The 56,995-nt window shown below is 62.7% G+C and carries 49 protein-coding genes and 1 pseudogene (1 of these 50 cut by a window edge); 29 read left to right on the plus strand and 21 right to left on the minus strand.

What is annotated here, in order from left to right; translation table 11 throughout:
- From ACZ92H_RS24545 to ACZ92H_RS24555, 3 genes are all read left to right on the plus strand, one after another.
- On the plus strand, positions 1-1,707 hold a 1,707-nt coding region (locus ACZ92H_RS24545), incomplete at its 5' end, for a type I restriction enzyme subunit R domain-containing protein (RefSeq protein WP_465051336.1).
- Positions 1,701-3,335, plus strand: coding sequence for an HsdM family class I SAM-dependent methyltransferase (locus ACZ92H_RS24550; protein ID WP_465051337.1), 1,635 nt, complete (start codon positions 1,701-1,703; stop codon positions 3,333-3,335). The genes ACZ92H_RS24545 and ACZ92H_RS24550, both read left to right, overlap by 7 nt.
- Positions 3,328-4,587: a restriction endonuclease subunit S gene (locus ACZ92H_RS24555; protein ID WP_465051338.1), complete on the plus strand. Its 1,260-nt coding sequence runs from the start codon at positions 3,328-3,330 to the stop codon at positions 4,585-4,587. The genes ACZ92H_RS24550 and ACZ92H_RS24555 overlap by 8 nt, the downstream gene beginning before the upstream one ends.
- Positions 4,588-5,101: 514 nt before the next feature.
- On the opposite strand, the gene ACZ92H_RS24560 is transcribed toward ACZ92H_RS24555, so the two are convergent.
- The gene (locus tag ACZ92H_RS24560; protein ID WP_465051339.1) at positions 5,102-7,150 is read right to left on the minus strand and encodes a M13 family metallopeptidase; all 2,049 of its coding nucleotides are present in this window, start codon (positions 7,148-7,150) and stop codon (positions 5,102-5,104) included.
- A gap of 299 nt (positions 7,151-7,449) precedes the next feature.
- Between ACZ92H_RS24560 and ACZ92H_RS24565 the strand changes: the two genes are divergently transcribed.
- A complete protein-coding gene (locus ACZ92H_RS24565) occupies positions 7,450-8,871 on the plus strand; it encodes a carboxypeptidase-like regulatory domain-containing protein (RefSeq protein ID WP_465051340.1) in 1,422 nt (473 codons plus the stop codon).
- A 209-nt stretch (positions 8,872-9,080) separates the two neighbouring features.
- On the opposite strand, the gene ACZ92H_RS24570 is transcribed toward ACZ92H_RS24565, so the two are convergent.
- Positions 9,081-10,661 carry an isocitrate lyase gene (locus ACZ92H_RS24570; RefSeq protein ID WP_092798247.1) on the minus strand — a complete coding sequence of 527 codons (1,581 nt, stop codon included), beginning with the start codon at positions 10,659-10,661 and terminating at the stop codon, positions 9,081-9,083.
- A gap of 335 nt (positions 10,662-10,996) precedes the next feature.
- Entirely contained in the window at positions 10,997-12,301 is a 1,305-nt protein-coding gene (locus tag ACZ92H_RS24575) for an MFS transporter (protein WP_465051341.1), read from the minus strand.
- Positions 12,302-12,469: 168 nt separating this feature from the next.
- On the opposite strand from ACZ92H_RS24575, the gene ACZ92H_RS24580 reads away from it, so the two are divergent.
- Positions 12,470-13,186 (plus strand): SDR family oxidoreductase, encoded by a 717-nt coding sequence (locus ACZ92H_RS24580; RefSeq protein WP_465051342.1) that lies wholly within the window; start codon positions 12,470-12,472, stop codon positions 13,184-13,186.
- A 3-nt stretch (positions 13,187-13,189) separates the two neighbouring features.
- Here ACZ92H_RS24580 and ACZ92H_RS24585 read toward each other — a convergent pair whose 3' ends face one another.
- On the minus strand, positions 13,190-13,708 hold the full coding sequence (locus tag ACZ92H_RS24585; protein ID WP_465051343.1) for a hypothetical protein: 519 nt from the start codon (positions 13,706-13,708) through the stop codon (positions 13,190-13,192).
- Positions 13,709-13,731: 23 nt separating this feature from the next.
- Complete coding sequence (locus tag ACZ92H_RS24590) at positions 13,732-14,253, minus strand: DUF1993 domain-containing protein (protein WP_465051344.1); 522 nt, start codon at positions 14,251-14,253, stop codon at positions 13,732-13,734.
- Positions 14,254-14,442: 189 nt separating this feature from the next.
- On the opposite strand from ACZ92H_RS24590, the gene ACZ92H_RS24595 reads away from it, so the two are divergent.
- Positions 14,443-14,988: a hypothetical protein gene (locus ACZ92H_RS24595; protein WP_465051345.1), complete on the plus strand. Its 546-nt coding sequence runs from the start codon at positions 14,443-14,445 to the stop codon at positions 14,986-14,988.
- 4 nt (positions 14,989-14,992) lie between these two features.
- On the opposite strand, the gene ACZ92H_RS24600 is transcribed toward ACZ92H_RS24595, so the two are convergent.
- Positions 14,993-15,493 carry a hypothetical protein gene (locus tag ACZ92H_RS24600; protein WP_465051346.1) on the minus strand — a complete coding sequence of 167 codons (501 nt, stop codon included), beginning with the start codon at positions 15,491-15,493 and terminating at the stop codon, positions 14,993-14,995.
- 135 nt (positions 15,494-15,628) lie between these two features.
- Between ACZ92H_RS24600 and ACZ92H_RS24605 the strand changes: the two genes are divergently transcribed.
- From ACZ92H_RS24605 to ACZ92H_RS24630, 6 genes are all read left to right on the plus strand, one after another.
- A complete protein-coding gene (locus tag ACZ92H_RS24605; RefSeq protein ID WP_131374074.1) occupies positions 15,629-16,054 on the plus strand; it encodes a hypothetical protein in 426 nt (141 codons plus the stop codon).
- Between the two features lie 78 nt (positions 16,055-16,132).
- A complete protein-coding gene (locus tag ACZ92H_RS24610) occupies positions 16,133-17,095 on the plus strand; it encodes a bifunctional helix-turn-helix transcriptional regulator/GNAT family N-acetyltransferase (RefSeq protein ID WP_465051347.1) in 963 nt (320 codons plus the stop codon).
- Between the two features lie 85 nt (positions 17,096-17,180).
- Positions 17,181-17,819, plus strand: a complete 639-nt coding sequence (locus tag ACZ92H_RS24615) for a TetR/AcrR family transcriptional regulator (protein WP_465051348.1) — start codon at positions 17,181-17,183, stop codon at positions 17,817-17,819.
- A gap of 116 nt (positions 17,820-17,935) precedes the next feature.
- A complete protein-coding gene (locus ACZ92H_RS24620; RefSeq protein WP_465051349.1) occupies positions 17,936-18,736 on the plus strand; it encodes an alpha/beta fold hydrolase in 801 nt (266 codons plus the stop codon).
- A gap of 158 nt (positions 18,737-18,894) precedes the next feature.
- Positions 18,895-21,096: a TonB-dependent receptor gene (locus ACZ92H_RS24625; protein ID WP_465051350.1), complete on the plus strand. Its 2,202-nt coding sequence runs from the start codon at positions 18,895-18,897 to the stop codon at positions 21,094-21,096.
- Positions 21,097-21,223: 127 nt separating this feature from the next.
- Positions 21,224-22,219 (plus strand): extracellular catalytic domain type 1 short-chain-length polyhydroxyalkanoate depolymerase, encoded by a 996-nt coding sequence (locus ACZ92H_RS24630; RefSeq protein WP_465051351.1) that lies wholly within the window; start codon positions 21,224-21,226, stop codon positions 22,217-22,219.
- Between the two features lie 3 nt (positions 22,220-22,222).
- Here the strand turns inward: ACZ92H_RS24630 and ACZ92H_RS24635 are convergent, their stop codons facing one another.
- A complete protein-coding gene (locus ACZ92H_RS24635; RefSeq protein ID WP_465051352.1) occupies positions 22,223-23,197 on the minus strand; it encodes a nucleoside hydrolase in 975 nt (324 codons plus the stop codon).
- A 270-nt stretch (positions 23,198-23,467) separates the two neighbouring features.
- Between ACZ92H_RS24635 and ACZ92H_RS24640 the strand changes: the two genes are divergently transcribed.
- The 3 genes from ACZ92H_RS24640 to ACZ92H_RS24650 all read left to right on the plus strand — a co-directional run bounded on the left by ACZ92H_RS24640 (position 23,468) and on the right by ACZ92H_RS24650 (position 24,934).
- Positions 23,468-23,707 (plus strand): PAAR domain-containing protein, encoded by a 240-nt coding sequence (locus ACZ92H_RS24640; protein WP_465051353.1) that lies wholly within the window; start codon positions 23,468-23,470, stop codon positions 23,705-23,707.
- 81 nt (positions 23,708-23,788) lie between these two features.
- On the plus strand, positions 23,789-24,451 hold the full coding sequence (locus tag ACZ92H_RS24645) for a hypothetical protein (RefSeq protein ID WP_465051354.1): 663 nt from the start codon (positions 23,789-23,791) through the stop codon (positions 24,449-24,451).
- A gap of 42 nt (positions 24,452-24,493) precedes the next feature.
- Positions 24,494-24,934 carry a DUF695 domain-containing protein gene (locus tag ACZ92H_RS24650; protein ID WP_465051355.1) on the plus strand — a complete coding sequence of 147 codons (441 nt, stop codon included), beginning with the start codon at positions 24,494-24,496 and terminating at the stop codon, positions 24,932-24,934.
- A 103-nt stretch (positions 24,935-25,037) separates the two neighbouring features.
- On the opposite strand, the gene bla is transcribed toward ACZ92H_RS24650, so the two are convergent.
- Positions 25,038-25,931, minus strand: a complete 894-nt coding sequence (gene bla, locus ACZ92H_RS24655) for a class A beta-lactamase (protein ID WP_465051356.1) — start codon at positions 25,929-25,931, stop codon at positions 25,038-25,040.
- Positions 25,924-28,719 (minus strand): hybrid sensor histidine kinase/response regulator, encoded by a 2,796-nt coding sequence (locus ACZ92H_RS24660; protein WP_465051357.1) that lies wholly within the window; start codon positions 28,717-28,719, stop codon positions 25,924-25,926. Before ACZ92H_RS24660 ends, bla begins: the two co-directional genes overlap by 8 nt.
- Before the next feature lie 403 nt (positions 28,720-29,122).
- Here ACZ92H_RS24660 and ACZ92H_RS24665 point away from each other — a divergent pair, with 403 nt between their 5' ends.
- Complete coding sequence (locus ACZ92H_RS24665) at positions 29,123-31,354, plus strand: TonB-dependent receptor (protein WP_465051358.1); 2,232 nt, start codon at positions 29,123-29,125, stop codon at positions 31,352-31,354.
- Positions 31,355-31,448: 94 nt separating this feature from the next.
- On the opposite strand, the gene ACZ92H_RS24670 is transcribed toward ACZ92H_RS24665, so the two are convergent.
- Positions 31,449-32,186, minus strand: coding sequence for an IclR family transcriptional regulator domain-containing protein (locus ACZ92H_RS24670; RefSeq protein ID WP_465051457.1), 738 nt, complete (start codon positions 32,184-32,186; stop codon positions 31,449-31,451).
- Between the two features lie 328 nt (positions 32,187-32,514).
- Between ACZ92H_RS24670 and ACZ92H_RS24675 the strand changes: the two genes are divergently transcribed.
- The 3 genes from ACZ92H_RS24675 to pcaF are packed head-to-tail and all read left to right on the plus strand — an operon-like array spanning position 32,515 to position 35,035.
- Positions 32,515-33,180, plus strand: a complete 666-nt coding sequence (locus ACZ92H_RS24675; RefSeq protein WP_131374052.1) for a 3-oxoacid CoA-transferase subunit A — start codon at positions 32,515-32,517, stop codon at positions 33,178-33,180.
- Positions 33,177-33,836 carry a 3-oxoacid CoA-transferase subunit B gene (locus tag ACZ92H_RS24680; RefSeq protein WP_465051359.1) on the plus strand — a complete coding sequence of 220 codons (660 nt, stop codon included), beginning with the start codon at positions 33,177-33,179 and terminating at the stop codon, positions 33,834-33,836. Before ACZ92H_RS24675 ends, ACZ92H_RS24680 begins: the two co-directional genes overlap by 4 nt.
- Positions 33,833-35,035 carry a 3-oxoadipyl-CoA thiolase gene (pcaF, locus tag ACZ92H_RS24685; protein ID WP_131374050.1) on the plus strand — a complete coding sequence of 401 codons (1,203 nt, stop codon included), beginning with the start codon at positions 33,833-33,835 and terminating at the stop codon, positions 35,033-35,035. Before ACZ92H_RS24680 ends, pcaF begins: the two co-directional genes overlap by 4 nt.
- 27 nt (positions 35,036-35,062) lie before the next feature.
- Here the strand turns inward: pcaF and gluQRS are convergent, their stop codons facing one another.
- The 3 genes from gluQRS to ACZ92H_RS24700 all read right to left on the minus strand — a co-directional run bounded on the left by gluQRS (position 35,063) and on the right by ACZ92H_RS24700 (position 37,248).
- A complete protein-coding gene (gluQRS, locus tag ACZ92H_RS24690; RefSeq protein ID WP_465051360.1) occupies positions 35,063-35,980 on the minus strand; it encodes a tRNA glutamyl-Q(34) synthetase GluQRS in 918 nt (305 codons plus the stop codon).
- Between the two features lie 107 nt (positions 35,981-36,087).
- The gene (locus tag ACZ92H_RS24695) at positions 36,088-36,306 is read right to left on the minus strand and encodes a hypothetical protein (protein WP_465051361.1); all 219 of its coding nucleotides are present in this window, start codon (positions 36,304-36,306) and stop codon (positions 36,088-36,090) included.
- Between the two features lie 78 nt (positions 36,307-36,384).
- Positions 36,385-37,248, minus strand: a complete 864-nt coding sequence (locus ACZ92H_RS24700; RefSeq protein ID WP_465051362.1) for an outer envelope protein — start codon at positions 37,246-37,248, stop codon at positions 36,385-36,387.
- Between the two features lie 379 nt (positions 37,249-37,627).
- On the opposite strand from ACZ92H_RS24700, the gene ACZ92H_RS24705 reads away from it, so the two are divergent.
- The 6 genes and pseudogenes from ACZ92H_RS24705 (at position 37,628) to ACZ92H_RS24730 (ending at position 45,043) form a co-directional block, all read left to right on the plus strand.
- Positions 37,628-39,154, plus strand: coding sequence for an ABC transporter ATP-binding protein (locus ACZ92H_RS24705; RefSeq protein ID WP_465051363.1), 1,527 nt, complete (start codon positions 37,628-37,630; stop codon positions 39,152-39,154).
- Positions 39,147-40,222: pseudogene (locus ACZ92H_RS24710) on the plus strand (ABC transporter permease). Before ACZ92H_RS24705 ends, ACZ92H_RS24710 begins: the two are co-directional and overlap by 8 nt.
- Entirely contained in the window at positions 40,215-41,144 is a 930-nt protein-coding gene (locus ACZ92H_RS24715) for an ABC transporter permease (RefSeq protein ID WP_465051364.1), read from the plus strand. The pseudogene ACZ92H_RS24710 and the gene ACZ92H_RS24715 overlap by 8 nt, the downstream one beginning before the upstream one ends.
- An 83-nt stretch (positions 41,145-41,227) precedes the next feature.
- On the plus strand, positions 41,228-42,304 hold the full coding sequence (locus tag ACZ92H_RS24720; RefSeq protein ID WP_465051365.1) for a BMP family ABC transporter substrate-binding protein: 1,077 nt from the start codon (positions 41,228-41,230) through the stop codon (positions 42,302-42,304).
- A 121-nt stretch (positions 42,305-42,425) separates the two neighbouring features.
- A complete protein-coding gene (locus tag ACZ92H_RS24725) occupies positions 42,426-43,262 on the plus strand; it encodes an HDOD domain-containing protein (RefSeq protein WP_131374041.1) in 837 nt (278 codons plus the stop codon).
- A gap of 137 nt (positions 43,263-43,399) precedes the next feature.
- A complete protein-coding gene (locus ACZ92H_RS24730) occupies positions 43,400-45,043 on the plus strand; it encodes a M28 family peptidase (protein ID WP_465051366.1) in 1,644 nt (547 codons plus the stop codon).
- A 115-nt stretch (positions 45,044-45,158) separates the two neighbouring features.
- Here the strand turns inward: ACZ92H_RS24730 and ACZ92H_RS24735 are convergent, their stop codons facing one another.
- Positions 45,159-46,370, minus strand: coding sequence for an MFS transporter (locus ACZ92H_RS24735; RefSeq protein ID WP_131374037.1), 1,212 nt, complete (start codon positions 46,368-46,370; stop codon positions 45,159-45,161).
- Positions 46,371-46,674: 304 nt separating this feature from the next.
- On the minus strand, positions 46,675-47,673 hold the full coding sequence (locus ACZ92H_RS24740; RefSeq protein WP_131374035.1) for an LLM class flavin-dependent oxidoreductase: 999 nt from the start codon (positions 47,671-47,673) through the stop codon (positions 46,675-46,677).
- Between the two features lie 208 nt (positions 47,674-47,881).
- On the opposite strand from ACZ92H_RS24740, the gene ACZ92H_RS24745 reads away from it, so the two are divergent.
- The gene (locus tag ACZ92H_RS24745; RefSeq protein WP_465051367.1) at positions 47,882-49,393 is read left to right on the plus strand and encodes a dipeptidase; all 1,512 of its coding nucleotides are present in this window, start codon (positions 47,882-47,884) and stop codon (positions 49,391-49,393) included.
- 207 nt (positions 49,394-49,600) lie between these two features.
- The gene (locus ACZ92H_RS24750) at positions 49,601-50,749 is read left to right on the plus strand and encodes a M24 family metallopeptidase (RefSeq protein WP_465051368.1); all 1,149 of its coding nucleotides are present in this window, start codon (positions 49,601-49,603) and stop codon (positions 50,747-50,749) included.
- Positions 50,750-51,186: 437 nt separating this feature from the next.
- On the opposite strand, the gene ACZ92H_RS24755 is transcribed toward ACZ92H_RS24750, so the two are convergent.
- On the minus strand, positions 51,187-51,714 hold the full coding sequence (locus ACZ92H_RS24755; protein ID WP_465051369.1) for a hypothetical protein: 528 nt from the start codon (positions 51,712-51,714) through the stop codon (positions 51,187-51,189).
- Between the two features lie 206 nt (positions 51,715-51,920).
- Here ACZ92H_RS24755 and ACZ92H_RS24760 point away from each other — a divergent pair, with 206 nt between their 5' ends.
- Positions 51,921-52,211: a hypothetical protein gene (locus tag ACZ92H_RS24760; protein WP_131374023.1), complete on the plus strand. Its 291-nt coding sequence runs from the start codon at positions 51,921-51,923 to the stop codon at positions 52,209-52,211.
- Between the two features lie 23 nt (positions 52,212-52,234).
- On the opposite strand, the gene ACZ92H_RS24765 is transcribed toward ACZ92H_RS24760, so the two are convergent.
- The 5 genes from ACZ92H_RS24765 to ACZ92H_RS24785 all read right to left on the minus strand — a co-directional run bounded on the left by ACZ92H_RS24765 (position 52,235) and on the right by ACZ92H_RS24785 (position 56,014).
- Positions 52,235-52,660 carry a VanZ family protein gene (locus ACZ92H_RS24765; RefSeq protein ID WP_465051370.1) on the minus strand — a complete coding sequence of 142 codons (426 nt, stop codon included), beginning with the start codon at positions 52,658-52,660 and terminating at the stop codon, positions 52,235-52,237.
- A gap of 546 nt (positions 52,661-53,206) precedes the next feature.
- On the minus strand, positions 53,207-53,971 hold the full coding sequence (locus ACZ92H_RS24770) for an SDR family NAD(P)-dependent oxidoreductase (protein ID WP_131374021.1): 765 nt from the start codon (positions 53,969-53,971) through the stop codon (positions 53,207-53,209).
- A gap of 72 nt (positions 53,972-54,043) precedes the next feature.
- Entirely contained in the window at positions 54,044-54,565 is a 522-nt protein-coding gene (locus ACZ92H_RS24775; protein WP_465051371.1) for a TPM domain-containing protein, read from the minus strand.
- Entirely contained in the window at positions 54,565-55,398 is an 834-nt protein-coding gene (locus ACZ92H_RS24780; protein WP_465051372.1) for a TPM domain-containing protein, read from the minus strand. The genes ACZ92H_RS24775 and ACZ92H_RS24780 overlap by 1 nt, the downstream gene beginning before the upstream one ends.
- Position 55,399: 1 nt before the next feature.
- A complete protein-coding gene (locus tag ACZ92H_RS24785) occupies positions 55,400-56,014 on the minus strand; it encodes a LemA family protein (protein WP_092798286.1) in 615 nt (204 codons plus the stop codon).
- 240 nt (positions 56,015-56,254) lie between these two features.
- Between ACZ92H_RS24785 and ACZ92H_RS24790 the strand changes: the two genes are divergently transcribed.
- On the plus strand, positions 56,255-56,995 hold the start of the coding sequence (locus ACZ92H_RS24790; protein ID WP_465051373.1) for a glycoside hydrolase family 28 protein. Its footprint extends 1,116 nt past the window's final position; only the first 741 of its 1,857 coding nucleotides appear in the window; it begins with the start codon at positions 56,255-56,257; its stop codon lies beyond the right edge, outside the window.

Raw genomic sequence — 56,995 nt, forward strand, 5'->3', positions numbered from 1 at the left:
CAGCACCAAGCATGCTGCCTGCTGTTTGAACTCAGGGGAAAACGTACGTCTTTGCTTGCTCATCAAACACCTCTCCATGGCGAGCATTCTCGCCTAAATTGGTGTCCAGGTACATTAAACCACTACATAGAGCTGCAGCAGGGTGATATCGACCGAAACCTTATTTACGCACATCCGAAATTTGTCGAGCCCATGCTCGATTACATCGTGCGTGATTTCGAGAAGAGCCGCAGCGTTCTTGGTGAGGTTAGTATCGGCGGCATGGTAATTTGCGACAGTGCCGAACAGGCGCGCCAGATGTTCGAGATTTTTAACGCTATCTATGCAGCTCCGTCCGCATCGGCCTTTGCCGTAGAAGACTCCGCTCAAGAATTGATTGCCGCCACAATGCCGGAGAGCTACGCTGCTCGTAAATTGCTAGAGAACAGGGCGAAAAATGCGGCGCTGATTTTGCATGACGTGGGGAACAAGGAAGAGCGTAAGCAATGGGTTGAAGAATTCAAAGCCGGCAAGATCGATCTGCTGTTTGTCTACAACATGCTGCTCACTGGTTTTGACGCAAAGCGCTTGAAGAAGCTCTATCTCGGGCGGGTAATTCGTTCGCACAATTTGCTGCAAGCGCTCACCCGCGTGAATCGTACCTATAAGGATTTTCGCTACGGATATGTCGTCGATTTCGCAGACATCCGCAAAGAGTTCGATGCCACCAACAAGGCATATTTCGACGAATTGCAGGCTGAGTTGGGCGACGAAGTTGAACATTACTCCAATCTGTTTAAATCCGCAGAAGAGATCGCTCAGGAAATCGAAGCCATCAAGGATATTCTGTTTAGCTTCGATATCGAAAACGCTGAGGCTTTCTCACAGCAAATCAATCAGATTCAGGACCGTGCTACGGTGCTGGCGCTCAAGAAGGCGCTGGCCGATGCGCGCAACCTTTACAATCTGATCCGCTTGCAAGGTGACAATGCGTTCCTTCAGCACCTCGATTTCCAAAAGCTTAACCAGCTCTACCGTGAGACAAGTAACCACCTCGATCTGCTCAACCTAAAGGAAAGCATCGAGTCCAGCACCGATACGAGTAACTTGCTCAATATCGCATTAGAAGATGTGCTGTTCCTGTTTACCAAGATCAAGGAAGAAGAGTTGGTTCTAGCTGACAAGCTCAAGAGCACGCTGCGCCGGACCCGAGAAGCCTTGGTCGATAACTTCGACCAGCAAGACCCGAAGTTCATCACCCTCAGGGAAGAGCTGGAACGGCTGTTTAAGAAAAAGAAGCTGAACGAAGTAAGCCAAGAGGAAATGTCCACCAACATCGGCGCGCTCAATGTCATCTATGACAAGGTCAAGGAGCTGAACCGCCAGAACAATCAGCTACGCGCTAAATACCGAGGTGATGTCAAATTCACCCGAATCCATAAGCGTTTGCAAGAGCGCGGTACGGTAACGCAAACTGAGCGCCGCCTTTTTGAAGCACTTTTCGGCGTCAAGCAACAAGCAGATGAACAGGTGCTGCAAAACACCCAATTGCTGGGCAACGAAAGCTACTTCGGGCGCCTGATGATGCCGATTGTGTTGGACGAGTTCGAGACTCGCCAAAGGATTGATCTAAATCTTGACGCCGCTGACACTATCAATCACTTGATAGTGAATGAATATATGAACGAATTTGCATCAGGTAGCAGAATAGGAGCACAAAGTTGGTAACGCAGGAATTTGAACAACGCACTCGAGAACTAATCGACAGCCTCAAGGCCATATGCGCCGCATTTGGCTTGGGTAACGATGGTAACGAATTTAAGATCATCACCCAGGTCTTTCTCTATAAATTTCTTAACGACAAGTTCGCATTCGAGGCCAAGAAAATCCGACCGGACCTGGCGAAAGACAATAAGTGGGAACAGGCTATCGTTAACCTAAGCGATGAGGAGCTTGGTAAACTTCATCGGCGCATGGGGCCAGACACTGCCCGATTGAAGCCCGAGCATTTTATCGCCCATCTATGGAATCGCCAGACCGCTCCGGAATTTTCCAAGCTATTTGATGATACGTTGCGTGATATAGCGATCAGCAATAATGAAATCTTTGCAGTCAAAACCGATGGTGGTGCCAAGATCACTTTATTCGACCGAGTGAGTGAATTTATCACCGACCCGTCTAAGCGTGATGCTTTCTGTCGCGCCATCATCAATAAGTTAGGGGATTTTAGTTTTGAGCGTATTTTTACGCAGAAATACGATTTCTATGCTGCGTTATTTGAGTATTTGATCAAAGATTACAACAAGGACAGTGGCGGGAAATATGCGGAGTATTACACACCGCATGCCGTCGCCAAGATCATGGCTGCTATCCTTGTGCCAGAAACCGTACGCGGTAAGATTAAAAACGTCAGTTGCTATGACCCTTCTGCTGGCTCTGGTACGCTATTGATGAACATTGCCCACGCGATTGGAGAGCAGCGCTGCAGTATCTATTCGCAGGACATCTCACAGAAATCTTCCAGCCTGCTCCGTCTAAACCTAATCCTTAATAACCTGGTTCACTCTATCCCCAACATCATCCAGGGCAACACTATGTTGCATCCCTATCACCGAGACGGCAAGGTACTCAGGAAGTTTGACTACATCGTCAGCAATCCTCCATTCAAGATGGATTTTAGCGATTTCCGCAATGAGCTGGACACCGAAGAGCATCGGGAACGTTTCTTCGCCGGCGTGCCGAATATTCCGAAGCAGGCCACAGAAAAAATGGCCATCTATCACCTTTTCTTGCAGCATATTATCTATTCGCTCAAACCGGGTGGTAAAGCCGCAGTGGTAGTGCCAACTGGTTTCATCGCTGCGCAAAGTGGAATTGATAAAGGAATTCGTCAGCATTTAGTGGATCGAAAAATGTTGGCAGGCGTGGTTTCTATGCCCAGCAACATCTTCGCAACCACCGGTACCAACGTATCAATCCTGTTTATTGATGCCGCCAACAAAAGTGATGTGGTATTGATCGATGCATCTAGCCTCGGGACCAAGGTCAAGGACGGTAAAAATCAGAAAACACTGCTTTCTGAAATAGAAGAAGATCGCATTATCGCTGCCTTCAACAGCAAAGAGACTGTTGCGGATTTCTCGGTAGTGGTGAGTTACAAGGAGATCGCTGAAAAAAATTATAGTTTGAGCGCTGGGCAGTATTTTGAAGTGAAAATTGAATATGCTGATCTGACATCTGCTCAGTTCAATGCGAAGATTCGAGGGTTTACTGACAAACTAGACGTGCTGTTCAAGGAGTCGGCTCGGCTGGAGAAAGAGATCAAGAAGCAATCAGGAGGATTGCGATATGAGTAAGCTAACTCGTCATAAGTTTGCCGACCTATATCAAATGGCTTCGGGAATATCGTCAAAACCTGAGCAGGCCGGTCATGGAGCGCCATTCCTGTCTTTTTCGGCCGTGTTCAACAATTACTTTTTGCCGGACAACCTCGTTGATCGGATGGATACGTCCGAACGCGAACAAAAGACTTACTCGATTAATGAAGGCGACATTTACTTAACTAGAACAAGCGAAGTTGTCGATGAGCTTGGTATGAGTTCTGTTGCGTTAAAAAGCTACGAGAAAGCCACATATAGTGGATTCCTGAAAAGGCTAAGACCGATAAAAGAGAAAGTAACCTATCCCAAGTTCATGGGATTCTACTTGAGGAGTCCTCTGTTCAGAAAAACTATGACTAACAATGCTGTATTGACATTGAGAGCTAGTCTGAACGAAGAAATATTTTCGTACCTAGATTTGCTTCTTCCTGACTACGACGAGCAAGTTAAATGTGGGGATTTTCTCTATTTGTTGAACCAGAAAATTGACTGTAACAACCGCATCAACGCCGAACTCGCCGCGATGGCAAAGACATTGTATGATTACTGGTTCGTGCAGTTTGATTTTCCCGACACCAACGGCAGACCCTACAAATCTTCTGATGGAAAGATGGAATATAATGACATACTGAAACGAGAAATCCCATTGGAGTGGGTTGGCGCTAACATTCTCACTGTGGCTGATCTGCTCGGTGGTGGAACTCCCACAAAAAAGAAGTCGGAATACTGGGGCGGAACTATTCCATTCTTCACCCCCACTGATGCCGACGGTACCATCTTTAAATTTTCTACAGCAGATTACATTACCGAATCTGGTTTGAAAGGAAGCAGCACTAGGCTCTTCGGTAAGCATACAGTTTTCATCACTGCGCGTGGTTCTGTGGGGCGGCTAGTATTGGCTGGTGGCGATATGGCTATGAATCAATCCTGCTATGCATTGCGAGCTAATCCAGGTGTTAGTCATGTGTATCTTTTTTTTCTTGCCAAAGAATTGATCGAGCATCTAAAGGTCAAGTCTTCTGGGTCAGTCTTCAATTCCATCGTTTCGAATGACATCGAAATGACTAAACTTGCAATTCCGAATAGGGACGTCATAGAGCAATTTTCCGCAATCGTTGAGCCAGTGTTTGAGAAGATTAGCAATAACACTCAAGAAAATGAGGGCTTAGCACAACTTCGAGATTGGCTCCTACCCATGCTGATGAACGGACAGGTCAGAGTGGGGTGACGTCCAAGGTGACCCTTAAGTCCAGTGCATTGACGAATGAGTCCCTGCTCAAGTCAGATTGGGAATCGTCTGAAAGCGTTCTGCGCTGCAGAGGCAGACGTGGAGCGCATCGGATGACTGATTCGGGCGCTTGGGTTGACTGGCGGAGGGGGGCGGAAATAGGCCGGACGTGAGGACTTCTTGCGTTGAAAACGAAAACGCCGACCTGCGTGGGTCGGCGCTTTCATTTTTATTCTTGGTGGTCCGGGCGGAATCTAACCACCGACACAAGGATTTTCAATCCTTATTTCGAATAGATATTTTTTTGCAATAATTCATGATACAGGCAGACAGTTTTTTGTTAAGGGCATAGTTTGGGGCATTCTTCAATCTACCGTCCGTCGAATTTAGCCATCCATAAGTATTGCCAGCCATGATTCGAATCCCCCTCTCGCAAAAAAGCCCGCGCAAAGCGGGCTTTTTCAATCCAAAACAGCAAATGAATCAAAGCCGATTCATCCCCCCGTCTTGATATTTACCACATGATCACGCGCTGCTCCGGCGCCAGGTACATCTTGTCGCCCGGCTTGATGTCAAACGCCTCGTAGAATCCCGGCTGGTTCATCACGGTGCCCTTGGCGCGGAATTCGCCTGGCGAGTGCGGGTCGCTCTTGATTTGAGCGATGGCCGCTTCCGGGCGCAGCTTGGCGCGCCACTTCTGGGCGAAGCCGATGTACAGGCGCTGTTCGCCCGTCAGGCCGTCGAGCACGGGCGATGGCTTGCCGTGCAGCGAACGCTGATATGCCTTGTAGGTGATCGACAGGCCGGAGTTGTCGCCGATGTTTTCACCCAGGGTCAGCTCGCCGTTGATATGGTAGCCGGGCACGGGGCTGTAGGCGCCGTATTGCTTGACCAGCCCGGCGGCCAGGGCCTTGAAGGCGGCGCGGTCTTGCGCCGTCCACCAGTTGCGCAAACGGCCCTTGGCGTCGTATTGGCTGCCCGAGTCGTCGAAGGCGTGGCTGATTTCATGGCCGAAGGTGATGCCCAGCAAGCCGTAGTTGACGGCATCTTCCGCTTTCACGTTGAAAAACGGCGGCTGCAGGATGGCGGCCGGAATCGTGATGGCGTTGAGTGACGGGCTGTAGCTGGCGTTGACGGTTTGCGGCGTCATCGACCATTCGTCGCGGTCGACCGGCTTGCCCAGCTTGGCCAGATTTTGCTGCTGGCTCCACACGCGCGACGCGCGCACGTTGGCGATCAGGTCATGCGGCTGCGTTGCCATGCTGCTGTAGTCGCGCCATTTGTCCGGGTAGGCGATCTTCGGCTTCAGGGCGGCCAGCTTGAGCTGGGCTTCCTTCTTGGTTTCCGGGCCCATCCAGTCCAGCTGCTCGATGCCATCCTTGAACGAGGCGACGAAGTTGTCGAACATGGCCATCACGCGCGGTTTGGTCTCTGGCGGCAAGTACATCTCCACGTAGCGCTTGCCGACGGCATCGGCCAGGGCGCTGTCCGTGAAGCGCAGGGCCAGCTGCCACTGCGGTTCGCTCTGCGGCACGCCGCGCAGCACCGTGCCTTCGAAGGCGAAGCGTTCCTTGACGGTGGCGCTGTCCAGGAATGAGGCATAGCTTTCGATGATGCGCCAGTTCAGGTAGCTCTTCCATGATTCCAGCGGCACGGCAGCCACCGTCTCGGAGAAACCTGTCATGAAGCTGGGCTGGCGTACCACGGCCGAGGTTTCCTTCTTCGCCATGCCGGCGGCGGCAAAGTAGGCTTGCCAGTCAAACGCCGGCGCCAGCGCGGCGAATTGGTCGAAGGCGACGCGGTTGTACGATTTGACGGGATCGCGCATCTGCACGCGCGTCCATTGCACGGCGGCCAGGCGCGTCTCGACGTCGAGGATCTGCGCCGCGTGCTCGGCGGCCTTCTTGTCGCCGCTCATGGCCAGCATCGTCTCGATGTGTTTCAGGTATTTGGCGCGCACGGCTTGCAGCTTGGCGTCGTCGTCCTTCAGGTAATAGTCGCGGTCAGGCAGGCCCAGGCCGGACTGGCTGATGTTGATCGTGTAGCGCTCGGGATCTTGCGCATCGGGCGCGACATAGGCGGAAAACGGCGTAGCGATGCCATTGCCTTGCAGGTAGGCGAACAGGGCCGGCAAGTCCTTCTTGTCCTTCACGGCGGCGACGCGGGCCAGGTCCGCTTTGACGGGTTTGAAGCCGGCGGCATTGCGCGCCTTTTCATCCATGAAGCTGGTGTACAGGTCGGCGATCTTGTGCGCTTCGCTGCCTGGCTTGCCGGGATTTTTCAGGGTGGCGTCGATCAGGCCGCGCAGCTGGCCCTGGGCGATTTCACGCAATTCGATGTAGGTGCCCCAGACGGATTTGTCGGCCGGGATTTGCGTATTGCGGGTCCAGACGCCGTTGACGTAGCCATAGAAATCCTCTTTCGGGCTCACGGCCGGATCGAGGGTTGTCAGGTCGATGCCGGAGACGGGCGCGGCAGGATTGGCGGCTTGCTGCGCGTACAGCGCAGGGGAGGAGAGGGCGAACAAGGCGCAGCAGGCGGCGCTGATCAGGGAACGATGCACGAAGATTCCTTTAATTGTAGTTTGACTTCATGGTGGAGAACATGCTGTCTCCAGGCATGTGGGGCAGGATTATACCTGCCGGGCGCGGCAGGGAATCAACAGGAATGTCGGGGCCGCGCCACCCATTCCTGTGCAGAAGAGGCGCCCATCGCCGTGCCGGCGGGGCGATGCACGCCATGTTGTGCCCCACGAACGCAGGCGGAACGCGTACCATGGCCAGCAAAGGCCCGGAGAACATGGCGCTGCCGTGCGCGCAATGATGTCATCCGGAGGCATTCCACATCTTTCCACAACGATCCATGCACCTTGATATCCGACGTTTCCCCATTTTATTGATGCTGGCGACAGCGCTGGCCATGGCCCCCGGACTGGCGCAGGCCCTGACGCGCACCCATCACTACCATTTCTCGGTGCTCGATGACGCGCAGCGCCCCGTTGCGAACGCCCGCGTGTATACCGTCGAGGCAAGCGGCTATGATCAGGCAGGGGGCGAATGCATCACCGGTCAGGACGGCAGCTGCGCTATCACCTTCACCTCGTTCAGTCCCGTCAACGCGGGGATTGTCGCCGCCGTTGCCGGCGGCTGTGCTGGCTATGCGGAAACCGGCGTGCTGTCCGTGAAGAGTTCCTTCTTCGTCAATGAAGACCGGCTGGACACGGCGGTGACCCTGACCAGGAGCTTGCCGGTGCAGGTATCGGTCAAGGACGAGTTTGGCTTGCCCGTGGCCGACGCGCGCGCCCAGATACTCAGCCCGGCCCATTCGGAACTGGACCTGCGCTCCGGGCTTGCGCCTGTTTGCAACACCAATGCGCAGGGCAGCTGTTCCGTGTGCGTCAACTATGCCAAGCTGGGCCCGAATGTGTGGGCCGATGTCAGCAAGGATGGCTACGTGACTGCGGAAGCGGCGGGAGGACTATCCCATGCGCTGGACGCGACCCTGTATCGGCAACTGCGCACGCTGGCGCCAGTGACCGTGCTCGACAGCAAGGGCCAGCCGGTGGCCGGCGCCACCGTCGATGTGCAGGTATTTCCGGGCGGTCCGGAACTCCGTTGCATGACGGGCGCCAATGGCATTTGTCCTGGCAAGGTGCAGTTTGCTCTGACGGAGCCGAATTTCCGGATGACGGTGAAAGCGCGCGCGCCAGGCATGCATGACGCGACCGCCTATTTTGTCGAGCAGCTGAGCCAGCCGAAAAAAACCTTCGACGTGACCATGACGCGGGAGGACGATTATTTGTGCCGAGCGCTGACGACCCCGGCCTTGACCGCAGTGGGCAAGCAGGTGCTGCCTTCGGTTGAATTGCTGCGCAACATCGTTGCACAGAAGGAGGCCACATTCGACTATGGCAGCATCTGCCTCTCGACCTTCAAGAACAGGAAATACCTGTCGCTGCCCGTGCTGCAGCCGCTTGAACCGGGCAGGCAACGCTTCAGCAATACGCAGCTGGGGTCCATCGTTTTTGACGAGCTGGTGCGCAAGATCCTGGACGTCACCAAATCCTACGGCAGGCTGCCTGTCGATGGCTATGACATCAGCGTTGCGACGCAAGTGGCCGACCGGTCGGAGAATTACCGCAATGTGACGGCCAAGGTGTACCGCTTTTACTTGCCGAAGCAGGCAGTCGAAAAGTACAAGGACAAGGACATCACCAGCCAGCAATTGATCGATGCCTCGGTGGTGTTGCTGAACGACGACAGGATCGAGCTCAAGCTGCAGTAAGCGGCCGCGGCATTCGGGGCGCGAAGGGGGGCGGTGGTGTGCGCGATGGCCTGCCTCGACCGCCGGCCCGCGGTTCTTGCGGCGGGATGCCGCCAGTCGCAGCGCGAGGGCAGAAATGCCACAGCCAGGCGGGCGGGCCTGGCTGTGGATAGTACGGCGGGTGCGCTCTGCAGCGTGCTGCCTGCAGAGCGCACCCGGGGGTGCTGCAATCAGAACTGGTTCATGGTGTTGTCCTTGCCGGCTGCCTTCAGTGCCGCTTCGCCGCTGAAGTAATCCTTGTGGTCATCGCCGATGTCCGAGCCGGACATGTTTTGATGTTTCACGCAGGCGATGCCCTGGCGGATTTCCTTGCGCTGCACGCCGGCCACGTAGCCCAGCATGCCCTGGTCGCCGAAGTATTCCTTGGCCAGGTTGTCCGTCGACAAGGCTGCCGTATGGTAGGTCGGCAGGGTGATCAGGTGGTGGAAGATGCCGGCTTCGCGGGCCGAGTCGGCCTGGAAGGTGCGGATCTTCTCGTCGGCCGTGGCGGCCAGTTCCGTCTGGTCGTATTCCACGCTCATCAGCTGGGCGCGTTCATAGGCGGACACGTCCTTGCCGGCCGCTTTCATCGCGTCATAGACTTGCTGGCGGAAGTTCAGGGTCCAGTTGAACGACGGGCTGTTGTTGTACACCAGCTTGGCGTTCGGGATGACTTTGCGGATTTCGCTCACCATGCCGCCGATTTGCGCGATATGCGGTTTTTCCGTTTCGATCCACAGCAGGTCGGCGCCGTTTTGCAGCGACGTGATGCAGTCGAGCACGCAACGCTCTTCGCCGGAACCGGCGCGGAACTGGAACAGGTTGCTTGGCAGGCGTTTCGGGCGCAGCAGCTTGCCTTCGCGCTTGATGATGACGTCGCCATTGCCCAACGCATCGGCCGACACTTCTTCGCAGTCGAGGAAGGAGTTGTATTGGTCGCCCAGGTCGCCTGGTTCATTGGTGACGGCGATCTGCTTGGTCAGGCCGGCGCCCAGCGAATCGGTGCGGGCCACGATGATGCCGTCGTCCACGCCCAGTTCCAGGAAGGCATAGCGGATGGCGCGGATCTTGGCCAGGAAGTCTTCGTGCGGCACCGTCACTTTACCGTCCTGGTGGCCGCATTGTTTCTCGTCGGACACCTGGTTTTCGATCTGGATGCAGCAGGCGCCCGCTTCGATGAACTGTTTCGCCAGCAGGTAGGTCGCTTCGGCATTGCCGAAACCGGCGTCGATGTCGGCGATGATGGGCACGACGTGGGTGACGTGGCCGTCGATCTTGGCCTGGATGGCTTGCTTGTCGGCGCCTTGTGCCGCATCGAGCTGGCGGAACAGGCCGCCCAGTTCGCGGGCATCGGCCTGGCGCAGGAAGGTGTACAGCTCCTTGATCAAGGCCGAGACGGCAGTTTTTTCATGCATGGACTGGTCTGGCAGCGGGCCGAACTCGGAGCGCAGGGCGGCCACCATCCAGCCGGACAGGTAGAGGTAGCGGCGGTCGGTGCTGTTGAAGTGCTTCTTGATGGAGATCATCTTCTGCTGGCCGATGAAACCGTGCCAGCAGCCCAGCGACTGGGTGTACTTCGATGGGTCCGCATCGTAGGCGGCCATGTCGTTGCGCATGATCTTCGCCGTGTAGCGGGCGATGTCCAGGCCGGTCTTGAACTTGTTCTGGGCGCGCATGCGGGCGGCGGACTCGGGATTGATGGCGTTCCAGGCGCTGCCTTGTTGCTCTTTCAAACCGGCAACAGCTTTGATGTCGTCTTGGTATTGGGACATGTGAATCTCCTAAAAAGAAAGCTATGTTTGAGAAAATCGCCGAGTGCGCCACAACGTCTTGTCGAAGCAAACTGCATGACTAAATAGTAGGCTGATTCACATTGATCTTCAAGTCTTATATAAGACATATAACTTAAATTAAGTATTTGTTTTTAAAGGTATTAATTACTATTTTTCGGGATATGAAATGAATTTTCAAAAAGTGAGAGCGGCGAGGTGGGCCGTTGACCCAGCAGATCCCGCGATGTGAAACGCCTTTTCAGATTTTGGTGCAGCGCGGCATTCGGGGCGAAAAAAAAGCCACCCGAAGGTGGCTTTGATCGACGGCGCAGCGTCTAACGTCCCACGGTCTGCCGTTGATCCTTGATGAACAAGGCCGTCAGCATGCCGATCACGCACACGCCGATCACGTAATAGGCGGGACCCAGTACGTTGTTCTTCAGCATCAGGGTCACGACCACCGGCGTCAGGCCGCCGAAAATCGCGTACGACAGGTTGTAGGAAAACGACAGTCCCGAGAAGCGCACCTGCGCCGGGAAGGCTTGCACCAGCACGTAGGGCACGGCGCCGACGACGCCGACGAACAGGCCCGTCATGGCATACAGGGGCAGCAGCAGGTCGGGGCGGCTGCCGACGGTGGTGTAAAAGATATACGTGGAAATGGCCAGCAGCACGGAGCCGACGCCGATCACGCGCTTGCCGCCCAGGCGGTCGGCCAGCATGCCGGCGATGATGCAGCCGAAGGCCAGGCACAGGGTCGCCACGGTATTGGCCACCAGGGTGGTGCGCGGGGCGATGTGGTGGATCTTTTGCAGCAGGGCCGGCGTCATCAGGATGACGACGACGATGCCGGCCGACAGCATCCACGTCAGCAGCATCGAGACGACAACGGCGCCGCGATGGCTGCGCAGCACGGATTTCAGGGGCATTTCCGTCGACAGGGCCTTGCGCTGCTGCATTTCCGCAAACACGGGCGTTTCATGCAGCCAGCGGCGCAGATACATGGCGCCGAAGCCGAAGATGCCGCCCAGCAGGAACGGGTAGCGCCAGGCGCCGTCCGTGATTTCTTGCGGCGTGTAGACGGTGTTCAAGCCCGTCGCGACCAGTGAGCCGAGCAAAATGCCCACCGTCAGGCCCGCCGTCAGCACGCCGCAGGCAAAGCCCGTGAAGCGGCTGGGCACGTGCTCCGAGACAAACACCCAGGCGCCCGGCACTTCGCCGCCCACGGCCGCGCCCTGGAAGATGCGCATCAGGAGCAGCAGCAATGGCGCCGCCAGGCCGATGGTGGCATACGTGGGCAGCAGGCCGATCAGCAGGGTCGGCACGGCCATCATCAGGATGGAGAGGGTGAACATGCGTTTGCGGCCCAGCAAGTCGCCGAAGTGCGCCATGACGATGCCGCCCAGCGGGCGCACGACATAGCCGGCGGCGAAGATGCCGAAGGTTTGCAGCAGGCGCAGCCACTCGGGCATTTCCGGCGGGAAGAATAGCTGGCCGATGGCGTTGGCGAAGAAGACAAAGATGATGAAATCGTAGAATTCCAGCGCGCCGCCGAGGGCGGCCAGCGACAGGGTCTTGTAGTCTTGTTGGGTGAGGGGACGGGTTGCGGCGTTGCTTGCGGCGGAATTGGAGGTAGGCATGTGTCTCGTTCTTGTGTGTTATCGGAGATTGCCAGACCTAGCATACGCATTTCCGCCGATTCAGTAAACGCCGCGGCGGGCCGCCCATGCCGTGGTTTCCTCAGCCACATTTAATAAAACGCAACTATCATCGCCCTCCATTGTGGGACTACGCAGAAAGGAATGGGGATGCAGATCATGATCGTGGGCGCCAGCCGGGGACTGGGACGGGCGCTGGCCGATGGCCTGTGCAATGACGGCCATGCCGTGACCGGCGTGTCGCGCCAGCGGCCTGCCGACCTGGATAGCATCGAGGGCACGCAGCTGCAATGGATCGCGGCGGACATGGCCGATCCCGCCGAGGCCGTCGCCTGCATCGCGCGCGAAGCACCCGCCGAGCTCGACGCCGTGATCTACAACCTGGGCGTATGGGAAGAAAAAGCTTTCAGCGACGATTACGCTTTCCTCGATGATGCCGACGAGGCCATCGTCGACATGATCCATATCAACATCACGGCAACGATCCTGCTGCTCAAGCGCCTGGTGCCCAGGCTGCTGAACAGCCGCAAGCCGCAGCTGATACTTACGGGCTCCACCTCCGGCCTGCGCCAGAGCGGCCGCCCGGAAGTGGCGTTCAGCGCCTCGAAATTCGCCCTGAACGGTATCGCCGACGCCTTGCGTGAAAGTTTCCGCGCACAGGGCCTGGCCGTGACGGTGCTGCAACTGGGCTATTTGAATACGCAGGATGGACTGGACGTGCCGCTGGCGGATGCAGCGGAGCGCGGTGGTGGCGCGCTGATGCCCGTGCACGATGTTGTCGCCGTCGTGCGCATGCTGCTGAGCTTGTCGAATGTGTCGTTCGTGCGCGAACTGGTGATGCCGGCGATCCGCGACGAGCGGTTTTAAGCGCTACGCGCCTTCGCCGTAGAGCTCGCTCCAGCCCAGCCGTTCTTCCAGCCAGTCGTCCACTTCGGACGAGTCCATCTGCAGCAGCAGCGCGCCCAGGCGCAAGTTGCCTTTGGCCATCGCCAGCACGGCAAAGATGGCTTCCAGCACGACGGGGTCAAGCTGGCCTTGCAGGTCGCGCGCCGCGATGGCGGGCAGCTGCGCCCAGGCATCGCGGTAGCTGTCGGCCAGCCAGTCCGGCAGCGGCGGATTGTGGGGGCGGTGGCGCTCCAGCTCGATCAAGGCGATGAGGGCATAGAAATCCTCGGGGCGTGACGGGGCGCCAGCCAGAATATGGACGAGCTGGGGCACGGCCGCATACGAGGCGACACCCACATCGCCCTGGTGGTGCAGTTCTTCCCACAGTTCATGCCACACATCCTCGCCCGCCTGCATGGCCTTGAGGGCGCCGCTGGCGTCATACGCAATGCGGTAGCCGCCTTCCAGGGTGGGCCAGACGGGGGCGTCGAGTGATAAGAGCATGGAGTCTTTCGTGTTGTTTTTCATCAAGCCGGCCGCGCATACGCGAACATGTGCTGCACGTATTCCGCCTTGCCGAGCGGCACGCCGTTGTGGCGCAAGATGTTGTACGCCGTCACCAGGTGGAAATAGAACTGCGGCGTGGCCCAGTTCACGGCGTATTCGTGGCCCGTCATGTCGAAGGTCAAGCCATCGGCCAGGGTGATCGACACGGTCTGCTGCGCGCTGGCGTCGAGCAGGGCGCGGTCGGTGGCGCCCAGGATCAGCAGGGTATCGGCGACCAGTGCCTTGGCGGCTGCCATGTTCGCGGGCGTGTCGAGCCGGGGCAGCGCTTGCCGCGTCAGCCGGCATGCGGCCTCCTGTGCCTGGGTACAGCTAAATTCCACCTGCCGGGCCAGGCTGTGCATGTCGGGCGCCAGCCGCGCGTCGAGCAGGTTTTGCGCATCGAAGCCCAGTGCCTGGGCGCGCTCCTCGCCCTTGCTTAACAGCGTCGTCAAAGACTGCAGCATTTGTGCAAAGCATGGGATGGTGATGGCGTAGAGCGACATGGATATTCCTCGACTGAATGGCGAAAGCGGGATGCCTGGCGCAAGGCAGGGCCTGAGCGGGCCAGATATTAGCATATTGAAATGTGTAATGAATTGCTCAAGTTCTGCCGTTCCCGCTACCATGGCAAGCCCGGATGGCGGCCTCGGCTGCTTGCCTGGCATTGCACATTTCCCATCAATAGGACCTTCATGAAATCAGCCGTCACTGCTGCCGCCTTCGCCACCTTGCTGGGCCTGCTGCCCGCCGCCGCGCAAGCGCAAGATGCGCGCGATCAATTCTTCGCCACCCTGAAAAGCCTGTGCGGCCAGCAATTCGAGGGGGTGCTGGTGTATCCCAAGGATCCCCAGCATGATTTCGCCGGCAAGCGCCTGCATGCGGTTTTTGCCACCTGCAGCGAGCGGCAAATCAAGGTGCCGTTCCAGGTGGGCACGGACCAGTCGCGCACCTGGATCTTCAGCCGCACGCCGGAGGGGCTGGCCTTGCAGCACGACCATCGCCACGCGGACGGCACGCCTGACGCCGTGACCATGTATGGCGGCATGGCCAGCACCAATGGCTCGGCCTGGTCGCAATCCTTCCTGGCCGACGACTACACGGCCAAGCTGGTCAAGGGTGCCGCCACGAATGTGTGGACCGTCAGCGTCAGCGCCGACGGCACGATCCTCACCTATCACCTGGAGCGCGATGCCCAGCCGCGCGCCACCGTGGTGTTCAGGCGCAGCGGCGCCGGTTAAGCCGTCAGCCTTGCTCCGCGCCCAGCACGCCGGGGCAATGCTCGAACCAGCCATCGTCTTCTTCCCGGGCGATGAAGGCGGCAATCCGTGCCTGGTCTTGCGGCGGCGCGGCGGCCAGCAGGGTGTTGAAACAGGCGATGGCGGATGCATGGCGCGTGCCGGCACCGTTGGCGATGCTGACGAGAAAGTCTCCGGCCCAGTCGGGCAAGGTATCGATCAGGCGCGGCAGTTCGTGCAGCAGGGCGCTGCAATACGCTTGTTCGCCAAAGCGCCACGCGGCGCGGTTGGCCGTCTGGTAGGCGCCGTAATCGTGTTCGGCCTGCACGGACTGGAAAATGGCCTGCGCATGGTGCGCGCCTTCCGCGCCCGTCAGCGCATCGAGCATGGCGCAGTAGCGCTGGAAGCGCCGCTGCGCTTCATCGGCCGGCGTGCTGCGGTCGGCATCCTGGACGATATTACCGACACTTAAAAGTTCGGCTTTCCAGCGATCAAAGGCTGTTGGCATGGGCGTGGGTGAGAGTGACGGTGGCAGTCATTATGCCCGCGCCAGCCGTGTTTCGGCGTGTCGATTGAACATGCTACAGTCCGCCATCGCCGCCATCGCCGCCAGCCTGGCGCGGCCTGCCTTGGATCATGATCGATGCCCACCTGGACTTCCCCGCCGCAACTCGTCGCCCTTGCCGCTTTTTATGAGAGGGCTCAAGCCCAGCCGGATGCCATCGGCGATGCGGCGTTCGTGGCGACCGTGCAAAACGCCCACTGGCCCACCAATTGCTGGAGCTACGTGGAGGCGTCGTTCGCCATCATCGCCCCCGCCTGCCTGCTGCGCCCGCACCTGACGGCCGACCTGATCGCCTTGCCCATCGACGCCATGATCGCCGGCGGCCTGGAGGATGCGGGGCAAGTCATCGCCATCGGCCTGGCCTGCGCCACGCGCGGCGCGCCGTATGTGGCGCCCGGCGAGGAGGGCAAGCGCTGGCTGACGCAGGTGTGGCCGACACTGGGAACCATGGTGGCGACGGTATTTCAGTCCCGGTGGCAGGCGGCGATGGCGGACGAGGACTGAGGCTGTCCGCCGCTCTTGACGCCAAGGCGCCGTTTGCGTTAGGGTATACGTAACTACTTACATATATGCTGCGATCCCATGTCCAAGCTGCAAACCTATGGCTCCCTGATGCTGGGCAGCCGCCTGCGCCGTCTTTCCGATCAACTGTATGCCGGTGTCGATGCCAGTTACCTGGCGGCCGGCGTCGAACTCAGTTCGCGCTGCGTCCCCCTGTTGCTGCTGTTGCGCGACAACGGCCCCACGGCCATCACGGCGCTGGCCGCACAGATCGGGCAGACGCATCCCGTGGTGGTGCAGCTGGGACGCAAGCTGCTGGACGCCGGTGTCGTGGCGGACATGCCGGACGCCAAGGACGAGCGGCGGCGCCTGCTGGCGCTGACGGGGGCCGGGCAGGCGCTGCTGGGCACGATGGCGCCCCTGTGGGACGATGTGCGCGCGGGCGTCGATGCCGTGTTCGAGCACGCCACGCCGCAATTCATGGCCTTGCTGGAGGGGGCCGAGGCGCGCCTGCAGGCGCAGGGTTTCGGCGAGACGATCGCCGCGTGCCGGCGCCGGCGCGAGCGTGCCGCCGTGGAGATCATCGATTACGCGGCCCAGTACGCGGCCGACTTCAAGCGCCTGAATATCGAGTGGCTGGAGCGCTATTTTTATGTCGAAGCACTGGACGACAAGGTGCTGTCCGATCCGCAAAGTTCCATCCTTGACGCTGGCGGTCAGATTTTCCTCGCGCGCCTCGACGGCCGCATCGTCGGCACCTGCGCCCTGATCCGCGCGGGCGGCGACGCTGTCGAATTGTCGAAGATGGCCGTCACGCCCGCATGCCAGGGGCTGGGCATCGCGCGCCGGCTGATCGAGCGGGCCTTCGATGCCTTCGAGGCCAGCGGCGCGGCGCTGCTGTTCCTGGAATCGAACAGCAAGCTGCAACCGGCCATTCAGTTGTATGAAAGTAGCGGTTTTGCCCACGTGGCGCGGCCAGCGGGCGAGGCGCATTACCAGCGCGCCGACGTCTACATGGAGTGGCAGGGCAGGCAGCGCAGCTGAACGCACCCATCGGCCGTCTCTCGCGTTACAATACGCGCTCCCATAACGGAACCTTGGTTCCACTATCGAGAGACGCCGACGCCGCATGCCTTCCTTCCCGATGCCCTTCCCGCAAATGATCGTCCCACCGGAGCCTACCCAGGCGCGCAGCAAGCAGGCGTTCGAGCGCCTGCTGCAGGTGGGTGAACAATTACTGGCGGAAAACCGTTTCGATGAAATCGGCGTGGCCGACCTGGCCAGGCTGGCGGAGACCTCGGTGGGTACCTTTTATCGCTTGCTGGGCGACAAGGACACCCTGAGCCGCCTGTTGCTGCAGCGCTTTTTTTCCGACATGGTGGAAAAGGTCGAGGCCCTGACGGAGCTGCGCCAGTGGGAAGGGCGCAGCCTGGAAGCGTTCATCCGCGCCATGGTGGCCATGTTCGTGGCCGTGAATGGGGGGCGCAGCGGCGTCCTGCGGGCCCTCATCACGCGCGCCTCGCAGGATGCGCAATTCCGCGACAGGGTGCACCAGATCAATCATCTGATCTCGCAGCGCACGGTGGCCGTGCTGGCCAGCAAGTCTTCCAGCATCCGCCACCCGAACCCCACGCAGGCGATGATGGTGGTGCCGCCCGTGCTGCTGGGCATCCTGAACCAGCATACCCTGACGGGCTCCCTGTCCTTTTTGTCGGGCACGGCGCTGGAAGATGAACTGGTGCGTGTTGCTTTAAATTACCTGACCTAAGATATTTATCGATTTAACTTGAAATCGGAATTCGGATTCCGTATTATGTTTTCCAACAGCAGGAAAACATATTCCTGCACCTGAACACAAAGCATGTTCAACAGCAAGGAGACAGAATGCGGCGTCACACGACATCCGATGTTCCATTGCATTACCTCGACCTCGGCGCGGAGACAGGGCAGGGCGATCCTGTGTTTCTCCTGCATGGCCTCGGTTCCTGCGCCGAAGACTGGCGCCCGCAGATCGACGCCCTGGCCAGTGCGCACCGCCTGATCGTGCCCGACATGCGCGGCCATGGCGCCAGCCCCGCTCCCCGCGGCGACTGGCAGATCGGCGACTTTGCCAACGACCTTTTCAACTTGATGGACCAGCTCGACGTGCCGCGCGCACACATCGTCGGTTTTTCGCTGGGCGGCATGGTGGGCCTGGAAATGGCCAACCGCGCCCCTGGCCGCGTGGCCAGCCTGTGCCTGATCAATTCGCAGCCCTTCCAGGGCCGCAAGCCGGCCGCCTTGCTGTTTACCTACTGGCTGCGCCGCACGGTGATCGCCACCTTCGGCCTGAAATCCATGGGCAAGATCATCGGCAAGAAGCTGTTTCCCGATGCGCCACAGCAGGCGCTCGTCGAGCGTTTCGCCGCGCAGATGGCAGGCATGGACAAGCGCGCCTATCTGGCCGCGCTGGACGCCATTTTCCACTGGGATATCGATCCGCATTTCCAGGCCCTGGCCATGCCCGTCCTCATCATGGCGGCCGACCAGGATTACACGCCCGTCGAAAGCAAGCGGGTCTTTGCCGCACAGTTTCAGCATTGCCAGTTCGAGCTGATCGCGCATTCGCGCCACGCCACGCCCCTGGACCAGGCGCAGCGTGTGAATACCCTGTTGCAGTCCTTCCTTACCATAAATTCAAAATAAACAGGCCACTCGCCGCACGGGCCGGGGCTGGATATCGTTATCGCAAGGCAGGTGCTCGCTTCACGCGCGCGGGTACCGCTACGTCTTGTGATCCTGAACTCCGGCCGTTTTCCCGGGCGGCAAGCAAGCCTGACATTGGAGACGCTATGAAACTTGCTATGAAATTGTTGCCCGCCGCACTCGCCGTTGCCAGTGCCTTTGCCACCCATGCCCAGGCGCAGGAAGCCGGTCCGGCCAACGCGGCCAGCGCCCAAAGCGCCAGCGAGGCCAGCGAGGCGAAAGAACGCATGGACACCGTGACGGTCTCTGCCCGCCGCCGCGAGGAGCGCCTGCAGGACGTGCCGCTGGCCGTCACGGCGTTTTCCGCCAAGGCGCTGGAACGGGCGAATATCCAGAACCTGGCCGACTTGCAGGAGCGCGTGCCGAACCTGACCGTATACGCTTCGCGCGGCACGAATACCACGCTGACGGCCTTCATCCGCGGCGTGGGCCAGGCCGACCCCGTCTGGGGCGTGGACCCGGGCGTGGGCATTTATTTCGACGACGTCTACATGGCCCGCCCGCAAGGCGCCCTGCTCGACGTGTTCGACGTGCAGCGCATCGAAGTGCTGCGTGGCCCGCAAGGCACCCTGTATGGCAAGAACACCATCGGCGGCGCCATCAAGTACATTTCGCGTCCGCTGGCGAAGGAAAACGGCGCCTCGGCGGAAGTGGGCATCGGCAATTACAACCAGCGCAATTTCAAGGCCGCCTTCAACGTGGCCAACGAGAACGGCACCTGGCGCGCGCGCCTGGCCGCCGCCAAGCTGGACCGCGACGGTTTCGGCCGCAACACGTTCAATGGCGAACAGGTCAGCGACCAGGACAGCACGGCCACGCGCCTCTCCGTCGGCTACTTCCCGCAAGACATCCCTTTGAGCATCGTGCTGAGCCTGGACGCCACGGACGATAAATCCGGCGTGCGGGGTTTCCAGCGCATGGGCGTGAGCGCCTTCGATCCGCTCAAGCGTCCGCCCAGCACGGATGCGTACGACATCCAGAGCGGCATGCCGGGCAACAACTTCACGCATAACCGGGGCGGCTCGCTGGTGGCCAACTACACCGTCTCGAACGACTGGTCCGTGAAAGTGATCGGCGCCAAGCGGCGCAGCACGTCCGAGCAAACCATCGACTTCGACGGCTTGCCGCAGCCCATCGCCGACGTCTTTGGCGATTCGCGCGACGAGCAGAAAAGCCTGGAGCTGCAAGCGTCGTACAGCGGCGACTATGGCGCCGGCGTGATCGGCCTGTACCGTTTCGAGGGCACGGCCGGCGGCGGCATCTACAACAACTTCCTGGGCCGCCAGTTCCAGGCCGCCGTCAGCACGGTGGAAACGGACAGCACGGCGCTGTACACGGACTGGACCTGGCCGGTGGGCAAGGTCTGGAGCATCAACGCGGGCTTGCGCCACACGCGCGAGGACAAGCGCGCCATCGTGCTCAACCGCGCCTTTGCCGATGCGGGCTTCACGCGGCCGATCCAGACGGCCGCCGATTTTGATAAATCTTTATCCGTGAGCAATACCTCGCCGAAATTGTCCGTACGCTACGAAGCGTCGAAGACGACGAATTTCTACAGCAACCTGTCGCGCGGCTTCAAGTCCGGCGGCTACAACGTGCGCGCCAACAACCTGGTGGTGCCCGATTCCGCTCGCCCGTACAAGGATGAAAAACTCGATGCGCTGGAAGTGGGCATGAAGTACGCGGCGCCGGACGATACCTTCGATGCCAACGTGGCCCTGTTCTACAACCGCTACAAGGATATCCAGCTGTCCGTCTTCACCAGCTATGTGCAGCCGGGCGGCTTGCCCGGCTTCTATGGCGACTTCACGAATGCGGGCAAGGCGACCGTGAAAGGCGCCGAGTTCGAATTCTCGTGGCGGCCGAACCGCCAGTGGGAAGTCAACGGCTTCCTCGCCTTGCTCAATGCCGGCTATGACGAGTTCATGAGCGGCGGCCAGAACATCGCGGATACGCAAAAGTTCAGCAACACGCCGCGCCGCCAGGTGGGCTTGAACCTGACGCGCACGGACCGCGACGTGTTTGGCGGCGCGCTGCGCAGCATGGTCGGCTACGGCTACCGCAGCAAGGTGTATCCGACGACGGACTTGAGCGAAGTGCTTGCGCAGGGCGGCTACAGCATGTGGACGGCCGGCGTCGTGTGGGAAGCGCCGAAGAACTGGACCTTCAGCCTGCACGGCAGCAACCTGGGCAACAAGCGCTACCGCACGGATGGCTACAACATTCCGGCGTTGTACATCCTCGACGGCTTCTATGGCCCGCCGCGCCAGATCATCGCCAAGGCCGGCTACAAGTTTTAAGGTTCTCAACTAGCGGGGCTGGCTCCATCGGGTCCGGCCCCGCCGGTAGGAAGTGCCGGCCTGGCTAACGCCCAGGCCGGTTGGTTGTCACTGTTCTCGTCGTCAATAACAATCATGGGAGACTGGCATGGCAAATCTGCATCAGCAACTGCGTCATTTATTTTCTATCTGCATCGCCGCCTGCGGCTTGCTGGCCGCGCTGCCGGCGGCCGCCGGGCAATGGGACTTCGGCCTGTACGCGAGCCTGTGGGGCTCGCGTGAATACCAGGTCTGGCTGCCGAGCAATTACAATCCGAACACGCCGCTGCCCGTCGTGCTGATGCTGCATGGCTGCGGTTCCGAGCCGAACAGCATGGCGGCCGTCAGCCGCTACAACGAGCTGGCTGACAGTGAAAACTTCATCGTCGTCTATCCGCGCCAGAACGTCACGGCCAACCCCATGCGCTGCTGGAATTTCATGTTGCCCTTGAACCAGGAACGGGGCACGGGCGAACCGGCCGTGCTGATGGGCATCTTGAACAAGGTCAAGAACAAATATGCGGTGCAGGACAGCCGCGTGTATGTCACTGGCATTTCGGCCGGCGGCGCCATGGCCTCCATCATGGCCGCCTGCTACTCGGACGTGTTCGCCGCCGTGATGGTACATTCGGGCGGCATGTACAAGGGCGCCACGGGCATGATCACGGCTGCCGATTCGCTGTTCAATGGCAGCTCGTTCGACCCGAAAGTGCGGGGCAAGGATGCCTGGCGCTGTTCCGGTTCGCCGCGCCGCCTGATGCCGACGATGGTATTCCACGGCACCTCCGACATCGTCGTCAACCCCGTCAATGGCGAGCAAACCATCGAGCAATTCCTGCAGACCAGCGACTACGGCGACGATGGCCTCGATAATGACAGCGTGCGCTACCGTGCCGACAGCATCGTGCGCCAGACCGTGCCGTATGGCCGCAGCTACTCCATCGATACGTATCTGCACAACGGCGCCGTCATCGCGCAAAAGTACACGGTCGAGGGCATGAACCATGCGTGGAGCGGCGGCCCTCCGGGCTGGCCATTCAGCGACGAGCTGGGGCCGGATGCCACCTTGATCAGCTGGAATTTCTTCAAGAATTACCAGCGCTAGCGTTTACTTCAGCAGGCGCTGCATGAAGATGTTGAAAAAGCGCGGCTGGTCCGATGCCAGGCAAACCCGGGCGTTGGCCTGGCCCGCCACTTCGCGCGTCAAGCCGTCGTCCGTGACGGCGATGCGCAGCGGCGTGACGGGGCAGCTGGCCGGGTCGATCAGGTAGGTGACGGGCACCACGTCGAACAGCGACGGCATGTTGCTGGACCATGGCTGATAGCTGTCGATCCACTGGTGGTACAGCAGGGCGACGGCGTCCGTCAGCGGCGAACCGTGGCCGAAGATGGCGTTGCGCTCCACTTCATCGAGGCGGATTTGCGTCGAGTCGAGCGGCATCATGACGATCGGCACGCCCGAGGCGAACAGCGATTGCGCGCCCTTGACGTCCGCAGCGATGTTGTATTCCTTGTCGGCCGGACGCACGGGCACGTACTGCGACTTGCGGTAGCCGGCGCGCACGGAGCCGCCCATCATGACCACCTGCCTGACCTTGCCGAAGGTGGCCGCGTCGCGGGCGATGGCGGCGCCGATATTCGTCAGCGGCCCCAATGCCAGGAGCGTGATCTGGCCAGGCTGGCGCTGGATTTCGCGCAAGATGAAATCGACGGCATCCTGCGGCGGCTGCGACGGCGGCAATCCCCGCTGCGCATAGCGCGCCTGGGTAAACGGCGTCGGGTTCGGCGTCGTGATTCCTTGCGCGACGGGAATACCGGCGTGCCCCGTTTCGCGCAGCAGGCGTTCCAGCAAACGGCCGCGCAATGCCGTGTCGCCCCAGTCGGTGGTGATGCCGACGATCTCGATTTCCGGGCTTTGCAGCAGCAGCGCCAGGGCAAAGGCGTCGTCGATATCGTCGCCGATATCCATGTCGACAATGACCTTGTGCGCGGGCGCGGCGCTGGCGTGGCTGGCGGACAGTGCGGTGAACAGCAGAACGGACGAGAGCGCGGCACGGCGCAGCAGGGAAAGGCAGGGGGACATGGCGGGCCAGAAGTAGTGTGAAAGCGCGGCGATTTTAGCAGGCCTGGCCTGTGAATCGGGACGAGCGGAAGGTGTGGCGGGAATTATCAGGCGCGATGGTAAATTCTTACTAAATATCAAGTTTTCCATTTTCGCCTCATGGCATTGTCGATTCTCCAGCGCGATTGTGCCGCTTGACGGGAGACAGCCATGAATGGCGATGAGTCGATATCCGGCGTTCAGCGACCCCTGCGCTTGCGCCTGGGAGCGTCCGCCCGAATACCTGCGGGCGTGCCGATACCGCAGCGCATCGCCGGTAGCTGCGCCGCCACGCATTGCACGGTCAACGGCATTGCCGTCGCCTGTGTCGGCGATGTGTGCAGTTGTCCCATCAAGGGACATCATGGCTGCACCATCGCCGGCGGTTCCGCCCGGCACAGCATCAATGGCATTGCCCTTGCCTTCGAAGGCGATGCGACGACGTGTGGCGCCCGGCTGCAGGCCGGCGGCGCCAACTTGAGCACTGCCTGATGCCGCGTCCTCCCTGTATTTCCTGGTAACTATATAATCTGCGCTTGAGCGATACCCGCTCCTGTCCAGTAAAGGAATGACATGCGAGGATGTTTCTTGCGCCCCGTGGCGCTGTGTGTAATGTCGGCCGCGTGTGGCGCCGCCGGTGCCGCCGATGGGGTGGCGGTGGATGCGCAGCAGCGGGCGTCGCTGCTGGCGTTTTATGCGCAGCAATATCCAAGCGAGGCGGCCGTGCGTACCGTGTTCGAGAGCGTGCCCGTGGTCGGTAGCCGGGGCCGCGAAGTGGTGGGCAGCGTGGAAGCGCCGCCGTACCGTGGTCATGGCGCGCTGTGCCGGACGCAGCGCACCAAGTTCGTGCTGCACGGCGACGGCAAGCAGGCGCGCTGGCAAGAGGCGGGCATGGAATATTTTGCCTGGCTGGACCGTGGCACCTGCCGTCCCGTGGCCGAGCCCGTGCGCATGCTGCAGCGGATTCCTGATACGGAACTGGAAGGCGTGCTGCTGTACCAGAAATCGCTGCTCGAACGGGCGCGGCTGCTGATGGCGGGCAACACGGCCTGCGCGCCGCTGCGCGCCCTGACATTCTCGCTGGCGGCCGTCGACGTGGGCGCCGCCGCGCCGCGCGCCGAGGAGCGTTATGCGCTGGTATTCAAAAGCGACCGCGACACTTACGCGCGCGTCTGGCTGCGCAAGAGCGGGGCCCAATATGACGCCTGGAACGTGACTTGCCCGCCAGTGCTGTAGACTGCTCGCCCTTTGCCTGAATCTTTTTTGACTGTTGCAACCATGAACCAGAATTCCACATCCGCCCGCAGCTGGGGCACCATCGTCACGCATAGCGACGAGATGGCCATCATCTACCGCTATGTCGACACCTTCCACGACGACTGGGACCTGTCGTCGCAGCCGGACCGCATGATCATCGCCTGGCGCTACGAGGACGAGACGGGCATGCCTGCGCCAAACGAGCGCGAGCACATGGAAGAGCTGGAAGCGGCGCTGGCGCCCGTGGTGGAAGAGGACGGCTTTGCCACCCTGGCCCTCGTATCGACGGGCGAAAACCTGCGCGAATGGATTTATTACACGCAGTCGGGCGAGGAATTCTTCAACCGCCTGAACACGGCGCTGGCGCCGCGTCCGAAGTTCCCGATTGAAATCCGCAGCGCCGCCGACCCTGCCTGGTCGACTTACGCGGGTTTCATGGCGGCCTTGCCCCCGGCGGCCTGACCCAAGCTGCCGCGCGCCGTGCTGTGCCGCCTGCGCTGTTCAGCCTTGGCGGCGCGGGCAGGCACGCTTGCGCGCGCGACGGGTTGATCAGGGCGGGAGTTAATCAGGCCAGCGCGGCGGCCGCGATGCGCGTGGCGGCCGTGATGATGTCCTGGTTCGTGTCCGCATTTTTCTGTTCGCGCGTGTAGTACACGGCGATCACCAGCGGCGCGCCAGTGGCCGGGTAGGCGACGCCGATGTCGTTGACGCTGCCATACGCACCCGAGCCCGTCTTGTCGGCCACCTGCCAGCCGGCCGGCACGCCGGCTCGGATGCGCTTGTCGCCCGTCGTGTTGCCGCGCATCCAGCTATCGAGCTGCTGGCGCTGCGGCGCTGGCAGGCTCGTTCCCAATAACAATTGCTGCAAGCTGTGCGCCATCGACGCGGGGCTGGCCGTGTCGCGCACTTCGCCGGGGATGGCGCTATTCAATTCCGTTTCCCAGCGTTCCAGCTGGAACACCGTATTGCCGATGCTGCGCGCGAACGCCGTCACGGCTTGCGGCCCGCCCAATATTTTCATCAGAAAATTGGCCGCGCTATTGTCGCTGTATTGCAGGGTGGCGGCGCACAGTTCGGCGACCGTCATGCCGTCCGCCAGATGCTTTTCCGTCAGCGGCGAATACGTCACCAGCTCTTTTTTCTCGTAACGCACGCGCTGATCCAGCAAGCCCTCGTCGCTGGCGCTGCGGGCCAGCACGGCGGCTGCCAGCATGGCCTTGAAGGTGCTGCACAGGGGAAAGCGTTCGTCGGCGCGGTGGGTGACGCGCCGCTCGCTGTCCGTGCGCCAGGCAGCCACGCCCAGGCGCCCGCCTGCCGCCTGCTCCAGCGCCGCCAGTTGCGCGGTGGCGTCAGGCAGGGAAACGGCGGGTGCGGCGAACAGCAGGGGCGAAGGCAGCAGCAGGGCGGCGCCGGTGGCCAGCAGGGTGCGGCGGCGGGAGGAGTGTGGCAGATCAGTCATGGTCGTGGCTCGTAAGGGTGGTGGAAAGGCTGGCCAGCAGTTCGCCGATGGCGGGCAGGTTGGCCGGCTTGGTCAGGTGGTGGTCGAAGCCGGCGGCGCTCGACTGGCTGCGGTCATTTTCGGCGCCCCAGCCCGTCAATGCGACGAGCACGACCTTGCTGCCGGCGGCTGTCTGGCGCAGCGCGCGCGCGACGTCGTAGCCGCTCATGCCGGGCAGGCCGATATCGAGGAAGATCACGTCAGGCAAGAACCGCGGCACCTGCGCCAGCGCTTGCGCGCCATCGTGCGCCACTTGCGTGGCATGGCCCATCATGTCGAGCACGGCCGCCAGGGTATCGGCCGCATCGACATTGTCATCGACCACCAGCACGCGGAAGTGGCGCGCGGCAGCGCTGCCGCCAGGGGGCGCGGCGTCAAGCGGCAGGGCTGGCGGCGCCGCCAGCAGCGGCAGGCGCACGGTGAACGTGCTGCCCAGGCCGGCACCGGGGCTGGCCGCCGTGGCGCTGCCGCCATGCAGTTCGGCCAGGCGCCGCACCAGGGACAGGCCGATGCCCAGCCCGCCCTGCGCGCGGCCCATGTTCTGTCCCACCTGGGTAAACATGTCGAACACGGTGGACAGCGATTCGGCGGGAATGCCCACGCCGCTGTCCTGCACCTCGATCAGGGCCTCGCTGCCATCGCGGCGCGCGTGCAAGATGATGTGGCCGCCGGCAGGCGTGTACTTGGCGGCATTGTTGAGCAGATTGCCCAGCACCTGCGCCAGGCGCGTGGGGTCGGCGCTGAGCGGCAGCGCTTCTTCGGCGAGCTGCACCTGCAACTGGTGGCGGCTGGCCTCGATCAGCGGCATGCTCGTTTCCACGGCGCCGGCGATAATGGTTTTCAAGTCCGTGCGTTCCAGCTTGAGTTCGATCTGCCCCCGCGTGATGCGCGCCACGTCCAGCAAATCGTTGACCAGATGCACCATCTGGTTGACTTGCCGCTCCATCACGTCGCGCACGCGCGCCACGGTGGCCGGCTTGTCGGCGGCCAGGCGCATGATCTGCAAGCCGTTGCGGATGGGCGCGAGCGGGTTGCGCAGTTCGTGCGCCAGGGTGGCGAGGAACTCCGTCTTGCGCCGGTCCATTTCGGACAGGTTGTCGGCCAGCTGGCGCAGCTGCTGTTCCGAGCGCTTGCGTTCGCTGATATCGCTGAACAGCACCGTCAGCAAACGGCTGCCGGGACCGCCCAGGCGCGCGGCAAAGACTTCGAACCAGCGTTCCATGGCCACGGCTTCGTTTTCGTAGCGCACGGGCACGCCACTTTTCAGCACCTGGTCGTACAGGTCGAACCAGTGCTGGTCATGGTCGGGCACGAAGCTGCGGATGGTCTTGCCGATGGCGTCTTCCAGGCCCGACTGCTTGACGAAGGCGGGGTTGCCTTCCAGGTAGCGGAAATCGACGGGGCGGCCTTGCTCGTCGTACAGCATTTCGATGACGCAGAAGGCCTGGTCCATCAATTCGATCAGGGTGCGGTAGCGTTCCTCGCTGCGGCGCAGCGCATCTTCCACCTGTTTTTGCCGCGTGATGTCGAGTATGACGCCGGGCAATTGCAACGGCGTGCCATCGGCCGCATATTCCACGCGTCCCCGCGCGATGACGGAGCGGTACTGCCCATCGCTGGCGCACACGCGGTAGCTGGCCTCGAATGGCGTGCGTGCCTGCAGGGCCTGCGCAATCAGCTGGTTCACCTGGGAGCGGTCGTCGGGATGGATGATCTCCATGTAGCGCGCCAGCGGCGCCGGCGCGGCCGCGCTGGCATCGACGGGGAACAGGCGCGCCATGTTGCGGTCGGCCGTGACCCGGTCGGCCACGATGTCCCAGTTCCAGGTGGCCACTTCGCCGGCCGCCAGGGTCAGGCGCAAGGTTTCTTCATTATGCTTGCTGGCCGTCAAGTCGAGCGAGATGCCGGACAGGGTGATCACGTTACCGGCCCCGTCGCTGGCGCAGGTGCCGCGCATGTGCGCCCAGTGCAGCGAGCCGTCGGGCCAGCGCATGCGGATGTCGACCTCGAAATCGCTGGCGCTGGCGATCGCCGCATGCACCACCGTTTGCCAGTGCTGCAGATCGCCATCGAGCATGCTGTCCGTCAGCTGCGCATAATCGATGCTGGCCGCCGGGGGAAAACCGAAGTTGGCCTTGAAGGCGTCGGAGCACGTCATGCTGCCGCTGCCCAGGTCGATTTCCCACGTGCCCATGCGGCCGCCCTGCATGGCCAGGCGCAAGCGCTGTTCCGTCTGGCGCTGCTGCGTCACGTCGCAATGCGAACCGAGCCACTCAAGCACCGTGCCGTCTGGCGCGCGCACGGGCAGCATGCGCACGATGACGTTGCGGTAGGCGCCGCTGACGTGGCGCAGCCGGTATTCCGTCTCGAACACCGTGGTCAGCTGCGTTGGCATGACGTAGGGCAAGTTACGGTCGTCCGGGTGCAGCGCATTGATCCAGCCGCGCCCCATCAGCTCCGCTTCGCTCTGTCCCGTGTAGGCGCGCCAGGAGGGCTGGTCGGCGTCGAACAGGCCGAAAGTCTTCGTGCTCCAGACGATGTCGCAATGCGCGCCCAGCAGCAAATGGGCCGCCTGCGCGGCGGTTGGGGAAGAGGAGGCGGTGTGACTGTGCTGGCTGGCTTCGGGCATGGATAAGGTCGTTTTGGTGCGGCGCGCCGCCGCTGCACCGGAATGTGGCAGCACGGCAGGCGCAAGTACGGCGATATTACAGTCAAATACCGGCGCGGGCGTGTCTTTCAGAATCTGCATGGCGCATTTTCGCCGCCGTGCCGGGCTGGCCGTCCCGGCGCCGGAGCACGGGTAAAACAGCAGGCGCTTGCCGGTAGTGTGGCTGAATAACCACTAGTCAGCCGTTAATGTTGATGAATGAATATTTTACATAACAATATTCTTGCAGCGCATAAGCCGCGTGAAATAAAGTGGCGCCTTACTGAAAAGTTGGTGTTCATCAGACATCCCAGAGATGCGGCCGGAACCGCTGTCAGCGTGCGCGACAGTCAGGGCAGAGCCAGTGACGCCGAGAGCGGGGGGACATCCGCTCGCGCTGTTGCACCGTGATGGTGCAAACGATCGTCCAGCGCCGTACATTCCGGAGACAAGTTGCAAGAAAGACAGATTTCGCAATTCTTTTTTTAAACTTCTGGGAAACCACATGATCAAGATGTCCAAGATGCACAAGCGTTTGTGCGCCAAAAGCGCCGCCATGCTTGCACTGTCCGCTGCCTTGCCTATCGGCTCGGCTTATGCTGATGAAGTCGCTGCCGATACGGCGCCTGCCGCCAGCCAGCTGGAAACCGTGACCGTGACGGCGCAGCGCCGCAAGGAAAATATCCGCGACGTGCCTGTCTCCGTGTCGCTGCTGCGCGACGAGAAACTCGACGTGCTGGTGTCTGGCGGACAAGATATCCGCGTGCTGGCCGGCAAGGTGCCGAGCCTGAACGTGGAATCGTCGAACGGCCGCACCTTCCCCCGCTTCTACATCCGCGGCTACGGCAATACCGACTTCAACATCTTCGCATCGCAACCGGTTTCCCTGATTTACGACGACGTGGTGCAGGAAAACCCTATCCTCAAAGGGTATCCGATCTTCGACGTGGCCGGCGTGGAAGTGCTGCGCGGCCCGCAAGGTACCTTGTTCGGGCGCAACACGCCAGCCGGCTTGGTCAAGTTCGAATCCGTCAAGCCGAACCTGGACAAGGTCGAAGGCTATTACAACGTATCCACGGCAACGCATAACACCAGCAATTTCGACGGCGCCGTCAACGTGCCGCTGAGCAAAGAGTGGGCCTTGCGCTTCTCGACCCTGCGCCAGCACCGCGACGACTATGTCGACAACACCTTCACGGGCCAGAAGGATGCGCTGGACGGCTACAACGAACACGCCGAACGCGTGCAACTGCTGTACGCGCCGAACACCACGTTCAACGCCCTGTTTAACGTGCATCAGCGCAACACCACGGGCAGCGCGCGCGTCTTCTACGCCAACATGATCAAGCAAGGCACGAACGACATCGTCGACGGTTTCGACCCGAACAAATCGTTCACCAACGCGCCGAACTTCCAGCACCTGCGCACCAACGGCGCCAGCGCCCGCCTGAGCTGGGACCTGGACGGCATCAAGCTGTACTCGATCACGGGCTTCGAGCACGTGGGCAGCTATGTCTCGCACGGCGACATCGACGGCGGCGCACCGACGGGCCCGGGCTTCATTCCCTTCCAGGTGGAAACGGCTGGCGGCATCACGAGCGTGAAGCAATACTCGCAGGAATTCCGCGCCGAATCGAAGAATGCCGGTCCGCTCAATTGGCAAGCCGGTGTGTACTACTTCAACGAAGACGCCAACGGTTTCTCCGACACCTTCAATACCGATACGCACGTGCTGGCATCGCACCTGGCCAGCCGCCAGAAGAACTCGGCCTGGGCCACCTTCGGTTCCGTCAACTACGCCGTCAACGATGACTTCATGCTGCGCGCCGGCTTGCGCTACACGAAGGACAAGAAAGACTTCAACACGGTAACGGCGGATCGCGTCGCGCAGATCGATCCCACCAGCGCCGACGTCAGCAAGGCCAAGGTCAACTGGGACCTGAGCGGCACCTACAAGTACAACAAGGACGTGAACTTCTACGGCCGTATCGCCACCGGCTTCCGCGCGCCAAGTATCGCCCCGGCCAGCGACAAGGTGCCTGTGACCGTGGCCGATGCGGAAACCATCACCTCGTACGAAGCGGGCGTCAAGGCCGACCTGTTCAACCGCCGCGCGCGCATCGCGTTCAGCGTGTATGACTATCAGGTGAAAAACCAGCAGCTGACGGTGGTCGGCGGCACGTCGAACGTGACGCGCCTGATCAACGCCGCCAAGACGAATGGCCGTGGCGCGGAGCTGGAGCTGGAAGGCTTTGTCACGCCGAGCCTGAAGATGTCCCTGGGCGGCAGCTACAACTTCACGGAAATCAAGGACCCGAGCCTGTCGATCGCCACCTGCAACCCGGCGCGCTGCACCGTGACCGATCCGAAAAACGCCGCCGGCAACGCCATCATCGATGGCAACCCGCTGCCGCAAGCGCCCAAGTGGACGGTGACGGCCACGGGCCGCTACTCGATCCCGATGGAAAACGGCGAGTTCTTCGTCTTCACGGACTGGGCTTACCGCAGCAAGGTCAACTTCTTCCTGTATGAAGCGACCGAGTTTGCCGGCAAGCCGATGCTGGAAGGCGGCTTGCGCGTGGGTTACACCTGGGATGCCGGCAAGTATGAAGTGGCCGCGTTTGGCCGCAACATCACCGACACCAAGCGCATCACGGGCGCCATTGACTTCAACAACCGCACGGGCTTCATCAATGAGCCGCGCCAGTTCGGCGTGCAGTTCAAGGGCAACTTCTAATTGCCTGATCCAGGCGCCGGCATGCAAGCCGGCGCCTGCTTCAACCCGCCGACGGCTCGCGCCGCGGCGGGTTTTTTTATGCCTGTCGCCCGCCTCAGGGCAGCAGCATGGACAGTTCCTGCGCGCCGCGCTGCAGCACGGGCAGGAATTCCTCGCGCATCTGCGCGGCGCTGACGCGCACCGCCTGGGCGCCCACGTTCAGCGCGGCCAGCACCTTGCCCGAGGCGCCGCGCACCGGCACGGCGATCGAGCGCAGCCCCAGTTCCAGTTCCTCGTCATTGATGGCATAGCCGTCCTGGCGCACGCCGGCGAGGATCTGGCGCAGCTGCTCCGGCGACACCACGGTGCGTTCCGTCATCGGCCGCAGCCGGGTCCGGGCGAAATAGGCGTCGAGTTCATCGGGCGCCATGTGCGCCAGCATCACGCGGCCCAGCGAGGTGCAATAGGCGGGCAGGCGGCTGCCCGCGTTCAGCGCCACCGACATCACGCGCGAGGTGGCCGAGCGGGCCACATACAGCACTTCGCTGTCGTCGAGCACGGCCAGCGAGGACGATTCGTTGAGGGTGCGGCTGATGTTGTTCAGGCAGGGCTGCGACGACACGGCCAGCGGCGTCGACGACAGATAGGAATAGCCGAGCGAGAGCACTTTCGGGCGCAGCGAAAAATTGTTCATCTCCGCCTCCGCATAGCCGAGCTGCTGCAGCGTGTGCAGGCAGCGCCGCACGGCCGCGCGGGGAATGCCCGTCTTCTGGCTGATCTGCGCGATGGTCAGGGGGCGGCGCGAATCGCTGAAGGTGCGCAGCACGGCCAGGCCGCGCGCCAGCGAGGTCATGAAATTGGGATCGGTCAGCGCATCGATCTGTTCGGCGATGCTGGGTTCGGCCGCTTCCTGCGCGGCGGGGGTGTCGGACGGCGTGCTGCCGGGGCGTTGGATGGCTGGTTTGGGCATGGTCTTGGTTGGATGGTGGCGCGCACGCCGCGGCGTGCCGCAGTGGCCGGATGATTCTAGTCGAGTGGCCGCCGTTTGTGTTCCCCATGTTTCGCTTGACCGCGACGGCCGCACGTGGGTACACTAATTTGTGCGGTAATAAAACATTTGTTCGATTATCGAACAAATTGGATGAATTGACAAGCAGGACCTTCAGCGGAAAGACGATATCGTGATCGATAAAATATATGAATCACTGGAACGGGCCGTGGCCGATGTTCCCGATGGCGCCACCATCATGATCGGTGGCTTTGGCAACGCCGGCATGCCGGCCGCGCTGATCGATGCGCTGATCGCGCAGGGTGCGCGCGATCTGACCATCGTCAACAACAACGCCGGCAACGGCGAAACGGGCCTGGCGGCCCTGCTCAAGGCGGGCCGCGTGCGCAAGATCATCTGCTCGTTTCCCCGCCAGGCCGATTCGCAGGTATTTGATGCCCTGTACCGCGCCGGCAAGATCGAGCTGGAACTGACGCCGCAAGGCAACCTGGCCGAGCGCATCCGCGCCGCCGGCGCCGGCATCGGCGGCTTTTTCACGCCCACCGGCTATGGCACCTTGCTGGCCGAGGGCAAGGAAACGCGCCTGATCAATGGCCGCCAGTACGTATTCGAGTTGCCCATCCATGCGGACTATGCCCTGATCAAGGCGCACCGCGGCGACCGCTGGGGCAACCTGGTGTACCGCAAGGCGGCGCGCAATTTCGGCCCCATCATGGCGGCGGCGGCCACCTGCACCATCGCCCAGGTGCACGATGTGGTGGCGCTGGGAGAACTCGATCCGGAAGTGATCGTCACGCCCGGCATTTATGTGCAACGCGTTGTCAGGGAGCAAGCATGATCACACCATTTACCCGCGATGAAATCGCCGCCCGCGTGGCGCAGGACATTCCCGACGGCGCCTACGTCAACCTGGGCATCGGCTTGCCGACCCGCGTCGCCAACTACCTGCCGGCTGACCGCGAAGTGTTCCTGCACAGCGAAAACGGCTTGCTGGGCATGGGCCCTGCGCCCGCGCCGGGCGAGGAAGACGAAGACCTGATCAACGCCGGCAAGCAGCCGGTGACCCTGCTGACGGGCGGCGCGTATTTCCACCACGCCGACGCGTTTGCCATGATGCGCGGCGGCCACCTGGACATCTGCGTGCTGGGCGCTTTCCAGGTGTCCGCTGGCGGCGACCTGGCCAACTGGCACACGGGCGCGCCGGACGCGATTCCCGCCGTCGGCGGCGCCATGGATCTGGCGCTGGGCGCGCGCAAGGTCTTCGTCATGATGGACCACCAGACCAAGTCGGGCGACAGCAAGATCGTCGCGCAGTGCAGCTATCCGCTGACGGCCGTGGCCTGCGTCGACCGCATCTATACCGACCTGGCCGTGCTGGCCGTCACGCCGGACGGCTTGCGCGTGTGCGCCATGGCCGAGGGCCTCGATTTCAACGAGCTGCAGGCGCGCACCGGCGCGCCGCTGCTGCCACCGCTGCCAGGAGAATCCGCATGAACGACGCTTTTATCTGTGACGCCATCCGCACCCCGATCGGCCGCTACGGCGGCGCGCTGAAGGACGTGCGCGCCGACGACCTGGGCGCGCTGCCATTGCGTGAACTGATGCGCCGCAACCCGTCCGTCGACTGGAGCGCCATCGACGACGTGATCTACGGCTGCGCCAACCAGGCGGGCGAAGACAACCGCAACGTGGCGCGCATGTCGGCGCTGCTGGCCGGCTTGCCGCAGGAAGTGCCCGGCGCCACCGTGAACCGCCTGTGCGGCTCCGGCATGGATGCCGTGGGCAGCGCCGCGCGCGCCATCGCTTCGGGCGACTGCGCGCTGATGCTGGCCGGCGGCGTCGAATCGATGACGCGCGCGCCCTTCGTCATGGGCAAGGCCGACACGGCCTTCGCCCGCAACGCGGCCATCTACGACACCACCATCGGCTGGCGCTTCCCGAACCCGCTGATGCGCCGGCTGTACGGCACGGACGCCATGCCGGAGACGGCGGAAAACGTCGCCGACGACTACGCCATCAGCCGCGCCGACCAGGACCTGTTTGCCTTCCACAGCCAGCGCAAGGCGGCGCAGGCGCAGGCCGATGGCATCCTGGCGCAGGAAATCGTCGGCGTGCAGCTCGCGCAAAAGAAGGGCGAGCCGCTGCTGTTCGAACACGACGAACACCTGCGCCAGTCCAGCCTGGAGGCGCTGGCCAGGTTGAAGGGCGTCGTGCGCCCGGACGGCAGCGTCACGGCGGCGAATGCCTCGGGCGTCAACGACGGCGCCTGCGCCTTGCTGCTGGCCAGCGCGCAGGCGGCCACGCGGCACGGCCTGACGCCGAAGGCGCGCATCGTCGGCATGGCGACGGCCGGCGTGGCGCCGCGCGTGATGGGCATCGGCCCGGCGCCCGCCACGCAAAAGGTGCTGGCGCAGCTGGGCATGACCCTCGATCAAATGGATGTCATCGAATTGAATGAAGCGTTTGCCTCGCAGGGGCTGGCCGTGCTGCGCATGCTGGGCCTGCGCGATGATGATCCGCGCGTCAATCCGAATGGCGGCGCCATCGCCCTCGGCCACCCGCTCGGCATGAGCGGCGCGCGCCTGGTGACGACGGCCATGTACCAGCTGCACCGCAGCGGCGGACGCTATGCGCTGTGCACCATGTGCATCGGCGTTGGCCAGGGCATCGCCATCGTCATCGAGCGCGTCTGACGCGCTGGCGCGCCTGGCCTGCCTGGCTCAGGCCAGTTGCGCCAGGCGCCGCTCCCAGGCGGGAATGGCGCGTTGCCAGAATCCTTCGACGCTGTCGGCGCGCACGTCGAGGCCCAGGAAGCGGGCCGCCGGCTGCAGGGCCGACGCCAGCAGCGCGCCGGCATCCGTACCCGTGTCGAAGGCGAGGGCGCCTGTCTGCTTCGACAGTTTTTCACCGCTGTCGTTGGTCACGACGGGCACGTGCAGGAAGCCGGGATGCGGCAGGTGCAAGGCGTCCTGCAGATACAGCTGGCGCGGCGTCGAGTCGAGCAAATCGGCCCCGCGCACCACCTGCGTAATGCCCTGCGCGCCGTCGTCGACCACCACGGCCAGCTGGTACGCCCAGTAGCCATCGCCGCGCAGCACGATGAAGTCGCCCACTTCGCTGGCCAGGTCCTGCCGCTGCGGCCCGTGCCAGCGGTCGGTAAAACCGTAGACGGCAGCATCTCCCTGCGGCACGCGCAAGCGCAAGGCGCGCGCCGCCTTGCCCGGCGCCAGGCCATGTCGGCAGGTGCCCGGATACACCGTCGCGCCATTTTTCGCCAGCCCCGCCTGCAGCACCGAATCCTGGATTTCCTTGCGCGAACAGCCGCACGGATACACGAGCCCCTCCTCCTGCAACTGCTTCAGCGCCGCCTCGTACAGCGGCAGCCGCCGGCTTTGCCATGTCGCCTCGCCATCCCAGTGCATGCCGCAGCGCTGCAGGCTGGCCAGGATGCCGGCGTCGGCGCCCTCGACATTGCGGTCATAGTCCAGGTCCTCGATGCGCAGCAGCCATGTGCCGCGATGCACCTTGGCATCGAGATAACTGGCCATGGCGGCAACGAGCGAGCCCATGTGCAAAGGGCCGGAGGGGGAGGGGGCGAAGCGGCCGATGTAGGGGGGCGTGCGGGGAGAACTGTTCATTCGTGCTGGCGCAGGCGGCTACACAGGTAGTCTGCGCTCGTGAAGTGGGCTGTGGTTTGAAGTCCAGTATCGGGGAACGAACGAGGCGTGTCAAATTGGGCGACAGCTTAGTGGATGAGCAAGTGTTCTGCTGCACTGAAAAATTCCGCGCTCTCTTCCTGGCAGTAATGGGGGACATTTACTTCACGCCATTGAGTTCGTTTTATTTTCCTGCCTTGCTCGTCGTAGGCGTACTCGGTATCGCCGCAGCGTTTCAGTACAGTGCCTGCGGCAGGCGCCGCATAGAGCAGGTTGCCGGCCGGGTCGAAGGCGAAATGTTCGGCCACGGTCGCGCTCTCCGCCAGATGCAAAGCTTCATGCTGGCATCAGGCGCGAACGTGGGTGTTGATACGTGACAATGAATTTTAGAAATGGTACTCGGCGCGTATCATCGGCGTCTTCGCCGTCTGGCCCACGTTGCCCGTAGTGGCGGCCGAGTTGCCGAACTTGTTCTTCCAGTACTGGTATTCCAGGCCCACGCGGAAGGTGTTTTTGGCGCTGCCCAGGGCCGCGCCCACGTCGAACATCACTTGCATGTCGATATTGGTTTCCGCCGCCGTATCGCGTCCCACTTCATCCTTGCCTTTGGAATCGATCAGGTTGAAGAAACCTTCGAACGAGAACAGCGGCGACAGCGGGATGGCCCAGGCGCCCGTCAGCATGGCATGCGTCTTGTACGTGTAGCGGCCCGTCACCTGCGAGATGGGCGGGAAGGCGCCGCTGGGGGCATTGCTTTCGCGCAGCAACAGCAGGCTGGTATTGAAGAAGCCGGGCACGTCCCACATCAGGGTGGGGCCGGCCACCAGCATGCGCTTGCGCGAGTTGTAGCCGACGTCGTTCTTGGTGTTGACGTCAAAGCCCAGCGTGACGCCGACGCCGCGCACGGGACCGAACTTGATGTCGCTGCCGCGCACCTTGCCGATGTCGATGGTGTTGCGGTACACCAGATACGCTTCCTGCGCGCCGGATGTCTTGCCCAGTGCGCCAGGGTCCTTGCTGTCGGACATCAGGAAATCGAGGTTGACGAAATTGCTGCCGTATTTGTAGCCGCTGGCGTGCGTGATGGCAAAGATGTTTTTCTTGATGTCGTCCGGGTTGAACGGTTCGCGGTAGTCATTGCCGGCGCGCCAGCTCAGCGCCGTATCGCTCCATTCGGCGGCTTGGGCGGTTGCGCCCGCTCCCAGGGTGGTAGTCAGGCAGAGCAACAGACACGGTATGGTTTTTGGCACTTTCGGCTCCTGATGGCGGTGTGGAAAAATGGGTAATGCGGATGGCGGGGCACGTAGCGCACACGATGCGCTGCGATGGGGCCAATTGCGCGCCGTTCAATCCATGATGCGAGAATCGCCGCGCCGAACGATATGTATTATTTGCATACTTGGTATCATTTACTGCATATAATCATCGCACCTTCCCGCGCTCCCGGGGCAAGGCGGCTGCTGTAAAGCTGATAATTTTTTTCAAAATTGTATACAGGTGTTGTTTTTTTGAGGAAATGGAAATGCACGCCGCCACGCCGTGTCCCCAAGCACGGCGGATGCCGATACGATAGAGACAGAAGCTTGAGTTTTTCCACCGGCGCCGATGCCGGCTACCCCGCAGCGAGGCATGAAAAAAACAATGACGGCACGCCTGGAGTTACTCGATATCAGCAAGCGCTACCCGGCCGTGGTGGCCAACGACGGCATCCACCTGAACGTCGCGCCCGGACAGATCCATGCCGTGCTGGGCGAAAACGGCGCCGGCAAATCGACCTTGATGAAAATCATCTATGGTGCCGTGCAGCCCGATGGCGGGCGCATCCTGTGGAATGGCCGCGAGGTGGACATCGCCAACCCGGCGGCCGCGCGCGCGCTGGGCATCGCCATGGTGTTCCAGCACTTTTCCCTGTTCGATACCTTGACCGTGACGGAAAACATCGCCCTCGGTTTGCCCGCCGGTACCAACATGACGGAATTGGCGCAGCGCATCGAGGCGACGGCGCGCCAGTACGGCCTGGACCTGGAACCACAGCGCCACGTGCACACCCTGTCCGTGGGCGAATGCCAGCGCGTGGAAATCGTGCGCGCCTTGCTGGCCAAGCCGCAACTGCTGATCCTTGACGAGCCCACTTCCGTGCTGACGCCGGGCGCCGTGGAAAAACTGTTTGCCACCTTGCGCCAGCTGGCGGCCGAGGGCTGCAGCATCCTCTACATCAGCCACAAGCTCGACGAGATCCGAGCCCTGTGCCACACGTGCACGGTGGTGCGCGCAGGCAAGAATGCGGGCGTGTGCGACCCGTCGCAGGAATCGGCGGCCAGCCTGTCGCGCATGATGATCGGCGCCGAACCGCCGGCCGTCACGCGCGTGGCGCGCACGCCGGGTGCCGTCATGCTCAGCGTCAAGGGACTGAATTTGCCGAAGAGCCACCCGTTCGCCACCGAGTTGCGCGGTATCAGCTTCGACGTGCGCGCGGGAGAGATCGTCGGCATCGCGGGCGTGTCCGGCAATGGCCAGCAGGAATTGCTGGCGGCGCTGTCGGGCGAGGATGCGCGCGCGGCCCCCGCCAGCGTCGTCCTGAACGGCACGCCGGCAGGGCACCTGACGCCGGGCCGGCGGCGCGCGCTGGGCTTGGGCTTCGTGCCGGAAGAACGGCTGGGACGCGGCGCCGTGCCCGACATGGCGCTGGCCGACAATGTGCTGCTCAGCTTGCAGACACCCGCCACCATCCGCCACGGCTTCGTGCGCCACAAGGTCATCGCACAGCGCGCAGCCGCCATCATTGCCCGCTTCCAGGTGAAGGCAGGCGGCCCGCAGGCGCTGGCGCGCAGCCTGTCGGGCGGCAACTTGCAGAAATATATCGTTGGCCGCGAAGTCATGCGCGAACCCGCCGTGCTGGTGGTGGCACAGCCCACCTGGGGCGTGGACGTGGGCGCGGCCGCGCAGATCCGCGCGGAATTGCTGGCGCTGCGCGACTCCGGCTGCGCCGTGCTGGTGGTGTCCGAGGAACTCGATGAATTGTTCGATATCAGCGACCGCCTGCTGGTGATGGCGAAAGGGAAAATTTCCCCGTCGCTCGATGTGGCCGAGGCCAGCGTGGCCCAGGTGGGGCAGTGGATGAGCGGGCTGTGGCCGCAGGAGGCTGTCCATGGCTAAGTTCGCCTTGCGCCTGGAAGCCCGCCCATCGCCGTCGCGGCTGATGTCGTGGCTGTCGCCCGTGCTGGCCGTGCTGCTTACCGTGCTGTGCGGCGCGCTGTTGTTTCTTGCGCTGGGACACGATCCGCTGGCCGGCCTGGCCGTCTTTTTCGTGGAACCCTTGCGCGACGCGCACGGCTGGTCCGAGCTGGCCTCAAGGTGGCGCCGCTGCTGCTGATCGCCGTCGGGCTGGCCATCTGCTTTCGCGCCAACATCTACAACATCGGCGCGGAAGGGCAGCTGACCCTGGGCGCCATCTGCGGCGGCGCGGCGGCCCTGTACCTGGACGATGGCGTGGGCGGCGCGGCCCTCATCGGCGTGTCCTTGCTGGCCGGCATGGCGGGCGGCATGGCGTGGGCGGGACTGGTGGCGTGGCTGCGCGACCGCTACCACGCCAGCGAAATCCTCGTCTCGCTGATGCTCGTCTACATTGCCCAATTACTGCTCAGCTATCTGGTGTACGGCGTGCTGCGCGACCCGGAAGGTTTTAACTTTCCCCAATCGAAACTGCTGTCGGACGGCTTGCTGCTGCCGACGATCGTGACGGATACGCGCTTGCACATCGGCATCGTGTTCGCCGTGCTGGCCTCGCTGGGCGGCTGGCTGTATCTGTCGCGCAGCATTGCGGGATTCCGCCTGCGCGTGGGAGGCATGGCGCCGGCCGCCGCCCGCTATGCGGGCTTTTCCTCGCGCAAGACCTTGTGGTCGTCCCTGCTGATCTGCGGCGCGCTGTCGGGCCTGGCCGGCGCCTGCGAAGTGCTGGGGCCGATGGGGCAGCTGACGCCCACGGTGTCGCCCGGCTACGGCTTTGCCGCCATCATCGTCGCCTTTGTCGGACGCCTGCATCCGGTGGGCGTGGTCTTTTCCAGCTTCGTCATGGCCCTGTTCTATATCGGCGGCGAACTGGCGCAATCGCGCCTGGGCTTGCCCAGTGCAATCACGGGCGTATTCCAGGGCATCCTGCTGTTCGCCTTGCTCGCCTGCGATGTGCTGATCCAATATAAACTGCGCTGGAGAAAACATGGATAACCTGGCACTCACCATTGCGCCCCTGGTCGCCGCCAGCATCAATGCGGGCACGCCACTGATGTTGGCCGCCCTCGGTTTATTGGTGAATGAAAAGGCGGGCGTGGTCAACCTGGGCGCGGAAGGCATGATGCTGGTCTCCGCCATCGCGGGCTTTGCCGTGGCCGTCAACACGGGCAGCCCGACCCTGGGCTTCCTCGCGGGCGCGCTCGCCAGCATGGTCTTGTCCGGCTTCTTTGCCTGGCTGACCGTGTGGCTGGGCACGAACCAGTATGCGACGGGCCTGGCCTTGTCGCTGTTCGGCGCGGGCGCTTCCACGTATATCGGCTTGAAGTATGTGGGCAACAGCTTGCAGAATGGCCGCTTCGGCATCCCCTTCCTGGAAGACATACCCGTGCTGGGGCCGGCCCTGTTCCGCCAGCATCCGATGGTGTATTTGTCGCTGCTGCTGTGCGTGGCCATCGCCTGGTTCCTGTACCGCACGCGGGCGGGACTGGTGCTGCGCGCCGTGGGCGAGTCGCCCGCTTCCGCGCATGCGCTGGGCTATCCGGTGCGGCGCATCCGCCTGGCGGCCGTGCTGTTCGGCGGCGCCTGCTGCGGCCTAGCCGGTGCCTTCCTGTCGCTCGTCTACACGCCGCTGTGGGTCGAGGGCATGGTGGCGGGACGGGGCTGGATCGCGCTGGCGCTGACCACCTTTGCCACCTGGCGCCCCGCGCGCGTGGTGGGCGGCGCCTACCTGTTCGGCGGCATCACGATTTTGACCTTCCACGCGCAGGCGCTGGGCGTGCCTGTCGCCTCGCAGCTGCTGTCGATGCTGCCGTATGTGGCGGCCATCGTCGTGCTCGTGCTCATTTCCAGCAATGCCAATTACATCAAGCTGAACATGCCCGCTTCGCTGGGCAAGCATTTTAATCCGGGCGCTTAGCCCTGCCGCGCGTAGGCGCGCCGTCTTCCCCCGCGGCGCGTCGTGCTTTGTCTTTCCGATGGGGGGCCATCACAAGGAAAACCATGTCCAAGAAACTATTGTGCGCCGCCGTCTGCAGTGCTGTGTTGATGCCCGCCATGGCCGCCGCGCCCGCTGCAGCGCCGCTGAATATCGGCTTCGTGTATATCAGTCCCATCGGCGATGCGGGCTGGACCACCCAGCACGACCTGGCCCGCAAGGAAATGGAAAAGGCGCTGGGCAACAAGATCACCACCAAATATGTGGAAAACGTGCCGGAGAGCGCCGATGCGGAACGGGTGATCCGCGACCTGGCGCAAACGGGCAGCAAGCTGGTCATCACGACCTCGTTCGGCTACATGAATCCCACCTTGAAAGTGGCAAAGCAATTTCCTAACGTGAAGTTCATTCACTTGACGGGCTACAAGACGGCACCCAACGTGGCCAATACGAATGCGCGTTTCTATGAAGGCCGCTACCTGGCCGGCGTGCTGGCCGGCAAGATGAGCAAGACCCATGTGGCGGGCTACGTGGCGGCATTTCCCATCCCGGAAGTGTTGCAGGGCGTGAATGCCTTTACGCGCGGCATGCGCAGCGTCGACCCGAAGGCGGAAGTCAAGGTTGTGTGGGTAAACAGCTGGTTCGACCCGGGCAAGGAACGGGACGCGGCCATCACCCTGATCGGCCAGGGCGCCGACGTGGTCACGCACCACACGGACTCGACTGCCGTGGTACAGGCCGCCGAAGAGAAGGGCAAGTATGCGATCGCCTACCACTCGGACATGAAAAAGTACGGGCCGAAGGCGCAGCTGGCCGCCGTGACCCACCATTGGGGCGAGTACTATACGAAACAGGCGCAGGCCGTGCTGGACGGCACGTGGAAAAGCAGCAGCACCTGGGGCGGCATCAAGGATGGCATGGTCAAGCTGGAAGGCATCAATGCCGCCGTGCCCGCCGACGTGAAACAGTTTGTATTGGCGCGTGAGAAAGACTTGGTCGCTGGCAAGCTCAATCCGTTCAGTGCGCCCATCAAGGACAACGACGGCAAAGTGCGCCTGGACAAAGGCGTGCTGGACGATGCGGCGTTGACGAAGATGGATTATTTTGTCGAAGGCGTGGCCGGGAAAGTTTCCGGAAAGTAATAGGTTTGAGTATAAACTTGCTGTAATATTGCCGGAAACGGGAGCAGGGCCGGGAGTACATGCGCATTCCCGGCCCATCCACACTGCAGAGGCTGAAGAAGCCCGTACCGGAGATTGATCCATGGATAGACTGGCAGTATTCAAGATTATCGCGCTGCAAGCGAGCAAGGGCGAGCTGACGTTCCCCGCCAACGTCAAGGCCACCTTGAAGCTGCAGGACGCGCTCGACGACCCCGATTGCCATATCGAAGCGGCCGCCCGCATGGTCATGGCCGAGCCGCTGCTGTCGGCGCGCGTCGTGGCGCTGGCCAACTCGGCCGCCTACAACCGTTCCGGCAATGAAATCGCCAATGTGCGCGCCGCCGTGTCGCGCCTGGGCTTTGCCACCCTGAAATCGATGGTGGCGTCCGTCATCGTGCGCCAGCTGGGCAGCCAGATTACCGATCCGCAATTGCGCGCCAAGGCGGCCAAGCTGTGGGAACACACGGCCCATGTGGCAGCGCTGAGCCAGGTGATCGCCCGCAAGGTCACGCACGTGGACGTGGAAACGGCCATGTTTGCCGCCATCGTGCATGAAGTGGGCGGCTTTTATCTGCTGTCGCGCGCCGAGGAGTACCCCGGTTTGTTGGACGACAATACGGAAGACTGGATCGAATACGGCGAAAAGCTGATCGGCCGCGGCGTGCTGCGCCAGCTGGAAGTGCCGGACCTGGTGCTGCAAGCCGTGGAAGGCATGTGGCATGGCGGCAGCCCGTTCCCGCCGCGCACCCTGGGCGCGACCCTGGTGCTGGCGAACGACCTGGCGCCCGTCGGCTCGCCCCTGCATCCGCCGGAAAGCGCCGCGCGGCGCCAGGCGGCGGCGATGATCGACTTCGGCATCGGCGGCAGCACCCTGCACACCATCCTCGAGGAATCGGCCGAGGAGATCGAATCGCTGGCTGCCGCCTTGCTGGTCTGACGCCGCTTCCATCGCCCATCCCCGCCCTTGCCGCGGGGATTTTTTTCGTCCGCATTTTGCTGCGCTTGCCCCATGGCATACAATCGCCGGCTCGGCTATCCGCCGGACTGACTTCCTCCTCTTATCAAAAGGATCTTATGCAGAAGCTGTTCTCTTCCCTGGCCGTCACGGCGCTCGCTTCCAGCCTGGCGCTGGCGTTTTCCGCGCACGCCGCAGCGCCTGCCGCGCACGGCTTGCCCATCGTGCAGGAAGCGCCGCTGCGCGCCCACCTGGCTTTCCTGTCGAACGATTTACTGGAAGGCCGCGGCACGGGCCAGCGCGGCGCCGACCTGACGGTGGCTTACCTGGAAACGCAGGCGCTGATGGCCGGCTTGCAGCCCGTGCGCGGCAACAGCTACCGCCAGAGCGTGCAGATCGCCGGCGTGAAGTCGCTGCCTGCGGAAAGCAGCCTGCAGGCCGTGGCGGGCGGCAAGGCCGTGCCGCTGGCGTTCGGCCCGGACTGGGTCTGGGCCACGGGCGATTCCGTTGCCGCGCATGCGTTCGACGCGCCGCTGGTGTTCGTCGGCTATGGCATCACGGCGCCGGAAGAGGGCTGGAACGATTTCAAGGGGACCGATGTCAAAGGCAAGATCGTCGTCATGATGGTCAACGATCCGCAGCCGACCGCTGCCGAGCCGAACCGCTTCGCCGGCAAGGCGCTGACGTATTACGGCCGCTGGACGTATAAATTCGAGGAAGCCAAACGCCAGGGCGCCGCTGGCGTATTGCTGATCCATACGAAGCCATCCGCATCGTACGCGTGGAGCGTGGTGCAGAACAGCTGGAGCGGCAGCGAACGGTTCCAGCTGGCGGACCGCACGGCGGGCACGCCGCTGCAAGGCTGGATCACGGAAGACGCGGCCCGCCGCCTGTTTGCGGCCGGAGGCCAGGACCTGGACGCCTTGCGCGCGCAAGCGGAAAGCAAGGACTTCAAGGCTGTCGCGCTCGATGCCAAATTGTCGGGTGAAATGAAGTCGGCCGTGCGCAAGGTGGAACAGTTCAATATCGCCGGCATGGTGCCGGGCACGGACCCGAAACTCAAGGATGAAGCCGTCATCTACAGCGGTCACTGGGACCACCTGGGCAAGCAGGGAGACAGCGGAGATACGATCTACAACGGCGCCGTCGACAATGCCTCCGGCACGGCGGGGCTATTGGCCATGGCGCAGGAAGCCGTCAAGAAACCTGCGAAGCGCACGCAGATCTTCCTGTGGGTGGCGGCCGAAGAGCAGGGCCTGCTGGGCAGCGCCGCCTACGCGGCCGATCCGCTGTGGCCGCTGAACAAGACGGCGGCCGCGCTGAACCTGGACAGCTTGAACTTTGTCGGCGCCACGCACGACATTGGCGCGCAAGGCAGCGAGCGCACGGAACTGGGCGCCATCGCCGCCAAGGTGGCCAAGTCGATGGGCATGCATATCGCCCAAGCCCGTCCCGACTTGGCGGGCGGCTACTTCCGCAGCGACCATTTCAGCTTTGCCAAGGCAGGCGTGCCCGCGTTTTCCATCAATGGCGGGCGCGAATACATCAAGGACGTGGAAGCGTCGAAAGCCAAGGCGGCCGCGTATGGCCCCCGCTACCATCAAGTGACCGATGAGTACGATGCCAGCTGGGATCTGTCCGGCATGACGCAGCAGGCGCAGTTCACCCTGAATTTGGGACAAGCCGTGGCGAATGGCGCGGCGATGCCGGCCTGGAAGGCGGGCGACGCGTTTGGCAAGGCGCGCGAGCAGGCCGCCAAATAAGGGAGAACAAGTCGGATCAGGCGTAGGTCGGATTAGCTCGCAGAGCGTAATCCGACAACACCATGGTCCGTGCCAACAATGTAGTCGGATTACAGCCCTGCGGTCCTAATCCGACCTACACCCGTTCCAGCCTGCGCTGCGTGTGGCGGTACTTGCTCCACACCAGCAGCATCAACAGCGGCATGGCGCCGCCCACCATGCACAGGGCTGGCCAGCCGCCGGCCGCATAGCTGGCACTGGCCAGCGCCGAGCCAGCGGAGGCGCCGATGAAGCCGCCCGCGATGAAGACGGTGGTGACGCGCGCCCGCGCATGCGGCGCCAGCTTATAGATGATGGACTGGTGCGTCACTTGCAGGCCCATCACGCCCATGTCCAGCAGCACGATGCCAATCAACAAGAGCACCAGCGAATGGGCGCCAAAGCCGATCAGGGCCCAGCCCGCGATGGAAGCGACGGCCAGCAGCCACGTGGCCTGGCGCGCATAGCCGCGGTCGGCCATGCGGCCCGCCGTGTTGGCGGCGAATGCGCCGGTGGCGCCCGCCAGGCCGAACAGGCCGATCTGCATTTCCGAGTAGTGGTACGGCGCGCCGCTGAGCAGGAAAGTCAGGCCCGTCCAGAAGACGCTGAAGGTACCCAGGCCCAGGCCCGAGAACAGGGCACGCTGGCGCAGCAGCGGTTCCTGGCGGATGATGTCGGCCAGCGAGGCCATCAGCTTGCCGTATTGCAGCGTGCCCCGTGGCGCCTCGTTCGGCAGGATGCGGCGCAGCATGACGAGCAGGGCCGCGACGACGATGGCGGCCAGCACATACACGGTGCGCCAGCCGCCGCTGATCTGCGACACCGTGCCGGACACGGTGCGCGCCAGCAAGATACCCAATAACAAGCCCGTCATCACGGTGCCCACCATGCGGCCCCGGCTGTGATCGGGCGCATACGAGGCCACCATGGCCGTCACCACCATCAGGGCGCTGGACGTAATACCCATCAAGACGCTGGCGATGGCAAAGACGACAATGTTCTGGCTGGTGGCGGCCAGCAGCAGGGCGCCGATCTTGGCGATCAGCATCCACGTCAGCAGCTTGCGGCGGTTCAGCACGTCGCTGAGCGGGACTAAAAAGACGATGCCCAGCACGTAGCCGATCTGCGTGGCCGTCACCAGGTAGCCGGCTTGCGGCACGCTGACGCCAAACGAGGCGGCCAGCATGGACGTGAGCGGCTGTACATAGTAGAGGCTGGCGACGAGCACGCCGGCGGACAGGGCGAACAGAAGGATGCGGGTCGACGTCAGCAGGGTGCTGGCATCGACGGTCGTTGGTGCGGATTTCATGCGAGACAACTTTCTTGGAATGACGCTTTTGGATGAGCATCATAGCGGGGCTGCGCATTTCTTGCCGGAGGTGCCCGATTTTGCGGCGCACGCCGGATAAAAAAATCCCGGCGATCGTTGCCGACGGCCGGGAAAAGGGTATATGGGGATATACCGGGGGAGAAAGACAAAACGGGTTCTCAACCTGCTGTTCGTCGTTGCTTGCGGCCTGCGATGCTCGCCGCCCCGGCGGCGCCATGCATCCGCACAGTGCCGCGTCTCATCCACAACTGACTGCCGCTCGCGACAGCTTAGAAAGCGTTTTTTATGAACGTTGCGCCAGTTCCGCATGCACCTGCGCCGTGATCTCATACGAGCGCAAGCGGTGCGGGTGCTCGAAGATCTGCGACGTGATCATCAGCTCGTCGGCGCCCGTCTCGGCGATGAAGGCGGCCATCTTCGCCTTGACGGTGTCCGGCGCGCCGATGGCCGTGCATGACAGCACGGAATCGAGCATGGCGCGTTCCTGCGGGCCCAGCTGCTCCAGGTAGCCGGGCACGGGCGGCTGCAGGCGCGACGGGCGGCCCGTGCGCAGGTTGACGAAGGCTTGCTGCATCGAGGTGGCGCGCAGGTGCGCCTCGGCATCCGTATCGGCCGCAAACACGTTAAAGCCCAGCATCACGTACGGCTTGGCCAGCTGCTTCGATGGCTTGAAATGCTCGCGGTAATATGCCACGGCCTGCATCATCATTTGCGGCGCGAAGTGCGAGGCGAACGCGTACGGCAAGCCCAGGTGGGCGGCCAGCTGGGCGCCGAACAGGCTCGACCCGAGTATCCACACTGGCACCTTCGCGCCCTTGCCGGGCACGGCCAGCACGCGCTGGCGCGGCTCGTCGGACATATAGTCGATCAACTCCAGCACGTCCTGCGGGAACTGCTCGGCGTCCGACTGCAAGTCGCGGCGCAGGGCGCGCGCCGTCGTCTGGTCGGAACCGGGCGCGCGGCCCAGGCCCAGGTCGATGCGGCCCGGGTGCAGCGCTTCCAGGGTGCCGAACTGTTCCGCGATGACCAGCGGCGAATGGTTGGGCAGCATCACGCCGCCCGCGCCCACGCGGATGGTCTTGGTGCCGGCAGCCACGTGGGCGATCACCACCGCCGTGGCGGCGCTGGCGATGCCGGGCATGCCGTGGTGTTCGGCCAGCCAGTAGCGGTTGTAGCCCCAGCGTTCGCCGTGCTGCGCCAGGTCGAGGGTGTTCTTGAACGACTGGCTGGCGTCGCTGCCTTCGGCGATGGGGGCCAGGTCGAGTATGGAAAATGGGATCATGGTAGCGATATCGGGACGTGGTGAGAAATCACAATGGACGATTTGTCTATTCCCTGATGGCAGCAGGGTCAGCCATGGCAGGAAAGACAGCTTGCGCACATCATAATGCGAATCGGGATTTTGCGTACTGATCGGTAAAAAACTCGTGTTGATTGGAAAGCGGGCAGGGGAATGCTAGAGTGGGCCTTCCTATTTTCCATGCCGCCCCATGTTCAAGAAATTCGCCCGCCTGTCCCTTTTCAGCTTGCTGATCCCCTCCGCTGTCTCCGTTCACGCCGCTCCCGTCAGCCCGCTGGCGCAGGACACGGCCCGCTACGCGCTGGCCACCTATCCCGAGCCGCTGATCGCCAGCCTGGCACAGATGATCAGCTTTAATACGGTGGCAGACCCGGCCGTGCCATTCGCCGACAATCCCCAGCACACGGGCTTCAAGCGCTACCTGGCGCAAGAGGCGCGGCGCCTGGGCTTTGATTTCCACGACCACGGCCACGTGGTGGTGATCGGCATGGGCAGCGGCAGCGAGCGCGTGGGCGTGATCACGCATGGCGACGTGCAACCCGTGAATCCCGCCAAATGGGTCCGCTCGCCGTTCGAGCTGGACCGCACCAGCGAACCGGGAAAATTGGTGGGACGGGGCACGGAAGACGACAAGGGGCCCATCGCCACGGCCCTGTACGCGATGAAGGCCATCCAGGACAAGCGCGTGCCGCTGAGCAAGCGCATCGAGCTGTACGTCTACATGGCCGAGGAATCGGACTGGGAACCGTTGAAGCAATTCCTCAAGACCCATACGCCGCCGCAAGTGAACATCACCCTGGACGCGGAATACCCGGTGGTGACGGCCGAGAAGGGCTATGGTTCCATCAAGCTGGCCTTGCCGCAACGCACGGCCATGCCGTCCGCTGGCGGTGCCGTGCTGACGAGCTTGACGGGCGGCTTTTTCGCCAGCCAGATCCCGGAAGACGCGCAAGCCGTCATCACGCGCGCGCCGCTGGCGCTGGAAGCGGCGATCCGCGCCCGGGCATCGCAGCAACAGGGCATGCGCTACAGCTATGCCCGCGAAGGCGACACCTTGACGGTGACGGCGCTGGGCGTGTCGGCCCACTCGTCGAAACCGGAAGATGGCGTCAACGCCATCAGCATGCTGGCCGATGCGCTGGCCGTGCAGCCGTGGCAGGGCACCCAGGCGGCCGACATGCTGTCGTTCCTGAATGAACTGGTGGGCACGGGTATCTACGGTGAGCGCTTTGGCCAGATCGCCTACCGCGATGGCTTCATGGGACCGATGACGGTGGCGCCGACGGTGCTCAAGCAGCATGGCGGCGAGCTGGAACTGAACATCAACCTGCGCCGTCCGCAAGGCAAGGCAGCCGACGTGCTGCAGCGGCAAGTGATGGCCGCTTTCGATGGCTGGAAGGCGCGGCGCCAGGTGCCGGCCACTTTACAGGCGCAGATCGGCGAGCCGTGGCTGCAGACGGCGGCGCCGCAGATTCCCACCTTGCTGTCCGTCTTCGCACATTACACGGGCATCGCCCATCCCCAGCCGGTGGCCATCGGCGGCGGCACCAATTCGCGGCTGTTCCCGAACGCCGTCAGCTTTGGCCCGGCCATGCCGCACACCGTGTACACGGGACATTCCGAACATGAATTCATCACGGAGAAACAGTTGCTGCTGAACTTGCAGATGTACACGGCCGTGCTCATCGAATTGGCCCAATAGCCGCTTGAAATTGGTCAAATAGCCGCTTGAAAAAATAAGCGGAAGTCATAGACTGCAAGCCTGAGATGAAAGAGACGTAAGGGCCGAACTTTTTTAGCGGATGCGGGTCTTACGTCTCCAGGTACGCAAGGGGGCAGTCATGCATCAACAGCATACAGTGTGGTCGCGGGCGTGGTCAGTGGCGAGGTGGCGGGCAGGAGCGCCGTCATGAACTGGCCGCTGGAACTGGAAGTGGCGCACAAGCTGGCGCAGATGCGTGGCTGGCTGGAACAGGAACGGGCGGGGGCCGTACGCCTGCGTGGCGTGGACTGGTTTGCCTGGGCCACGGCGGGCGCATCGAACAGCCATTGCCAGACGGCCGAGTGCGGCTGTGCGGAAGTGCTGGTCACGCGCGATGCGGCCTACATCCTCACCGATGAGGCGGAAGCTGCGCGCATGCGCGAAGAAGAAGTGCGCGGGCCGTGGACGTGGCAAGTGTCGCCCTGGATGCAGCCGCAGCTGTACGAATTGCGCGAGCATTTCGTGCAGCATGCGGCCGGCGGCGCTCCCGTCCTGTCGGACCGGCCGGGCTTGCATGAACGCAGCCTGCCCGTCTGCCTGCGCGAAGAGCGGCTGGTGTTGCTGGAGTCGGAGCAATTGCGCTACCGGCAAGTGGGCCAGCTGGCCGCCGGCGCGGCGGCGGATGCGCTGCGCCAGGCCCGCCCCGACTGGAGCGAACAGGAACTGGCTGCCGCCTGCGTGCGGGCGTTGTGGTTGCGCGGCTTGCAAGCCGTCCATGTGCTGGCCAGCGGCGCGGATCGCCAGCGCCGCTACCACCGCGCGCCGCCCGCCCATGTCATGCTTGGCACGCAGGCCGTGCTGGCCCTGTGCGCGCGGCGCTTCGGCCTGTGCGCCAGCCTGAGCCGCCAACGGCGCTTCGCTCCCGCGCCGCACTCCGCCAGTAGCGGCATTGGCGGTGTCAGTGGCGCCGCGCACGCCATGGACGATGCCGATGCCGCCATGCTGGCGCTGGAAGCCGTGGCGCTCGACGCTTGCGAGACGGGCCATGCACTGAGCATGGTGTACCACGCGCTCGACAGCGCCTATGCCTATGCGGGACAGCCCGACACGGTGCGCACCCGGCGCCAGGGCGGCATCCACGGCTATCTGGCGCCGGAAGTGGCGGCCGGTGCGCACACGGAAATCCTCCTCAAGCGCGGCATGGCCCTGGCCTTCCATCCCAGCTTGCCCGGCAGCACGGTGGAAGATACCTTCCTGCTCGACGGCGGCCAATTGCACAACCTGACGCACGATCCATCCTGGCCGTCGGCCGTGGTGCAGGGACGCCGACGGCCGCTGACGCTGGCGCTGGCTTAGGCTTGCATGTGGCCGTGCGCGTGGCGAGTATGGAGTACGCGTACCGGATTGCAGACGCAGATGCGGAATGCAGATGCAGATGCGATGCATACGCGGACTCATACGCGGACTCATATGCGGACGCATACGCGGACACATGCGCGGAAGCATACGAAATTAGCTCGAAATAAGCGTATATGGCGTATATGAAATTAAGAAAAGACGCATACGCAGTGATACGCAGTCATGCGAAATGAGAATGCAGGCTCGTACATCCACTCATATGCACTCATATGAAATGAGAATGCAGACGCATGGAAATGCAGCCTCATCGCGTACCAGCGCTCTCGAACCCAAGCCGAACCCCGGCCCTCTGCAATCGTTCGCCCCGCCGTCCGCGTGCCCGGCAGCGGCAGTGCGCGGACGCGCGTGTCGGGCATCGGCTTGGCGCGGCGATATCAGTAGCGCTGCATCACGCCCCGCTGCACGCTGACCCGGTCGCCGATCTGGAAGGCGGGCTGGGTATTTTGCACAAAGGTGCGCGTCGTGCCGTCGTCCAGGCGCAGGGTAACGCGGTACATCATGCTGCCCGTGGCGCTCGACGTGGTGCCGGCAGTGCCAGAGCTGCCCGCCTGCATGTCGCCACTGCTCTGATCCATGCCGCGCGGTACGGCATCGATCGATTGCACGGTGGCCGAGCTGATGTTCAGGCCGGATTGGCCTGTATCGCTGCTCGCGCTGTTGCTCGCGCTGTTGCCCATATTGTTGCTCGTGTTGCCAGTTGTGCTGCTGCTCATGGCGTTGCCGGTATCGCCGGCGCTGCTGCTGGTGGTGCTGGCCGTGCGACCGGCGGGCGTGGTGCCGGCCGGTGCGGCGTAGGTCTCGCCGCTGGTGCTGCGGGCCATCGTAGTGTCGTCCGTGGAATGGCAGGCGGCAAGCAGGGTACACAGAACGCCAGCCAGCAGCAGGGTGTTTTTCGATCTCATCTTGGTCTCCTCATGGTCGGGCACAAATGATCAGCATCCGTGGTGATGCGGATAGCGGCGATTGCTGCTTGTAAGAACACGGGGAGTGGGAGACGTTCGATGGCTGTCATTGCTGATTGAGCTAGATCAACTGGACAACTGTTGTGCTTGGTATTGTGATGTTCGGTGTGCTCGCACCGTTCCTCACTGCTCAACCAGGAGAAAAAATGTCATCAGGTCCTACCGCAAAACTGATCGATGAGTTGGTGCTGGCCGTCGGCGGCGCCGCCCACGATGCCCGTGCGCGCCACGTGCTGGCCCAGGCCTTGCACGGGCTGGTGCGCGTGGCGCGCTCGGAGCAGTTGCTGGACATGCAGCGCGATGCGGCACGCGCCGTGGGCGCGCATGGCCGGCGCGAGACGCGCGCGCTGTTGCGGCGCCTGGGCACGCAGGGCGCGCGCAGCAGCCAGGGCCAGTTGCCGCTGGAATTGCTGGTCAGCGAAACGGACCGCAGCTGACGCTGGCCGCGCCTTGCGCAGGCTCAGGCTTCGGGCAGGGGCGCCGTCTTGCCCAAGGCGGCGTTGACCAGCCGCGGCCACAGGAACGTCAGCAGCAGGGACACCACCGCCGCGGCTGCAATATCGACCAGCCAGTCGTGCACGGAGCCGTGCCGGTAGGGCAGGAAACTCTGGATGAACTCATCCAGCGCGCCCATGGCCGCCACCGTCAGCAGGGACAGCAGGGCGCGGCGCGCCATGCCGCCCGCCGTGCCGCTGAACAGGATCAGGGTCAGCACGCCATAGCCGAACGAGTGCAGCACGCCGCCCGACGCATATTCGCCCACGTCGGCGCGTACGCCCGGGATGTCGCCGATCAAGATGACCAGCAGGTACAGCACCAGCGCCGTGCGGTAGCGCAGGCGCCGGTAGTGGTCGGCAAAGCAGAGTTGCAGCAGTGTGGCGGGCATGGCGCGTGAGAAAGTAGGGGAAAGCCGCAACCATATCATGGGCCTCGCGTGGCTTCCTGTTTTTGCGCAAGAGCTTTCCGTTCAGGCAAAAAAAAGGCCCGCGGGGGCGCGGGCCAAAAACCCAAATGAAATGGGTCAAGAGTTGAGAGTTGCTCGGTACTAACCATGTCGCCCGGCCTGCCGGCGCCACGGTCCTGAAAGGGAGTGGTGTGCCATGGCGGCACACCTGTCTGTAGTCAGGCATATCGGTTGCCTGTACAGCAGATGAAGCAAGTATAGGGGGCGAAAATGACGGGGCTATGACACGACGCAACATTTTTTTTGCGGAATGCTTATTTGTGCTGGAAGCGGGCGGCCGTGGTCGATCTGGCCATGTTTCAGGAGTGACAGCAAAAAAAAAAGCCCGCTGGTGAAAGCGGGCTTAAAACTATTTTCTTGGAGGAGAATAGTGGAGACAGGTGCATTATGCTGCGTCGCACGATATGTGTCTAATGGTCTTTTCAGATATCCATTATCGTTTTTTGATATAACTGTCCCTCTTCCCTCTCAATCCTTGACGGCCACCGTGTAGTTCAACGCCATGCGCCCGCCGTCGACATAGATGGTCTGGCCCGTCATGTAGGTGGCGTCGTCGCTGGCCAGGAAGGCGGCGATGCCGGCCACTTCTTCCGGTTCGCCGCAGCGGCCCAGCGGCGTGCGCGACAGGATCGTGTGGCGCGCTTGCGGGCTCGACAGCACTGCCTGCTTGGCCAGTTCCGTCAGGATCGTGCCGGGGCCGATGCCGTTGACGCGCACGCCGTGCGGCGCCAGGTTCAGGGCCATGACCTTGGTCAGCTGGTTGATGGCGCCTTTCGACACCACGTACGGCACCTGGTTGGGGATGGCCAGTTCCGCGTTGACGCTGGACATGTTGATGATGCAGCCGCTGTTGCGCTTGACCATTTCGCGCGCCACGGCCTGGCCGCACAGGAACATCGATTTCAGGTTGATGCGCATGACGCGGTCGAAATCGTCTTCGCAGACGTCGAGGAAATCGGCCGCATGCGTCACGCCCGCGTTGTTGACGAGGATATCGATGTGGCCGAAGCGGGCCAGGGTTTCCTTCAGCATGGCGTCGACATCCGCCTTCTGGCTGACGTCGGCGCAGAAGAAGCGCGCCTGCGGACCCAGCGCGGCGGCCGCCTGCGCGCCTTCTTCCTTGATGTCGACCAGCATCACGTGCGCGCCTTCGGCGATCAGGCGGCTGGCGCAGGCCAGGCCGATGCCTTGCGTGGCGCCCGTGACGATGGCGGTTTTATTGACTAGTTTCATGTGTTCTCCTCGGTGGCTGGGGCGCGCTGCCATTGTGCGCGGCAATGGCAGATTTTAATCCCTGGACAGGAATCAGAGGAGGATGGGTTCGTTCGGCAGCTGGTTGCCGCGCGTGCCGTTGGCGGGGAAGTGACTTTGCAGCAAGGTATTGAGTTGTGCCAGTGCGTCCAGGGTGCTGTCATGGTAATTGCCATCCTTAAAACCCCTGGTCATGGTGCGGCACACGGCTTGCCATTGCTCGGGCGTCACGCGGCGGCCCACGTTGCGGTCCGCCACGATGTCGACCTGGTGTTCGGCCAGGTTGATATAGATGAGCACGCCAACATTGTCTTCCGTATCCCACACGCCATACTGGGCAAACAGTTCGCGCGCCCGCTCGCGGTTGCTCACGCCCTGGTAGGCCATGCCTGGCGTCAGTGCCGCTTCGACGATCAGGCGCACTTCCGCCTGGTGCATGGTTTCGCCATCGGCGATGACGTTTTCGATGGCTTTCAGGGTGCGTTCCGGAAACGCCTGGCGCGCCGTCGCCGGCGTGCCGCGTAAATGTTTCAAGGCGCGTCCGCAGCGTTGTCCAAACGATAGTTGTTTTGTCATTACCAGTCTCCCGAGGCGCCGCCGCCGTCAAAACCGCCGCCGCCGCCGCCAAAACCGCCGCCGCCACCGCCTCCAAAGCCGCCACCGCCGCCGAAACCGCCACCGCCGCCCCGGTTGTTCAGCGCCTGGTTCAGGATGCTGCCCAGTACCACGCCCGTGGCGCCGCTGGACCAGTTGCTGCCGCGCTGCAGGCGCGTGGGACCGCCGCGCGAGCGGAACAGGGTCAGCACGACGAGAAAGCCGAAGAACAGCAGCGGCAGCCAGAAGGTCAGGCCGCCTGCCTCCACGGTGGCCGGCGCCCTTTGCTGCGCCGGGGCGGGAAATTGTTCCTGGTTCAGCAGGGTGGCGATCGCGCCCACGCCGGCCACCAGGCCGCCATAGAAATCGTTCTGCTTGAAATGCGGGGCGATGACGTCCTGCAGGATGCGTTTCGACTGGGCATCCGTCAGCACGCCCTGCACGCCGCGGCCCGCCTCGATGCGCAGGCGGCGCAGGGCCGGCGGATTGTCTTTCGCCACCATCAGCAGCACGCCGTCATCGACGCCCTTGCGGCCCAGCTTCCAGGCATCCGTCACGCGGATGCTGTACTGCTCGATGGCTTCGGGCGCCGTGCTCTTGACCAGCAGCACGGCGATCTGGCTGCCCGTCTTGGCTTCGTAGTCGGCCAGCACGCCTTCCAGCGCCGCTTTCTGCCGGGCGTCCAGCATGCCGGCGTCGTCCGTCACGCGCGCCGCCAGCGGCGGCACGGGGACGAGATCCTGCGCGCCGGCAGGCAAGGCTGTCCACAGCAGCAGCGCCGTGGCCAGCGCCGCGAGGGAGGACCAGGCTTTCATCTTATTTGCCGAAGTCGACGGTTGGCGCGGTCGAGATGGCTTTTTCATTTTCCACCGTGAACGATGGCTTGACCTTGTAGCCGAAGATCATGGCCGTGATGTTGTTCGGGAAGCTGCGCGCATGCACGTTGTAATCCTGCACGGCGGCGATGTAGCGCTGGCGCGCCACGGTGATGCGGTTTTCCGTGCCCTCCAGCTGCGACTGCAGGTCGCGGAAGCTGGTGTCGGCTTTCAAGTCGGGATATTTCTCGGACACCACCATCAGGCGCGACAGGGCCGATGACAGTTGCCCCTGCACTTGCTGGAATTTCTCGAAGGCGGCCGGGTCGTTCAGCACTTCGGGCGTGATCTGGAAACTCGTGGCGGCGGCGCGCGCCTTGGTCACCGCTTCCAGTGTTTCCTTTTCATGCGTGGCATAGCCCTTCACGGTATTCACCAGGTTGGGGATCAGGTCGGCACGGCGCTGGTACTGGTTGACCACTTCGCCCCAGGCGGCCTTGGTAGCCTCGTCCTTGCTCTGGAAATCGTTGTAGCCGCAGCCCGTCAGGATGCCGGCCAGGACGGTGACGCTCAGCGCCAGGCGCAGCCATTTGGTGAATTGATTGGTGATTTGCATGATGGGTTCCGTGCGGAGTAAGGGAGGTGAGGCAAATATACCTGAAACGGCCGCAGATGTCGGTTTCATAAGCCCGCCGTGCCCGCCATGCCGTGCCGCCGTCCATTCCTGCTTTGCCGCCTTGCCCTGTTTTCCGTGTGTGCGTGGGGAAATTACCACATAGAAATAATTGATATATCAGATATGTCATTGTGATATATTAGATAAAAACATATCAACAAATCAAGCTTGGAGACACCCATGCACAAATCCCTGATGCCGTGGCGCCCGTGCCGCGCCTCGTCCACGATCTTGCTGGCCAGCCTGACCGTGGCGACGATGCTGGCCGCTTGCGGCGGCGGCAGCGCGGCCACCACAGATGCGCCCGTTGCCGTGGCGCCAACGCCAACGCCAACGCCAGTGCCGACGCCCACGCCAACGCCTGTGCCCACGCCGACGCCAGCGCCAGTGCCAGACCCGGTCCCGGTCCCCACGCCCGTGCCGCCGCTCGTCGCCACCCCCGCATCCCTGTGGCCGGCGGCGGCCCGCGCCGATGCGGCGCTGGCGGGGCTGGAGCCCGTCTTGCCGGCCACCGTGTGCGCCAGCGTGGCCGCCAGCCTGGCCAGGAACGCGTCAGGCTTGCTGGACGCGGCCGTGGATGCGGCGCCGGCCGCGTCCCAGCCCGACGCGGCGCGCCTGCAGGCGGCATTGACGGCGTGTCCCGCGGGCCAGGCCGTCAAGCTGGTGGCGGGCGCGCAGGGGCAGGACGCCTTTCTGTCAGGCCCCTTGAGCCTGCCTTCCGGCGTCAGCCTGTGGATCGACGGCGGCGTGACCCTGTTCGCGTCGCGCCGCCCGGCCGATTACCAGATCGCCGGCAAGAACGCCTGCGGCGAGGCGTCCGCCAGCGACAATGGCTGCCTGGCATTGCTGACCACCACGCCGAACGGCAATGGCCTGTATGGCGAGGGCGTGATCGACGGACGGGGCGGCGCCGTGCTGACA

The sequence above is a fragment of the Janthinobacterium foliorum genome (assembly GCF_978021625.1).

Bases quoted from the DNA above. Each gene is read 5' to 3' on its own strand.
- ACZ92H_RS24555 (WP_465051338.1), top strand. From the start codon at position 3,328: ATGAGTAAGCTAACTCGTCATAAGTTTGCCGACCTATATCAAATGGCT.
- ACZ92H_RS24565 (WP_465051340.1), top strand. From the start codon at position 7,450: ATGCACCTTGATATCCGACGTTTCCCCATTTTATTGATGCTGGCGACA.
- ACZ92H_RS24570 (WP_092798247.1), bottom strand. From the start codon at position 10,661: ATGTCCCAATACCAAGACGACATCAAAGCTGTTGCCGGTTTGAAAGAG.
- ACZ92H_RS24575 (WP_465051341.1), bottom strand. From the start codon at position 12,301: ATGCCTACCTCCAATTCCGCCGCAAGCAACGCCGCAACCCGTCCCCTC.
- ACZ92H_RS24580 (WP_465051342.1), top strand. From the start codon at position 12,470: ATGCAGATCATGATCGTGGGCGCCAGCCGGGGACTGGGACGGGCGCTG.
- ACZ92H_RS24585 (WP_465051343.1), bottom strand. From the start codon at position 13,708: ATGCTCTTATCACTCGACGCCCCCGTCTGGCCCACCCTGGAAGGCGGC.
- ACZ92H_RS24590 (WP_465051344.1), bottom strand. From the start codon at position 14,253: ATGTCGCTCTACGCCATCACCATCCCATGCTTTGCACAAATGCTGCAG.
- ACZ92H_RS24595 (WP_465051345.1), top strand. From the start codon at position 14,443: ATGAAATCAGCCGTCACTGCTGCCGCCTTCGCCACCTTGCTGGGCCTG.
- ACZ92H_RS24600 (WP_465051346.1), bottom strand. From the start codon at position 15,493: ATGCCAACAGCCTTTGATCGCTGGAAAGCCGAACTTTTAAGTGTCGGT.
- ACZ92H_RS24605 (WP_131374074.1), top strand. From the start codon at position 15,629: ATGCCCACCTGGACTTCCCCGCCGCAACTCGTCGCCCTTGCCGCTTTT.
- ACZ92H_RS24610 (WP_465051347.1), top strand. From the start codon at position 16,133: ATGTCCAAGCTGCAAACCTATGGCTCCCTGATGCTGGGCAGCCGCCTG.
- ACZ92H_RS24615 (WP_465051348.1), top strand. From the start codon at position 17,181: ATGCCTTCCTTCCCGATGCCCTTCCCGCAAATGATCGTCCCACCGGAG.
- ACZ92H_RS24620 (WP_465051349.1), top strand. From the start codon at position 17,936: ATGCGGCGTCACACGACATCCGATGTTCCATTGCATTACCTCGACCTC.
- ACZ92H_RS24625 (WP_465051350.1), top strand. From the start codon at position 18,895: ATGAAATTGTTGCCCGCCGCACTCGCCGTTGCCAGTGCCTTTGCCACC.
- ACZ92H_RS24630 (WP_465051351.1), top strand. From the start codon at position 21,224: ATGGCAAATCTGCATCAGCAACTGCGTCATTTATTTTCTATCTGCATC.
- ACZ92H_RS24635 (WP_465051352.1), bottom strand. From the start codon at position 23,197: ATGTCCCCCTGCCTTTCCCTGCTGCGCCGTGCCGCGCTCTCGTCCGTT.
- ACZ92H_RS24645 (WP_465051354.1), top strand. From the start codon at position 23,789: ATGCGAGGATGTTTCTTGCGCCCCGTGGCGCTGTGTGTAATGTCGGCC.
- ACZ92H_RS24650 (WP_465051355.1), top strand. From the start codon at position 24,494: ATGAACCAGAATTCCACATCCGCCCGCAGCTGGGGCACCATCGTCACG.
- bla (WP_465051356.1), bottom strand. From the start codon at position 25,931: ATGACTGATCTGCCACACTCCTCCCGCCGCCGCACCCTGCTGGCCACC.
- ACZ92H_RS24660 (WP_465051357.1), bottom strand. From the start codon at position 28,719: ATGCAGATTCTGAAAGACACGCCCGCGCCGGTATTTGACTGTAATATC.
- ACZ92H_RS24665 (WP_465051358.1), top strand. From the start codon at position 29,123: ATGATCAAGATGTCCAAGATGCACAAGCGTTTGTGCGCCAAAAGCGCC.
- ACZ92H_RS24670 (WP_465051457.1), bottom strand. From the start codon at position 32,186: ATGACCTCGCTGGCGCGCGGCCTGGCCGTGCTGCGCACCTTCAGCGAT.
- ACZ92H_RS24680 (WP_465051359.1), top strand. From the start codon at position 33,177: ATGATCACACCATTTACCCGCGATGAAATCGCCGCCCGCGTGGCGCAG.
- pcaF (WP_131374050.1), top strand. From the start codon at position 33,833: ATGAACGACGCTTTTATCTGTGACGCCATCCGCACCCCGATCGGCCGC.
- gluQRS (WP_465051360.1), bottom strand. From the start codon at position 35,980: ATGAACAGTTCTCCCCGCACGCCCCCCTACATCGGCCGCTTCGCCCCC.
- ACZ92H_RS24705 (WP_465051363.1), top strand. From the start codon at position 37,628: ATGAAAAAAACAATGACGGCACGCCTGGAGTTACTCGATATCAGCAAG.
- ACZ92H_RS24715 (WP_465051364.1), top strand. From the start codon at position 40,215: ATGGATAACCTGGCACTCACCATTGCGCCCCTGGTCGCCGCCAGCATC.
- ACZ92H_RS24720 (WP_465051365.1), top strand. From the start codon at position 41,228: ATGTCCAAGAAACTATTGTGCGCCGCCGTCTGCAGTGCTGTGTTGATG.
- ACZ92H_RS24725 (WP_131374041.1), top strand. From the start codon at position 42,426: ATGGATAGACTGGCAGTATTCAAGATTATCGCGCTGCAAGCGAGCAAG.
- ACZ92H_RS24730 (WP_465051366.1), top strand. From the start codon at position 43,400: ATGCAGAAGCTGTTCTCTTCCCTGGCCGTCACGGCGCTCGCTTCCAGC.
- ACZ92H_RS24735 (WP_131374037.1), bottom strand. From the start codon at position 46,370: ATGAAATCCGCACCAACGACCGTCGATGCCAGCACCCTGCTGACGTCG.
- ACZ92H_RS24740 (WP_131374035.1), bottom strand. From the start codon at position 47,673: ATGATCCCATTTTCCATACTCGACCTGGCCCCCATCGCCGAAGGCAGC.
- ACZ92H_RS24745 (WP_465051367.1), top strand. From the start codon at position 47,882: ATGTTCAAGAAATTCGCCCGCCTGTCCCTTTTCAGCTTGCTGATCCCC.
- ACZ92H_RS24750 (WP_465051368.1), top strand. From the start codon at position 49,601: ATGAACTGGCCGCTGGAACTGGAAGTGGCGCACAAGCTGGCGCAGATG.
- ACZ92H_RS24755 (WP_465051369.1), bottom strand. From the start codon at position 51,714: ATGAGATCGAAAAACACCCTGCTGCTGGCTGGCGTTCTGTGTACCCTG.
- ACZ92H_RS24760 (WP_131374023.1), top strand. From the start codon at position 51,921: ATGTCATCAGGTCCTACCGCAAAACTGATCGATGAGTTGGTGCTGGCC.
- ACZ92H_RS24765 (WP_465051370.1), bottom strand. From the start codon at position 52,660: ATGCCCGCCACACTGCTGCAACTCTGCTTTGCCGACCACTACCGGCGC.
- ACZ92H_RS24770 (WP_131374021.1), bottom strand. From the start codon at position 53,971: ATGAAACTAGTCAATAAAACCGCCATCGTCACGGGCGCCACGCAAGGC.
- ACZ92H_RS24775 (WP_465051371.1), bottom strand. From the start codon at position 54,565: ATGACAAAACAACTATCGTTTGGACAACGCTGCGGACGCGCCTTGAAA.
- ACZ92H_RS24780 (WP_465051372.1), bottom strand. From the start codon at position 55,398: ATGAAAGCCTGGTCCTCCCTCGCGGCGCTGGCCACGGCGCTGCTGCTG.
- ACZ92H_RS24785 (WP_092798286.1), bottom strand. From the start codon at position 56,014: ATGCAAATCACCAATCAATTCACCAAATGGCTGCGCCTGGCGCTGAGC.